Source organism: Kytococcus sedentarius DSM 20547, assembly GCF_000023925.1.
Taxonomy (GTDB): Bacteria; Actinomycetota; Actinomycetes; order Actinomycetales; family Dermatophilaceae; genus Kytococcus; species Kytococcus sedentarius.
In genome coordinates this window covers 2,715,888-2,773,558 of sequence record NC_013169.1, presented here as the reverse complement: position 1 = coordinate 2,773,558, position 57,671 = coordinate 2,715,888, and the positions used below count along the sequence as shown (strand labels likewise).

General features: G+C 73.3%; 45 protein-coding genes (2 of these 45 cut by a window edge). 16 read left to right on the top strand and 29 right to left on the bottom strand.

All coding sequences use genetic code 11. The features are described from left to right. The 3 genes in view from murJ to KSED_RS13140 are tightly spaced (each overlapping or abutting the next) and all read right to left on the bottom strand, a layout consistent with a single transcriptional unit that may run on beyond the window. Window positions 1-262: the start of a murein biosynthesis integral membrane protein MurJ gene (murJ, locus tag KSED_RS13150; RefSeq protein ID WP_015780563.1), read on the bottom strand. 1,421 nt of this gene lie to the left of the window's left edge; 262 of the gene's 1,683 nt are visible here — the first part of the coding sequence; the start codon lies at window positions 260-262; its stop codon lies beyond the left edge, outside the window. Then, window positions 259-2,244, bottom strand: coding sequence for a hypothetical protein (locus KSED_RS13145; RefSeq protein WP_015780562.1), 1,986 nt, complete (start codon window positions 2,242-2,244; stop codon window positions 259-261). The genes murJ and KSED_RS13145 overlap by 4 nt, the downstream gene beginning before the upstream one ends. Further along, window positions 2,232-2,714: an NUDIX hydrolase gene (locus KSED_RS13140; protein ID WP_015780561.1), complete on the bottom strand. Its 483-nt coding sequence runs from the start codon at window positions 2,712-2,714 to the stop codon at window positions 2,232-2,234. Before KSED_RS13140 ends, KSED_RS13145 begins: the two co-directional genes overlap by 13 nt. Window positions 2,715-2,846: 132 nt before the next feature. Between KSED_RS13140 and KSED_RS13135 the strand changes: the two genes are divergently transcribed. Together KSED_RS13135 and KSED_RS13130 are read left to right on the top strand one after the other, a co-directional pair. After that, entirely contained in the window at window positions 2,847-4,301 is a 1,455-nt protein-coding gene (locus tag KSED_RS13135) for a CCA tRNA nucleotidyltransferase (RefSeq protein WP_015780560.1), read from the top strand. Between the two features lie 40 nt (window positions 4,302-4,341). Continuing rightward, complete coding sequence (locus tag KSED_RS13130) at window positions 4,342-5,787, top strand: DUF6395 domain-containing protein (RefSeq protein ID WP_015780559.1); 1,446 nt, start codon at window positions 4,342-4,344, stop codon at window positions 5,785-5,787. On the opposite strand, the gene KSED_RS13125 is transcribed toward KSED_RS13130, so the two are convergent. After that, on the bottom strand, window positions 5,768-5,986 hold the full coding sequence (locus KSED_RS13125) for a biotin/lipoyl-binding carrier protein (RefSeq protein WP_015780558.1): 219 nt from the start codon (window positions 5,984-5,986) through the stop codon (window positions 5,768-5,770). The two genes, KSED_RS13130 and KSED_RS13125, sit on opposite strands and share 20 nt — an antisense overlap. A gap of 115 nt (window positions 5,987-6,101) precedes the next feature. Between KSED_RS13125 and KSED_RS13120 the strand changes: the two genes are divergently transcribed. Next, complete coding sequence (locus tag KSED_RS13120; protein WP_015780557.1) at window positions 6,102-7,415, top strand: UDP-glucose dehydrogenase family protein; 1,314 nt, start codon at window positions 6,102-6,104, stop codon at window positions 7,413-7,415. 74 nt (window positions 7,416-7,489) lie between these two features. On the opposite strand, the gene KSED_RS13915 is transcribed toward KSED_RS13120, so the two are convergent. Next, window positions 7,490-9,211, bottom strand: a complete 1,722-nt coding sequence (locus tag KSED_RS13915) for a glycosyltransferase (RefSeq protein WP_015780556.1) — start codon at window positions 9,209-9,211, stop codon at window positions 7,490-7,492. A 243-nt stretch (window positions 9,212-9,454) separates the two neighbouring features. Between KSED_RS13915 and wecB the strand changes: the two genes are divergently transcribed. The 3 genes from wecB to KSED_RS13100 all read left to right on the top strand — a co-directional run bounded on the left by wecB (window position 9,455) and on the right by KSED_RS13100 (window position 14,789). Beyond that, window positions 9,455-10,564 (top strand): non-hydrolyzing UDP-N-acetylglucosamine 2-epimerase, encoded by a 1,110-nt coding sequence (gene wecB / locus KSED_RS13110; RefSeq protein WP_015780555.1) that lies wholly within the window; start codon window positions 9,455-9,457, stop codon window positions 10,562-10,564. Continuing rightward, window positions 10,564-12,453 (top strand): glycosyltransferase family protein, encoded by a 1,890-nt coding sequence (locus KSED_RS13105; RefSeq protein WP_015780554.1) that lies wholly within the window; start codon window positions 10,564-10,566, stop codon window positions 12,451-12,453. The genes wecB and KSED_RS13105 overlap by 1 nt, the downstream gene beginning before the upstream one ends. A 173-nt stretch (window positions 12,454-12,626) precedes the next feature. Then, window positions 12,627-14,789, top strand: a complete 2,163-nt coding sequence (locus tag KSED_RS13100; protein ID WP_015780553.1) for an acyltransferase family protein — start codon at window positions 12,627-12,629, stop codon at window positions 14,787-14,789. Window positions 14,790-14,813: 24 nt separating this feature from the next. On the opposite strand, the gene KSED_RS15505 is transcribed toward KSED_RS13100, so the two are convergent. From KSED_RS15505 to KSED_RS13050, 10 genes are all read right to left on the bottom strand, one after another. Further along, the gene (locus KSED_RS15505; RefSeq protein ID WP_015780552.1) at window positions 14,814-16,985 is read right to left on the bottom strand and encodes a glycosyltransferase family 4 protein; all 2,172 of its coding nucleotides are present in this window, start codon (window positions 16,983-16,985) and stop codon (window positions 14,814-14,816) included. A gap of 38 nt (window positions 16,986-17,023) precedes the next feature. Further along, window positions 17,024-18,877 (bottom strand): glycosyltransferase family A protein, encoded by a 1,854-nt coding sequence (locus KSED_RS13910; RefSeq protein WP_015780551.1) that lies wholly within the window; start codon window positions 18,875-18,877, stop codon window positions 17,024-17,026. Between the two features lie 28 nt (window positions 18,878-18,905). Continuing rightward, window positions 18,906-20,069, bottom strand: coding sequence for a glycosyltransferase family 4 protein (locus KSED_RS13085; protein WP_015780550.1), 1,164 nt, complete (start codon window positions 20,067-20,069; stop codon window positions 18,906-18,908). Between the two features lie 2 nt (window positions 20,070-20,071). Continuing rightward, entirely contained in the window at window positions 20,072-20,866 is a 795-nt protein-coding gene (locus KSED_RS13080; protein WP_015780549.1) for an ABC transporter ATP-binding protein, read from the bottom strand. After that, window positions 20,853-21,800, bottom strand: a complete 948-nt coding sequence (locus tag KSED_RS13075) for an ABC transporter permease (protein ID WP_015780548.1) — start codon at window positions 21,798-21,800, stop codon at window positions 20,853-20,855. Before KSED_RS13075 ends, KSED_RS13080 begins: the two co-directional genes overlap by 14 nt. Next, window positions 21,797-23,062: a nucleotide sugar dehydrogenase gene (locus tag KSED_RS13070; RefSeq protein ID WP_041290970.1), complete on the bottom strand. Its 1,266-nt coding sequence runs from the start codon at window positions 23,060-23,062 to the stop codon at window positions 21,797-21,799. Before KSED_RS13070 ends, KSED_RS13075 begins: the two co-directional genes overlap by 4 nt. A gap of 140 nt (window positions 23,063-23,202) precedes the next feature. After that, entirely contained in the window at window positions 23,203-23,772 is a 570-nt protein-coding gene (locus tag KSED_RS13065) for a hypothetical protein (protein ID WP_143827394.1), read from the bottom strand. Window positions 23,773-23,788: 16 nt separating this feature from the next. Then, a complete protein-coding gene (locus KSED_RS13060) occupies window positions 23,789-24,901 on the bottom strand; it encodes a UDP-N-acetylglucosamine--LPS N-acetylglucosamine transferase (protein ID WP_015780545.1) in 1,113 nt (370 codons plus the stop codon). Continuing rightward, entirely contained in the window at window positions 24,898-28,113 is a 3,216-nt protein-coding gene (locus KSED_RS13055; protein WP_015780544.1) for a glycosyltransferase, read from the bottom strand. The genes KSED_RS13060 and KSED_RS13055 overlap by 4 nt, the downstream gene beginning before the upstream one ends. After that, window positions 28,103-28,513, bottom strand: a complete 411-nt coding sequence (locus tag KSED_RS13050) for a hypothetical protein (RefSeq protein ID WP_015780543.1) — start codon at window positions 28,511-28,513, stop codon at window positions 28,103-28,105. The genes KSED_RS13055 and KSED_RS13050 overlap by 11 nt, the downstream gene beginning before the upstream one ends. Before the next feature lie 201 nt (window positions 28,514-28,714). Between KSED_RS13050 and KSED_RS13905 the strand changes: the two genes are divergently transcribed. Continuing rightward, a complete protein-coding gene (locus KSED_RS13905; protein WP_015780542.1) occupies window positions 28,715-30,721 on the top strand; it encodes a glycosyltransferase family 2 protein in 2,007 nt (668 codons plus the stop codon). 52 nt (window positions 30,722-30,773) lie between these two features. Here the strand turns inward: KSED_RS13905 and KSED_RS13040 are convergent, their stop codons facing one another. The 10 genes from KSED_RS13040 to KSED_RS12990 all read right to left on the bottom strand — a co-directional run bounded on the left by KSED_RS13040 (window position 30,774) and on the right by KSED_RS12990 (window position 46,292). Beyond that, window positions 30,774-32,930 carry an acyltransferase family protein gene (locus KSED_RS13040; RefSeq protein ID WP_015780541.1) on the bottom strand — a complete coding sequence of 719 codons (2,157 nt, stop codon included), beginning with the start codon at window positions 32,928-32,930 and terminating at the stop codon, window positions 30,774-30,776. Continuing rightward, the gene (locus KSED_RS13035) at window positions 32,927-34,861 is read right to left on the bottom strand and encodes a glycosyltransferase family 4 protein (protein WP_015780540.1); all 1,935 of its coding nucleotides are present in this window, start codon (window positions 34,859-34,861) and stop codon (window positions 32,927-32,929) included. Before KSED_RS13035 ends, KSED_RS13040 begins: the two co-directional genes overlap by 4 nt. Beyond that, on the bottom strand, window positions 34,858-36,966 hold the full coding sequence (locus tag KSED_RS13030; protein WP_115306696.1) for an acyltransferase family protein: 2,109 nt from the start codon (window positions 36,964-36,966) through the stop codon (window positions 34,858-34,860). Before KSED_RS13030 ends, KSED_RS13035 begins: the two co-directional genes overlap by 4 nt. A 123-nt stretch (window positions 36,967-37,089) precedes the next feature. Further along, on the bottom strand, window positions 37,090-37,992 hold the full coding sequence (locus KSED_RS13025; protein WP_015780538.1) for a glycosyltransferase family 2 protein: 903 nt from the start codon (window positions 37,990-37,992) through the stop codon (window positions 37,090-37,092). A gap of 167 nt (window positions 37,993-38,159) precedes the next feature. After that, window positions 38,160-39,206: a glycosyltransferase gene (locus KSED_RS13020; protein WP_015780537.1), complete on the bottom strand. Its 1,047-nt coding sequence runs from the start codon at window positions 39,204-39,206 to the stop codon at window positions 38,160-38,162. Continuing rightward, the gene (locus KSED_RS13015; protein ID WP_169307802.1) at window positions 39,203-40,555 is read right to left on the bottom strand and encodes a glycosyltransferase; all 1,353 of its coding nucleotides are present in this window, start codon (window positions 40,553-40,555) and stop codon (window positions 39,203-39,205) included. Before KSED_RS13015 ends, KSED_RS13020 begins: the two co-directional genes overlap by 4 nt. A gap of 68 nt (window positions 40,556-40,623) precedes the next feature. Continuing rightward, the gene (locus KSED_RS13900) at window positions 40,624-42,672 is read right to left on the bottom strand and encodes a WcbI family polysaccharide biosynthesis putative acetyltransferase (RefSeq protein WP_015780535.1); all 2,049 of its coding nucleotides are present in this window, start codon (window positions 42,670-42,672) and stop codon (window positions 40,624-40,626) included. Further along, window positions 42,669-43,847 carry a glycosyltransferase family protein gene (locus tag KSED_RS13000; protein ID WP_015780534.1) on the bottom strand — a complete coding sequence of 393 codons (1,179 nt, stop codon included), beginning with the start codon at window positions 43,845-43,847 and terminating at the stop codon, window positions 42,669-42,671. The genes KSED_RS13900 and KSED_RS13000 overlap by 4 nt, the downstream gene beginning before the upstream one ends. Then, window positions 43,844-45,013 (bottom strand): glycosyltransferase family 4 protein, encoded by a 1,170-nt coding sequence (locus KSED_RS12995; RefSeq protein WP_049758579.1) that lies wholly within the window; start codon window positions 45,011-45,013, stop codon window positions 43,844-43,846. Before KSED_RS12995 ends, KSED_RS13000 begins: the two co-directional genes overlap by 4 nt. Before the next feature lie 199 nt (window positions 45,014-45,212). Then, window positions 45,213-46,292, bottom strand: a complete 1,080-nt coding sequence (locus KSED_RS12990; RefSeq protein ID WP_015780532.1) for an inositol-3-phosphate synthase — start codon at window positions 46,290-46,292, stop codon at window positions 45,213-45,215. A gap of 181 nt (window positions 46,293-46,473) precedes the next feature. On the opposite strand from KSED_RS12990, the gene KSED_RS12985 reads away from it, so the two are divergent. From KSED_RS12985 to KSED_RS12955, 7 genes are all read left to right on the top strand, one after another. Then, window positions 46,474-47,772, top strand: a complete 1,299-nt coding sequence (locus tag KSED_RS12985; RefSeq protein WP_143827393.1) for a glycosyltransferase family protein — start codon at window positions 46,474-46,476, stop codon at window positions 47,770-47,772. A 178-nt stretch (window positions 47,773-47,950) separates the two neighbouring features. Beyond that, window positions 47,951-48,238, top strand: a complete 288-nt coding sequence (gene rpsF / locus KSED_RS12980) for a 30S ribosomal protein S6 (protein ID WP_015780530.1) — start codon at window positions 47,951-47,953, stop codon at window positions 48,236-48,238. An 85-nt stretch (window positions 48,239-48,323) separates the two neighbouring features. Next, complete coding sequence (locus tag KSED_RS12975; protein ID WP_015780529.1) at window positions 48,324-48,893, top strand: single-stranded DNA-binding protein; 570 nt, start codon at window positions 48,324-48,326, stop codon at window positions 48,891-48,893. Window positions 48,894-49,000: 107 nt separating this feature from the next. After that, window positions 49,001-49,246: a 30S ribosomal protein S18 gene (rpsR, locus tag KSED_RS12970; protein ID WP_015780528.1), complete on the top strand. Its 246-nt coding sequence runs from the start codon at window positions 49,001-49,003 to the stop codon at window positions 49,244-49,246. Window positions 49,247-49,279: 33 nt separating this feature from the next. After that, complete coding sequence (rplI, locus tag KSED_RS12965; protein ID WP_015780527.1) at window positions 49,280-49,726, top strand: 50S ribosomal protein L9; 447 nt, start codon at window positions 49,280-49,282, stop codon at window positions 49,724-49,726. An 85-nt stretch (window positions 49,727-49,811) separates the two neighbouring features. Further along, a complete protein-coding gene (locus KSED_RS12960; protein WP_115306699.1) occupies window positions 49,812-51,845 on the top strand; it encodes a bifunctional copper resistance protein CopD/cytochrome c oxidase assembly protein in 2,034 nt (677 codons plus the stop codon). Window positions 51,846-51,884: 39 nt separating this feature from the next. Continuing rightward, window positions 51,885-52,718 carry a carbon-nitrogen family hydrolase gene (locus KSED_RS12955; protein ID WP_015780524.1) on the top strand — a complete coding sequence of 278 codons (834 nt, stop codon included), beginning with the start codon at window positions 51,885-51,887 and terminating at the stop codon, window positions 52,716-52,718. Window positions 52,719-52,728: 10 nt separating this feature from the next. Here KSED_RS12955 and KSED_RS12950 read toward each other — a convergent pair whose 3' ends face one another. The 3 genes from KSED_RS12950 to KSED_RS12940 form a co-directional block, all read right to left on the bottom strand. Then, window positions 52,729-53,361: a hypothetical protein gene (locus KSED_RS12950; RefSeq protein WP_143827392.1), complete on the bottom strand. Its 633-nt coding sequence runs from the start codon at window positions 53,359-53,361 to the stop codon at window positions 52,729-52,731. A 43-nt stretch (window positions 53,362-53,404) separates the two neighbouring features. Beyond that, the gene (locus KSED_RS12945; protein WP_015780522.1) at window positions 53,405-54,058 is read right to left on the bottom strand and encodes a hypothetical protein; all 654 of its coding nucleotides are present in this window, start codon (window positions 54,056-54,058) and stop codon (window positions 53,405-53,407) included. Window positions 54,059-54,221: 163 nt separating this feature from the next. After that, on the bottom strand, window positions 54,222-56,075 hold the full coding sequence (locus tag KSED_RS12940) for an acyl-CoA dehydrogenase (protein WP_015780521.1): 1,854 nt from the start codon (window positions 56,073-56,075) through the stop codon (window positions 54,222-54,224). Window positions 56,076-56,307: 232 nt separating this feature from the next. On the opposite strand from KSED_RS12940, the gene bioB reads away from it, so the two are divergent. Both bioB and bsaP read left to right on the top strand, forming a co-directional pair. Beyond that, the gene (bioB, locus tag KSED_RS12935) at window positions 56,308-57,312 is read left to right on the top strand and encodes a biotin synthase BioB (protein WP_015780520.1); all 1,005 of its coding nucleotides are present in this window, start codon (window positions 56,308-56,310) and stop codon (window positions 57,310-57,312) included. Between the two features lies 1 nt (window position 57,313). Next, a complete protein-coding gene (gene bsaP, locus KSED_RS15840) occupies window positions 57,314-57,595 on the top strand; it encodes a biotin synthase auxiliary protein BsaP (RefSeq protein ID WP_441295091.1) in 282 nt (93 codons plus the stop codon). 10 nt (window positions 57,596-57,605) lie between these two features. Here bsaP and KSED_RS12925 read toward each other — a convergent pair whose 3' ends face one another. Then, window positions 57,606-57,671, bottom strand: the final stretch of a protein-coding gene (locus KSED_RS12925) for an HNH endonuclease signature motif containing protein (RefSeq protein ID WP_015780519.1). Its footprint extends 1,542 nt past the window's final position; the window shows 66 of its 1,608 coding nt (coding positions 1,543-1,608); its start codon lies beyond the right edge, outside the window; the stop codon is at window positions 57,606-57,608.

Sequence of the window (57,671 nt, the reverse complement as noted above, 5' to 3'; positions counted from 1 at the left end):
GGTCGGTGAAGTCCTGCCCGCCGTCGGCGTGCCGCATCGCCTTGGTCAGCTGCGGCACGAGCACCGCGTTGAGCACGCCGCCGGCGATGATGATGAACAACACGTTGGGCAGCTGGTTGGCCGTGTCGAACGCGTTGCCGACGTTGGTGGCGGCACCCAGGGCGGCGGTCAGCAGGGCGACGCGCACCAGACCGAGCACGCGGGAGGTGAGGGTGCCCGCCGCCATGATGGCGGCGTTGCGGCCCACGGAGGACTGGCTCAACGGGGGGCTCCGGCTTCGGACGAGGGCGGGGACGCACCGGCCCTCACCTGGCGCACCGTGCGCCAGGCACCGAAGCCGATGAACAGCGCGGTCACGATACCGATGCCGGCGTACCACCACCCGTCCGACGGGCGGGCGTTCACCACCACCTCCCCGCGGGCCAGGACCCGTTGCCCGTCCGGGGTGGTCACGGTGATGCGCAACGGCACCTTGCCGGCGGCGTGCGCCTCGGCCGTGAAGGCGGTGCTGGCACGGCCGCTGGGGCCCAGCCCCAGTGCGCCCTCCGGCTGGTCGACGGTCACGCGGTAGTTGCCGGGGCTGACCTGCACACGGAGGTTCTCGAAGGTGGTGGGGCTGCCGTTGGCCACCGTGGCACGCAGCTCGGCCGAGTCGGCCAGCAGGTTGACCGTGCTCTCCTCCACGTCGAGCGCGCCCAGCAGCTCGGCGATGCCCCGGCGGAGCTCGGTCAGGGCCTCGGTGCGGGCCCGGTCGTCCTCCCACTGGTCCGAGAGGAGAGCCACCGGACCCTCCAGCAGCAGGTCGCGGCGGGAGCCGGTGGTCACGGTGGCCAGGGCGGCGGCGTCCCCGCTCAGGCGGTCGAAGTCGCCCGGACGCTCGGCGAACTCCTCGTCGGGCTCGATGGCGGGCCACTGGGCGGTCCCCTCCCGCGGCGGCGCGGGGCAGCCGTCGGCGGTGCAGGCCAGCAGCTCGGAGGCCGGCATCGACAGGGCCCACGGGGCGGACTCGGCCGCGTCCACGGCGCGGGAGAGGGCCTCGGCGTCCACGCTGCCCGGGTCGGGCAGGAGCACCAGGTCGTGCAGCTCGCCCTCGGTGCCGGTGAACAGGCTCAGCCCCAGGACCGCCTGGGTGGGCACGGCGGTGCCCCCCTGGTCGTCGGCGGCGTCCCCGGCCTGGGTGGTCAGGTGGTGGGACATGGCCTGGTCGACCCAGCCCACGCGCCGGTCCTCCCACCAGTTGCCCGGGTCCTGCGCGGCGCCGGGGCCGCTGTCGGTGGACTCGTCCCGGAAGCCGGCGGGGGCGAGCACGGCGGTGTCTGGCCCCGTGGTCGCGACGAGCTCCCGCAGGAGGGGGTCGTCGGACCCGAGCCGGCCGGTGCTCGAGCTGAGGTCCAACACCAGCGGGCCGTTCACCCCGTCACCGGAGGCCGTGGCCCGCTCCCACAGCGCGTCCTCGCCGGCGCGCAGGGCGAGCGGACGCAGCCCGTGGCGGGGGCGGTGCCAGGCCCCACCGGCCGATGCGGTGAGCACCGCCTCGGCCTGGTCGTCGCCCAGGTGGGGCACCAGGGCGGGGTCGACCAGGGGGGTCACCCGGTCTCCCAGGCGGGTGGCGGCGGCCACCGACGGGCTGGCGCTCACCGCATCGGACCAGGCGGCCTCACGGTCCTCGGAGGAGGCGGTGAACAGCCCGGCGTCGAGCGGGACGGTCGTGGGCAGCACCCAGCCCAGGCGGGTGGTGGGCTCGACGGCCCCACCCTCGGGCAGCACGGGCACGACGGTGCGCTGCAGGTCGATCACCCGGCGCTCGCCGTCAACCTCGCCGGAGACCGTCACCACCACCGGCAGACCGACCGGCTGCTGGGTGGCAGGGGCCTGGAGGGTGAGGGCGAGCTCCTGCTGCTTGCCGGCGGCCGGGGACTCCAGCTCCTCCACCGCGAGGCGGTCGCGCCCGGGGTGGTCACCGCCGTCGAGCCAGGTGGAGACCTCCTGCCGCGAGGTCAGGGGGGAGGCGGTCGAGAGGGTGACGCGCAGGTCCGTCGCGTCCAGGTCGGTGCCGTGGACCGATGCGGTCAGGCGCACCTCATCGCCCCCGGTCACCCAGCCGGGGGCCACCTCGTCGAGGCGCAGGTCGACCGCGGGGGTCTCGTCGGCAGCGTGTGCGGGGGCCGGCGACAGGCAGGCGGCAGCAGCGAGGGCCGCCCCGGTGAGTCCCCACCGGGCGGGCCGCCGGATCAGGCGCCGCACAACCGGCGCCAGGCCATCTGGGCGATCCGCCGCTCGTTGGGGAAGGTCAGGGTGCGGTGGGCGGTGTCGAGGTCGAACCACTGGACGTCCACCGCCTCGTGGTCAGGGTCCTCCTCCACCGTCAGCCGTCCCCCGACGGCCTCGAGCAGGTAGTGGTGCACGCGCTTGTGGATGCGTCGCTCCGGGGTGGAGAACCAGTAGTCGATCGTCCCCAGGGTGAGCACGGGGCGGCTGCGGATGCCGGTCTCCTCGGCCACCTCGCGCACTGCGGTCTGCACCAGGGTCTCCCCGGCCTCCACGTGGCCCTTGGGCAGGCACCACTCGAGCCGGTGGGCCCGGTTGAAGCGGGCGATGAGGGCCAGTCGGGCCCGTCCGGGCTCCACGGTGACGACCACGCCCCCCGCCGAGGTCTCGCGCATCGACGGCAGTCGCCGAGGCGACTGGACCGCGCGGTGCATCGAGAGCGTCATCGACACATGATAGCGACCTGACCTGCACGAACGTCGCCCCCCGGGGGCTCACCCCGAGTCCTCCGCGGGCTGCTGCGGGCCCACGTAGACTCCGGTGCTGCCCAGTCCCGACCCAGGAGGCGTGGTCCCACCGTGAGCGAGACCCCCACCCAGACCCTGCTGCAGCGAGCCGTCCGCCACCTGGCGCCCGTGATGCCGCTGCTGACCGAGGTCGGCGAGCGGTTCGCCGCCGCCGGGTACGAGCTCGCGCTGGTCGGGGGGCCGGTGCGCGATGCCTTCCTGGGCCGCACCTCACCGGACCTGGACCTGACCACCGACGCGCGCCCGGACGACATCGAGAAGGTGCTCGCGGGCTGGGCGGACGCCACCTGGGACCTGGGGCGAGCGTTCGGCACCATCGGCGCGCGCAAGGGGGAGACGACCCTCGAGGTCACCACCTACCGCTCGGACATCTACGACCGGGCCAGCCGCAAGCCGGAGGTGTGCTTCGGCCACGACCTGGCCGACGACCTGGTGCGCCGGGACTTCACCGTCAACGCGATGGCGCTGCGCCTGCCGGACCTGGGGTTCGTGGACCCGCACGGCGGCCTGGCGGCGCTGCAGGCGGGGGAGCTGGACACCCCGACGGCGCCTGAGGAGTCCTTCGCCGACGACCCGCTGCGCATGATGCGGGCCTGCCGCTTCGCCGCCCAGCTCGGCCTGGTGCCCTCCGAGCGGGTGATGGACGCGATGAAGGACATGGCGCCCTCGCTGGAGATCATCTCCGCCGAGCGGATCCGTGACGAGTTCACCAAGCTGATCCTCTCGGACCACCCACGGGCCGGGCTTGAGGTGTTCGTGCACACCGGGCTGGCTGAGCAGGTCGTCCCCGAGCTGCCCGCGCTCCAGCTGGAGCGCGACGAGCACCACCGTCACAAGGACGTCTACGAGCACTCCCTCATCGTGCTGGAGCAGGCGATGGACCTGGAGGGGCCGCGCGAGGGCGCCGCCGAGGAGGTGCCGCACGGGGACCTCGTGCTGCGCCTGGCAGCGCTGCTGCACGACATCGGCAAGCCGGCGACCCGCCGTTTCCTGCCCGGCGGACGGGTGAGTTTCCACCACCACGAGATCGTGGGGGCCAAGCTCGCTCGCAAGCGGCTGCGTGCGCTGCGCTACGACAAGGACACGATTCGCGACGTGGTGCGGCTGATCGAGCTGCACCTGCGTTTCCACGGGTACGGCGACGGGGAGTGGACCGATTCCGCGGTGCGCCGGTACGTCACCGATGCCGGGCCGTTGCTCTCGCGCCTGCACCTGCTGACCCGGGCGGACTGCACCACGCGCAACCAGCGCAAGGCACGGCGGCTGGCGCAGACCTACGACGCGCTGGAGGAGCGGATCGACCGCATCCAGGCCGAGGAGGAGCTGGCTGCGGTGCGACCGGACCTCAACGGGCACCAGATCTCCGAGGTGTTGGGCATCCCGCCCGGCCCGGTGCTGGGCGAGGCCTACGACCACCTGCTGCAGTTCCGGCTCGATGCCGGCCCGGTGGGGCCCGAGGCCGCCGCCGAGGAGCTGCGGCGGTGGTGGGCCGCCCGCGAGGGCTGAGCACAGTAGCCTCACGGGGACAGGACCCTCAGGAGGCTGCATGCGCGTCAGGACGACCCACGAGGGTGCCCGACTGGTCCTGCGGCTGACCCCGCGGGGGCGTGAGCCGCGGGGATCCTTTCCCCACATGGTGGCGCGGTCGGTCACCTTCGACCCCGTGCCGACCGATGCGGTGCACCCCGACCTGGTGGCGCTGGTGGCCCTGCTCTGCGTGCACCCGTGGCAGGACGGGCGGCTGGAGATGGACCGGCCGGTCTCGCAGGTGTTCGCTGCGGCCGCGCAGTATGGCTTGGGTATCGAGGTGGGCCCGGTGGACCCCGCGGTGGAGCCCCGGCCCTGCCCGCAGGGCGGCCCGGTCGCCCTGGCCTACAGCGGAGGGGTGGACTGCACGGCCGCGCTGGAGGTGCTCGGCGCCACGGCCCACGCCTACTACCAACAGCGACACCGCTTCGACGACCAGCCGCTGGGCGGGAAGATCGACCCGGCGGCGGCGCTCGCGGCCGTCGCCTTCATCGCCGACCAGGGCATCGCCACCCGGGTGGTGCGCACCGACGTGGAGTTCCTGCGCGACCCCATGGGCTTCCCCCACGACCTGCAGAACGCGGCCCCTGCACTGCTGTGGGCGGGGCACGACGGCACCTCGGCCCTGTCCTGGGGAACGGTGCTGACCTCGGCCACCATGCTCGGTGCCACGGCCTACCGCCCCTATGAGCAGAGCCCCTTCGTGGCCGAGTTCGGCCCGGTCTTCCAGGCAGTCGGGTTGCCGGTGGCCAACGTGGTGGCCGGTGTCAGCGAGGTGGGGACGGCCGTCATCGCCGCCCGGTCCGCGTACGGTCCGCCGGCCGCCTCCTGCCAGCGGGGCGAGCCCGGCAGGCCCTGCATGCGGTGCTGGAAGTGCGGGCGCAAGACGCTGTCGACGCTCGGGGTGACCGACGAGTGGCCCCCGGGTGCCGAGCTGGACCGCTTCCTCCAGCAGGAGGAGATCGCCCGCAACCTGCGACGGCGGCCGATCAAGGTGGAGGTGGCGCTCGCGTGGGCGGCCGCCCGGTACGCCGCATCGTCCACCGCCGACCACGAGTCGCGGGTGATGGCGGCCCTGCACGACCTGACCAGGGGGAACGACGCCACGCCGCTGGAGGCCTCCTTCACGCCGGCGCTGGACCCCCTGCCCGCGCGCCTGCGCCCCGAGGTGGAGGAGTCCCTGGCCCGCCACCTGGACCCGATGTCCCCCGAGCAGGAGCAGTGGGTGCGGGACTGGACGCTGGAGTCGCACGGCAGCCCGGCGGACCGCGATGCGGCCCGGGCGCGCCTCGCGGAGGCCCTGGACCCGGCGACGAACCCGGTGGGCGGCGAGGACTTCGACCCCACGACCATGGCGCCGCGCCAGCCACGTCGGCAGCCGGACACCGACGACCGCCCGGGGGTGCGGGCCCGCCTCGGGTCACGCGTGGCCGCGCGGTGGCCCTTCAGTCGCTCAGGACGATGAGGGAGTCGCCCTCCTGCACCAGGTCACCGGGGGCGATGTGGACGGCCTCGACGGTGCCGGGGGCCTCGGCCAGCACCGGGATCTCCATCTTCATGGACTCCAGGAGCGCCACCTCCGTCCCGGCCTCGACCTGCTGGCCGACGGTCACGTGCACGGCGGCCACGTTCGCCACGAGTTCGGAGAGGATCTGCTGGCTCATGTGGTGATTCTCGCACCGGCGCGGGCTCGGAGCACGGACTGACGCCCGGGAGGGCGGTGGTCGCATAGTGTGAGCCGAACCCGCGAGGGCCCGTGAGGGCAGAGGAGGCACGCGAATGCGCGTTGCAGTGATCGGTACCGGTTACCTGGGGGCGGTGCACGCCGCCGGGATGGCCCAGTTGGGCTTCCAGACGGTGGGCGTGGACGTGGACCAGGCCAAGGTGGATCGGCTGCAGGCCGGGACCAGCCCGTTCTACGAGCCGGACTTCGAGCCGATCCTGGCTGAGCAGGTGGCTTCGGGCAGGTTGCGGTTCACGACCGACTTCTCGCAGATCTCGGATGCGGACGTGGTGTTCATCGGGGTGGGGACGCCGCAGAAGGCCGACTCGCACGCGGCGGACCTGACGTACATCGACGCGGCGATCGCCTCGATCACCCCGCACCTGAAGGACGGTGCGCTGGTGGCGGGTAAGTCGACGGTGCCGGTGGGCACGGCGCAGCGGTTGGCCGAGTACATCGCCGAGCACACCGCCGATGGGGTGACGGCCGAGCTGGCGTGGAACCCGGAGTTCCTGCGTGAGGGCTTCGCCGTGCAGGACACGCTGCACCCCGACCGGTTGGTGTTCGGTGTGACCAGTGACCGGGCGGAGTCGATCCTGCGGGAGGTGTACGCCCGCACCATCGAGCAGGACGGCACGCCGGTGGTGGTCACCGACCTGCCGACCGCCGAGCTGGTGAAGGTGGCGGCGAACAGCTTCTTGGCCACGAAGATCTCGTTCATCAACGCGATGGCCGAGATCTGTGAGTTCGCCGGGGCGGACGTGACGAAGCTGGCTGACGCGATCGGGCACGACGACCGCATCGGTCGCAAGTTCCTCAATGCCGGGGTCGGTTTCGGCGGCGGCTGCCTGCCCAAGGACATCCGCGCCTTCTCCGCCCGCGCCGGGGAGCTCGGTGCCGGCCACGCGCTGGAGTTCCTCGCCGAGATCGACAAGATCAACTCGCGCCGACGCGATCACGTGGTGGAGCTGGCCAAGCAGGAGCTGGGTGGTGACCTGCGGGATCGCAAGGTGGCCGTGCTGGGTGCGAGCTTCAAGCCGAACTCCGACGACGTGCGTGACTCCCCGGCGTTGGCGGTGGCCGGGGCGTTGCACCTGGCCGGTGCGGACGTGCGCGTGTACGACCCCAAGGGCATGGAGAACGCCGCGAAGGTGTACCCGCCGCTGACCTATGCGGACTCCGCCGAGGCGGCGATCGCCGACGCCGAGCTGGTGGTACACCTGACCGAGTGGCAGGAGTTCAAGGACCTAGACCCCGCGGTGTTGGTCGAGACCGTGGGCACGCCGACCATCATCGACGGGCGCAACGCGCTGGACCCGGTGGCCTGGCGGGCCGCGGGGTGGACCTACATCGGTCTGGGTCGCCCCTGAGCCACCGCCCCGCCGGCCCCGCGGTGGGCGTCGCCCCTCGGGTGGCGCCCACCGTCGTGCGCGGGGCGTGAGGATCAGACCCGGTTGGTGAGCATCGCGTACAGCCGGGTGCTGCGCCGGGCCACGACCTCCCAGGTGGCGTTCCGGTCCACCCAGGCCGCGGCGCGCTCGGCGGATCGCTCGCGCGCCGCCCGGGCCTCCGGACCAGGGCGGGTCCAGCGGCCCATCGCCGCGGCCCAGTCCTCCACCCGGGGCGGGACGGCCTCGCCCCGGCCGTCCTCGACGAGCTCGGCCAGCGGGGGCAGGTCGGACACCAGCACCGGTGAGTCGGCCGCCATCGCGCTGAGGGGCTTGAGCGGCGTCACCAGGCGGGTGACGGGGGTGTCCAGGCGGGGGACGCAGACGAGGTCGATGGCGGCGTGCCATGACGGGACCTCGGTGTGCGGGACACGACCGACGAGGTGCACGCGGTCGGCGAACTCGGCCGGCAGCGCGGCGACCGCGGCGCGGACCGTGGACCCACTGGGGCCATCGCCGACCACCACCAGGTGACCGGGGTCGGCGGGGTGCTCGGTGCAGTGCCGCGCGAAGGCGTGCACGAGCATCTCCGTGCCCTCGTACTCGTTCAGGCTGGAGATGACGCCCAGCACCACTTCCTCCGGCCCGATCCCGAGCCCCCGGCGGTGCGCCCGGCCGCGGGCCGCGGTGGCCGGGTCGTCGACCGCCGCCAGCTCGTCGGCGGGGGCCGCGTTGCTCAGCACGTGGACCCGCTCGGCGGGGACCCCCCGCTCCACGATGACGCGCCGCATGGTCTCCGAGAGGGTGGTCACCGCGTCCGCCGCGAGCATGCACGTCGTCTCGGCCTCCCGGGTGCGGTGGTAGTTCTCCGAGGCGGGGTCGCCACCCCGCGTCACCCAGGTCTCCTCGAGGAAGCCGCGCACCTCGTAGACCACCGGGATACCGAGACGGCGGCCGACGGCCAGAGCCACCTGGGCGTTGCTGAAACGGGTGTGCGCGTGCAGGACGGCGGGGCGCACCCGGCGGGCCAGGGCCGTGAGCTCCTCCACGTGCAGGGCCAGCGCCCGGTCGTCGCCCAGCGGCAGCGAACCCGGCAGGAGCAGGTGGTGCGGCACGCCCTCCACCGTGTGCTCGGTGCCGTGGGGCAGGAAGCCGGAGTCCACCGGGAAGCCCAGCCGGGTGGCCACCTCCGGGTGCCATCCCTCGCGCTGCTGGGCCGTCGTGAGGCCCAGGGTCCGCAGGGTGTACCCCGCCTGCACCCAAGGCAGCGAGTTGGTCACCACGTGCAGCACGACCCCGGGGCGCGGGGCGGGGGCGTCGGGGTCCGGGGTCAGGCCCTCCCAGGGGCGGGCGGCGATGGCCGCGCGCTCACCCTCGATGCGCTCCCGCATCCACCGGGCGCGCAGACCGCCGGTGCGGTCCAGCACCTCCAGCGCCCGGTCGCGGTGCCCGGCGTCCCGGTGCGCCAGCGCACGGGCGGGGTGTTGCACGTCGGCGGCATCCAACCGCTGCAGGGCGGTGCGGTGCGCCCGCTGCGCGTGGACCACTGCGGCCACCCGGACGACGGTGGGCAGGAGGTGGGCGGGTCGGGTGCGGGCGAGCTTCTCGAGCTGGACGCGTGCCTCCGCGCTCCGGCCGTCGGCGTCCAGGGCCAGGGCACGCAGGGCCGGGGGGACGGCCGGAACGGACAGGACCGTGCGGGCGATGACCGAGGGGGCGGCCCGCAGCGCGACGGACAGCAGCTTGAGGCTGTCGGTCGTGAGGTGTCGGGCAGCCACCGCGAGGCAGAGCCGGGTCGTCCTGGACAGGCGCGGTTCGATCGGGGACCTCCGTGCGTCGTCCCGGTCCGCCGGGACCGGGGTGAGGGGACCCGGAAGGGGTTAGGCTCCGGAACTCTACGTCGACGGCCCGAAGATGTCCACGGGCGCACCCGGCCCGGGCGACGGCGGGTGGGTCCACCGCGCCAGTACCGTGGTGACCAGCCGACGACGACCCCGGCGCCCGACGAATGGGAGAACAGCATGTCCGCACTCGTGGTCCACGTGACCGGTGCCCGTCCGAACTTCCCGAAGGTGGCACCGGTGATGCGTGCCCTGGACGCCGAGGGCATCGACCAGCTGCTGGTCCACACCGGGCAGCACTACGACGAGAAGATGTCCGACGTGTTCTTCCGGCAGCTGGGCATCCCCGAGCCGGACGTGAACCTCGGGGTCGGTTCGGGTGCCCACGGTGAGCAGACCGCGCGGATCATGATCGGCCTGGAGGAACTCTTCACCGAGCGGCAGCCCGACCTGGTGGTGGTCTACGGGGACGTGAACTCGACGGTGGCGGCCTCGCTGGTGGCCTCGAAGATGGGCATCGACACCGCGCACGTGGAGGCCGGTCTGCGGTCCTTCGACCTGACGATGCCCGAGGAGATCAACCGGTTGGTCACCGACCGGCTGTCGACCCTGCTGCTGACCACGAGCCCGGACGCCAACGTGCACCTGGGCAACGAGGGTGCCGATCCCGACGCGGTGCACTTCGTGGGCAACCCGATGATCGACACGCTGCTGTCGAACCTGGACCGGTACGACACCGGTGCGGCCCTGGAGTCGCTGGCCGGGCAGGTGCCCGAGGGCGTCTCCGAGGGGGGGTACGCGGTGGTGACGGTGCACCGTCCGGGCAACGTGGACCGTCCGGAGGACGTGCAGGCGCTGGTGGGTTCGCTGCACTCGGTGGCCGACCGGGTGCCGGTGATCGTGCCGCTGCACCCGCGGGGTCGGGCCCGCCTGGAGGAGGCCGGGTTCATGGACCACGAGAACGTGCACGTGGTGGACCCGCTGGGGTACCTGGAGTTCATGGGTCTGGTGCGGGGGGCCGCCCTGGTGGTGACCGACTCCGGTGGTGTGCAGGAGGAGACCACGGTGCTGGGCGTGCCGTGCCTGACGGTGCGACCGAACACCGAGCGTCCGGTGACGATCACGCACGGCACGAACCAGTTGGTGACCCGGGAGGGGCTGGGCGAGGCCGCGGTGGCCGCCTTGGAGAAGGGCCGGCAGGCTGACCACCTGGTGCCGCCGCTGTGGGACGGGCATGCCGGTGAGCGCATCGCCCGCGTGATCGCCGGCCACCTGGCGGACCGCGCCTGATGGGGATCGCACGGCGGGCCGGCCGCATCGTCCGCCGCGGTCGCAGGGTGCTCACGGAGGCCGCGCGCGACCCGCAGCGGCGCCGGGAGCTGCCCGGCCGCCTGCGGCGCACCGTGGAGCGCGAAGCGACGCGCCTGCGCAGCGAGGCGGCCCGCCGTGCCGGGGCCCGGGTGCCCCTGCCCGCGCTGGACCTGCCCGACGGGCCGGTCGCCCGGCCGCAGGTGCGGGCCGCCGTCGTGCTGGACACCTTCAGCGAGCTGGGTTTCCGCTACGAGTGGGACCAGCACCCGGTGACCCCCGAGGGCTTCCGCAGCGAGATCGAGGCCGCGGACCCGCACCTGCTCTTCGTCGAGTCGGCCTGGAACGGCAACGGTGGCGCCTGGCGCCTGGCGATGACCGGCGAGGGTGCCCCGTCGCCGGAGCTGCGCGCACTGGTGGCCCTCTGTCGGGAGCGGGGCATCCCCACGGTCTTCTGGAACAAGGAGGACCCGCCCAACTACGACCGCTTCATCGAGACCGCCCGACTCTTCGACCGGGTGTGGACGGTGGACGCCGACCGGATTGAGGCCTACCGCGGGGACCTCGGTCACGACCGCGTCGGCCTGCTGCCCTTCGCCGCCCAGCCGCGGCTGCACAACCCGGTCCTGCACGGGGCCGGGCGTGCGCGGGAGGTCGCCTTCGCCGGCAGCTACTTCGCGGACAAGCACCCGGAGCGGCGCGAGCAGATGGACTATCTGCTGGGGGCCGCCCTGGACCACGGGCTGGAGATCTACTCCCGGCAGGCCGGCGGGGCGAAGCGGTACGCCTTCCCGAAACGCTTCCGCGGCGCAGTGGTGGGCTCCCTGCCCTACGAGAAGATGCTGGCGGCCTCCACCGCCTACAAGGTCTTCCTCAACGTGAACTCGGTGACCGCCTCGCCGACGATGTGCGCGCGCCGGCTGTTCGAGCTCTCGGCCGCGCAGACCCCCGTGGTCAGCGGGCCCGCCGCCGCCATCGAACCCTTCTTGGGGGACACGGTGACGGTGGTCCGCGACGAGCAGGAGGCCGAGCTGGCGCTGCGGGGCCTGCTGCAGCACCCCGAGCTCCGCGACCGGCAGGGACTGCTGGCGCACCGGCGCGTCTTCGACGCCCACCTGGCCACCCACCGGGTGGAGCAGGTGCTGGCCGCGATCGGCACCGACGCCCCCGCCCGGGTGCCCTCGGTGAGCGCCGTGGTGCCCACCATGCGCCCGCAGACCGCGGAACACGTGGTGCGCACCCTGGCGGCGCAGGTGCACCCGTCCACCGAGCTGGTGCTCGTGGCCCACGGGGTGGAAGTGGATGCAGACGCCGTGCGCGGGCTGGCGTCCGAGCACGGTCTGGAGCAGGTGCAGGTGCTGCGGGCGGATGCCGACCTGACCCTGGGTGCGGTGATGAACCTCGGCATCGAGGCCGCCGGAGGCGAGTACGTCGCCAAGATGGACGACGACAACCTCTACGGCGAGCACTACCTCTCGGACCTCGTGCGGGCCTTCAGCTGGACCGACGCGCAGGTGGTGGGCAAGTGGGCCCACTACGCCCACCTGAGCGCCAGCGGCGCCACCCTGCTGCGCTTCGCCGATCACGAGCACCGGTACACCGACCTCGTGCAGGGCGGCACCATGCTCATGCCGCGGGAGACCGCCCGCGAGCTGCGCTTCGAGGACCTCCCGCGCCGCGTGGACACGACCTTCTGCCAGAAGGTGCAGCGCGCCGGGGGCCGGGTGTACTCGTCGGACCGCTTCAACTTCGTCTCCGTGCGGGGTGGGGCCCCGGGTGCCCACACCTGGACCATCAGCGACGCGGAGCTGCTGGCCAAGCGCGGCCGCCTGGTCTCCTTCGGGGACCCGACCGGCCACGTCATGGTCTGAGACGCCCCCGGCCGCAACGGTTCCGACCGGCGCCCGCAGGGCACGGTGAGGGCAGCACCACAGCGCCGGAGCGTGCGCCGGACCCCCTCGGCGTGCAAGCATCCCGGGTCGACCTGTTTCGTTGGAGGGTGACGGAGCCGCTGCTGCGGGCCGCCCCGCCAGGAGGAGTTCCCATGACCGCAGCCGGTCGGACGGTGGAGGACAGCACCCCGCGCCGTCCCCGCAACACCCCGGACCCCCGGAGCTTCCGAGGGGACATCGAGGGCCTGCGCGCGATCGCCGTGGGCCTGGTGCTGCTGCACCACGTCCACTTCCCCGGGGTCACCGGCGGGTTCGCCGGCGTGGACATCTTCTTCGTCATCTCCGGGTACCTCATCACCTCCGGCCTGCTCAAGGAGGTGCAGGCCACCGGCACGGTCTCCATCCCGAGGTTCTACGCACGGCGCGCCCGGCGCCTGCTGCCGGCGGCCTCGCTGGTGCTCGTGTTCACCGCGGTGGTGGGTCTGTTCGTGCTGACGCGCAACGCCCTGGCGGACCTCGCCTCGGACGTGCTCACGGCCACCTTCTACGTCATCAACTGGGCGCTGGCCGGCCGGGCGGTGGACTACCTGGCCGAGGACTCCGCGCCCTCCCCGCTGCAGCACTACTGGTCGCTCTCGGTGGAGGAGCAGTACTACGTGGTCTGGCCGCTGCTCATCATCGCCGCGGCCTGGGTCGCCCGCCGCACGAGGCTGCGGGCCATGCCGCTCATCGGGGGCGTGCTGGCGGTCCTGCTCCTGGCCAGCCTCGTGCACTCCATCACACACACCGCCGCGGACCCGGCGACCGCCTACTTCTACACCACCACCCGCGTCTGGGAGCTCGCCGTCGGGGCGATGGTGGCGTACCTCGCCCCGCGCTTCCGCGGGATCCCGGCCGCGGCCGCCCAGGTGATGGCGGCGGTCGGCGTGGTGGCCCTGGTGGTGGCCGCGGTGGGCTACACCACGAAGACCCCCTGGCCAGGCTCCGCGGCGCTGCTGCCGGTGTTGGGCACCGCGCTGGTGATCGCCGCCGGGTGCAGCACCCCGAACACCCTCACCGGCCGCCTCCTGGGCATCGCGCCGATGCGCTTCATCGGCGGCATCTCCTACGCGCTGTACCTGTGGCACTGGCCGCTGCTGATCTTCCTGGCCGAGCTGCGCCCGGATTCCGGCCTGCTGGAACGACTGGTGGTGGTGGCCGTGGCGATCGCGCTGTCGTGGGCCACCAAGCTCCTCGTCGAGGACCCGGTCCGCTACCACAAGGCGCTCTCGCAGTCGGTGCCCAAGGCGCTGCTCATGGCGCTGGCGACGATGATGGCCAGCGCGGTGGCCGGTGCCGCCGTCTGGTCCGTGGCACCGAAGATGACCGGTACCCCGGACGACGCGAAGGGTGCTGTGGCGCTCGTGGCCGATGGTGCGAAGCCGGCGGAGAACGGGCAGAAGGACGGCCAGGACGTGCCCTACGCCCTGGTGGAGGACCCGGCGAAGGAGTACGACGAGTCCGGCCCGGTGTACCCGGAGCCCGCGCTCGCCCCCAAGGACGTCCCCTCGGTCTACGCCGACGACTGCCAGGCCAAGCAGGAGGCCACCGACCCCCCGGGCACGGACGACTGTGTCTACGGCAACGCCGAGGGTGACACCCGCGTGGCCGTGGTGGGTGACTCCAAGATGGTGCAGTGGATGCCGGCCCTCGAGGCCATCGCCAAGGAGGAGGACTGGCGACTGGAGGTGTACAACAAGTCCGCCTGCTCCTTCAGCACCGAGGGCAAGTACGACGAGTGCGAGGAGTACAACGGCAAACTCGTGGACCAGCTGGCGCAGGACGCTCCGGACCTGGTCTTCACCTCCACCGGTGACACCCAGAACGTGGACTCGATCTCGAAGAGCATGACCGAGAACCTCACCCGCCTGCAGGAGGGTGGCGCCCAGGTCGTGCTCATCGCCGACAACCCCTCCACGCAGGAGGGGGACATCGAGGGCGACAAGTCGGTCTACGAGTGCATGGAGGAGAACCCCGGCGACTACGGGAGGTGCTCCTACCCGATGAACGACGTCAACGGGAACACGGCGCTCAAGAAGGTGGACGAGGCGATGGACGGGGTCGAGTACGTCGACCTCAACCAGTACATCTGCCCCGACGGTGCCGACTGCCCCGCCGCGATCGGCGGCATGACCATCTACCGCCAGGGCTCGCACGTCACCGCGTCCTACATCCGCTCGCTGACGCCGATGCTGCACCAGGCGCTGGTGGACCACGGCATCGCGTTCAGCAAGGACGTGAAGGTCGAGGTGGCGCCCGAGGAGTCCGGGGACTGAGAACGCGAGGTCGTGCGCGCCGGCTCAGCGGGAGCCGAGCACCCGGTGGTAGGCCTCGTCGGCGATGGTCACGACGTCCGACCAGTCTCGCTGTTCGAGCACCCACTGGCGCGCCTGGCGACCCATCTGCTGGCGCAGCTCCGGGGAGTCCAGGTAGCGGCGGATGCAGTGCGCCAGCCCCTCGGCGGAGCCCTTCTCGAAGACCAGGCCGCGCTCGTCGGGGGCCACGATCTCGGTGAGGGCGGCCACGGAGCTGGAGATGACCGCCTTGCCCATCGCCATCGACTCGAAGGGTTTGATGGGGCTGATCAGCTCGCACACCGGCAGCGGCAGGCGCGTGAAGGGCGTGATGTCGAAGAGCGACAGGTAGCGCGGCACCTCGGCGTGCGGCACGCGACCGGTGAAGGTCACCACGTCGGCCAGGTCGAGCTCGGCGGCCAGACCGTGCAGGCGGGCCTGGTGGTGGCCGTCGCCGACGATGATCACGTGGAAGTCGTCGCGCTCGCGGCGCAGCTCGTCGGCGGCCTGCAGGATGAGTTCGATGCCCTCGTAGTCGACGAGGCCACCGGCGTAGCCGATGACGACCTTGTCCTGCACGCCCAGCTCGGCGGACAGCTCGGTGTCTCGGGCGCGCGGCTCGAAGTTGGCCGTGTGCACGCCGTTGGGCAGCACCACGATGCGGTCGGCCGGGCCGCCGCGGCGGATCATCTCCTCGCGCAGCGCCTCGGTGATCACGAAGGTGAGGTCGGCATGGCGCACGATGTGGTTCTCCAGCCCGGTCATGTACGCGTAGGACTCGGTCTGCTCGAAGTTCGGGCGGCGGGAGACCTTCATGAGGTCCTCCAGCCCGCGCATCTCGTAGACGAAGGGGATGCCCAGGCGCCGCGCCGCCTGCAGACCGGCCAGACCGTTGTTCTGGAAGCTGCTGGCGTGGATCAGCGAGGCCCGGTGCCGCACCGCGTGCTCGGCGATGCCGTCGGCGAAGCGGCTGATGTACGAGGCCATCGGCGTGTTGTCGTAGACGCGCTCGCCGGGCTCCAGCAGGCGGTTGTAGACGATCCCGTCGACCACGTCGTGCGGGGCCACGACGGTCTTCTTCTTGGCCGGCCAGCGGTCGTAGGGGAAGCCCAGGCGGGTGACGGCCTCCATGGTCCAGCCGAGATCGCGCAGACCGGTGATGACGCCGTGGGACCGGGTGGCGTAGCCGCCGGACTGGTGCGGCAGGCTCTGGGCGAGCACGCTCAGCACCGCGCGGGGGTCCGGCGTGTAGGGCGTGCTGGCCGCCGGCCGGTGGACCGGCCAGCCGTGCTCCACGATGGCCAGCTGGTCGGTGGCTTGGCGGTGGATGGCGCGGGCGTCCTTCTGCCCGCGGCGGTGCGAGATGGCGCGCTCGGTGAGGGTGGCCGCGGCCCGCAGGTGGCCGGCGCGCAAGGCGCTCTTGGCGGCCCACATGACCGGCCGGGTGGGGAACTCCTCCGGCGCGCAGCGGTGGAACTGCACCAGGGAGCGAATCTCCTCGTAGTCGCCCAGGTGGTTCAGCAGGGCGATGGCCACGGCCATGCCCTCGGGGCTGGTGGCGGCCTCCCGGTGGGCGATGGCGCGGACCTCGGCGGGGTCCTCGTGCTGCATGAGGATGGAGTCGCGGCGCACCTGGACGACCGTGCTCGGGTCGGCGGCGTTCGGCCAGGTGGCCACGTTGTCCAGGAAGCGGCGGGTGAGCTCCTGGTCGGGCGTGCGGAAGCGCTTCATGAGCAGGGCCGCGTCGGTGTGGTTGTTCGGGCGCACGCGCGTGGCCTGCTCCAGCAGCTCCTGCCGCCCCTCGTCGACGCCCAACTGGTCCAGCAGATCCAGGTGCCGGCCCAGGGCCGTGGAGTCCGGGGTGTCCCCGGAGGTGGACTCCTGGGCGGCCAGCAGTGCCTCGTCGTGGCGCCCCAGGCGGGCCAGGGCCAGGGCCCGCATCGAGTGACCCCTGGGGCCGAGCGCGGCAGGGTCCACCGCGTCCAGCACCGCCAGTGCACGGGCCGGGTCGGCGTTCTCGCGCATCTCGTGGTGGGCGCGGTACAGGATGACCCGCAGACCCAGCGGACCACCGGCCTGCGGCAGGCTGGCCAGCGGGCGGACGGGGAGGTTCTCCACGGTGCGCCGGGCGGAGGCCTTGGCGCGGCGGCGAAGGGCGGCCTGGTTGAGCGGGGACATGGTTCCTTTCGCGCGGTGCGGGCGCGCCGGGTCGTTCGTCAGAGGGAGGCGTGCGAGCGGGGGTCGCCGAAGAACTGTAGGTCGCCGGTGGCGGTCATGAAGGTCGAGTCGGTGACCGTCCACGTGTGGGCCGACCGATCGGTGCCGCGGACGGAGACGAAGTTGAAGCGGTCGGCGGAGTACACCTTCACACCCTCGGCCAGGGAGCGGTCCAGCACGTCGGAGTCGACGGCGCGCGGGATGTCGCTGAACCGGATGCGGCGCACGAGGTCGCCCGTGAAGAGCATCGCCCCGCCCTGGATGCGGCGCTCGTAGGTGTGCTCGGCGTCCGGGTAGCGCAGCACGACGGCGCCGGTGGAGCGCAGCCAGACCAGGTGGCACCACTTGCCGACGATGTCGGCGTCGGTGTACGTGAACGCCTCCACCAGGTCGGACAGGTAGCCCGGCCCGTAGAAGTTGTCGTCGTCCATCTTGGCGATGTAGCGGCCCGACGAGGCCTCGATGCCGAGGTTCATGCAGGAGCCGAGGGTCAGCGAGGCGTCGGCCCGCACCAGGACGAGCTGCTCCACCCCGGCCTCGGTGGCCTGGGCGCGCAGGGCGGCCTCGTCCACCTCCAGCCCGTGCAGCACCAGCACCAGCTCGACCTCGCGGTGGCGCTGGCGGGCGATGTTGGCCAGCACGTTGTCGAGCTCGTGGGTGCGGTTGGTGGGCACCACGGCCGAGACCGAGCGGTCGCGCACCGGCAGCTCCACGCCGGCTCCGGAGAGCAGCGCGGCGGCCCGGTGGGAGGCGGTGTGGGCGGCGAGCACCTCCCGGTGCAGCAGGTGCCCCTCACGGCTGCGCAGCTCCGGCTGCTGCATGCGGGCCACGACCTCGCTGCGGAACTGCTTCTGGTCGTCCGCGGAGGGGACCAGGGAGCCCAGGCCGCTGGGGAGACGTCCCCCGAGCCCTGCGGGCGTGACCAAGGGCGCACCGCTGGCCGCGGCCGCGACGGCGGTCCACGGTGCCAGCGGAGAGGTGGCGCTCAGGTCGGTGACGACGCCGGCGGTGGCCAGCGCGGCGAGGGCCTCGCCGCGGGACCCGGCCCGGTGCACCCGGCTCTCCAGGCCGGTCGGCAGGGTCACCGGGCTCGACTTGCCCGGCAGGCGCACCACTGGGGTCTCGGCCTCGGGCAGCGGCGCCAGCCCGCGGGCGAGCACCTCCTGCAGCGCGGTCCCGTCGGTGAGCTCCGGGAAGCCGTCCACCAGCGTGAACGCGCGGCCCGTGCGGCGGGCGACGCCGCCCCGCTCGACCGGGTTGGCGGTGCGCGGCTGGGCGGCGGCCTCGAGCAGCTCGACCGAGCGGCTCCAACGCGAGGCGGCCTCGGTGCGCAGCGACTCGTCGGTGGCCATCACCCGGTCCACCCCGGGGAGCCACGGGAGCTCGGACGGCTCGGGCAGCGGCCCGGCTGTGACCCACAGGGTGACCGGGACGCCGCGCTCGCGGGCCGCGGTCACCAGCGGTGCCACCCCCTGGGCGTCCCGACCCCAGCCCGGGACCCGGCCCGCCTGCAGCTCCAGCAGCAACAGGGCGGCGCCCTCCAGGGCGCCGTGCCCGCCGTCGGTGCGGTCCGCGGGGCGCTGGTCCCACTCCGGGGCCATCACCTCGGCCACGGTCGGGGAGAGCGCGGTGGCCACCGTCACGTCGAGGGCCGGCAGGCCGCGGGAGGGCTCGGGGGCCGCAGCGAGGTCGTGGTCCTCGACGCCGGTGGGTGCGTCCTGCGGGGAGGCCGCGCGCGAGACCTCCGGGGCCACCTGCTCCCGGGCGCTGGTCCGACGCACCACCGAGCGCACCAGACGGCGGGCGGCGCGGGCGGGGCGACGGAGGGGTGAGGGGACGGAGGGTGCGGCCATGGAGGGTCCTCCTGGGACTCGATCGAGGTCAGCGGTGACGATATCGCGGGGCGGCGCCCGACAGGGCCGGTCGAGGCGTTCCGTGGGCCACGTCCTGCAGGGCGCCGAGGAAGACCGGTGCGGTGGCCGCCCAGGAGTGCTCGGCGACCGCCTCCCTCCGCGCGGCCCGTCCCAGCCGGGTGCGCAGCGCCGGGTCCTGCCGCCACGCCAGCAGGGTCGGCAGGGCCCGCTCGACACCGGGGGGCCCGAAGGGCACCACCGCTCCGCAGCCGGCGCGCTCCACGGCCTTGACGGCCAGCGGGAGCGGGGTGGTGACCACCGGCAGGCCGTGGGCCATGTACTCCAGCACCTTCGTGGGCATCGAGTGGCGGAAGTTCGGCAGGTCGCCCAGCAGGCTCACGCCCGCCAGGGCACCGTCGAGCATCGCGGCCGCGCGGGCGTTGGGCACGAACCCGTGGTGCACCAGGTCCCCGCGCCGGTGGGCGGCGGCGAGGGTGGCAGCGCACTCGCCGGTCGCCGGCCCGATGACGTGGAGCGTGCACGCGCCGTCGGTGGCCCGCCGCAGCCCCGTCCCCAGCGCGACGAGCTCGTCGCTCCCGCGCAGCCGGGTGACGTTGCCGAGGTAGACCACCCGGTCGGTCCCCGGGGCGGGGGGTTCGGTGGCCGGCACGGGGACGGTGTTGGGCACCACCGTGTGGACCCGGGAGAAGCGGTCGGCGTAGGCGTGCTCGGCCAGCAGCAGGGTCAGGTGCCGCTCGGCCAGGCGCTCGACCCAGCGGACGGCGCGGGCCGCCCAGGCCCCCGTCGGCCCGGGCAGGTAGGACCGGGTGGGCAGGGCCGCGGCGGGGTCCTCGTGCACGTCCCAGACCACGCGGTCGGCCACCCCGGAGAAGGGCACCAGCAGGAGCAGCTCAGGGTCGTGCAGGACCACGGCGTCGTGGCGGGGGCCCTCGGTGCGCAGCACGTGCAGCGCGGCCCGCAGGGCGGCCAGCCGGCGACGCCCGGAGGCGTGCGGCAGGTCGATGCCGGTCAGCGGACGCTCCGGAGCCGCCACGGGGACAGGCAGGCCGTGCGCCGACCACGCGCCGGCCTGCGTGACCTCCCAGCCCGCACCGAGCATGGCGGCCACCTGGCGCTCGTGGATGCGGGCGTCCTCCGGGTGGTGCACCGTGCTGACGACCAGGACGCGCACGCTCAGCCCTTCTTCCGGGGCCCCCGGGGAGCCTTCTCGTAGGCCGAGAGGACCTCCTCGACGGGGCCGTCCATGTGCACCCGCCCGGTGTCCATCCAGATCGCGCGGTCGCACTGCTTGCGGATCATCGCGTTGGAGTGGCTGACCATGAACACGGTGCCGGCCTCGGAGCGGATCTCGGCGATCCGCTTCTGCGCCCGCTCCTTGAAGTCCGCATCGCCCGTGGCCAGGGCCTCGTCCACCACCAGCACGTCCGGCACCACCGCGGTGGAGATGGCGAAGCGCAGCCGTGCCGCCATGCCCGAGGAGTACGACTTCATGGGCAGGTTCACCGCATCGCCCAGGCCGGAGAACTCGACGATCGAGTCCAGGCGCTGGGTGACCTCGTGCTTGGTCATGCCCAGGGCCTGGCAGCCGATCTGGATGTTGCGCACTCCCGACAGGGTGGGCATCAGCACCGCGTTCACGCCGAGCAGGGTGCTCTGCCCCTGCACCCAGATGCGACCGGACGACGGCGGGATCAACCCGGCGATGGCGCGCAGCAGGGTGGACTTGCCCGAGCCGTTGCGGCCGATGAGGCCGATGGACTCCCCGCGGTGGGCCACCAGGCTCACGTCGCGGACGGCGTGCACGAGGTCCTGCCCACCGCCGATGGCGCGGTGGCCCGCACGCGCGAGGGCGCCGCGGCGGCCCTCCCGGTCCTGCTGGGCCGCGCGGTGCTCGCCGGTGCCGAAGATGCGGTAGTGGATGTCGACGTGGTCGACCACGACGGTGGGGACGCGCTCATCCGCGGCCATAGGTGCCCTCCCCGCGCCAGAAGAAGAGGAGGCCGAACACCGGCAGGGCCACGGCCCAGCCCAGCGCGACGAGCCACGTGGTGGGGTCCAGGGGTGCCTCGGCCATGAGGCTCTCCCGCACCAGTCGCAGCATCACGGCCACCGGCTGGTAGTTCATGACGAGCACGAGCCACTGGGGGGCGTCCATGCGGCCCAGGTAGTGCTCGACGCTGTAGAAGACACCCGACACGTAGCGCAGCAGGCGGATCAGCAGCGGGATGAAGTTGGCGGCGTCCCGCGAGTCGTGGACGACGCGCGCCAGGATCAGGCCGATCCCCATCGACATCGAACCGATGAGGAGCAGGGCCACCGGGAACATCAGCCACTCCCACGACGGACGCTCGCCGGTGACCAGCATGATCACCAGCAGCACCACGAAGGTGGGGGCGGCAGCCACGAGCTCGGTGAGCACCTTGGAGATCGGCAGCAGTGCCCGGGGGAAGGCCAGGGAGCGCACCAGCTGCATGGAGCCGGTCACCGCCCGGGCGCCCGAGCTCATCACCGTCGACAGGAAGACGAAGGTGAAGATGCCCGCGGTGAGGAAGCCGACGTAGTTGTCGGTGCCGTCACGGGTGTCCAGCAGCAGGCCGAAGATCAGGTAGTAGGCCGCCGCGAGCATGATCGGGTTCAGGATCGTCCACACCTGACCCAGGCGGGACTCCTGCGTCTTCGCGAAGGCCTGCGCGGTGGACAGCGTCCACAGGAACTGTCGCCGGCCCCACAGCTCGCGGAGGTACTCCCCGAAGGGAGGGCGGTGCCCTACGCGCCGCAGACCATGCTGCGTGGCGATCGCCTCGAGCTCCGCGGGGCTGGGAACGCCGTCGCCGGCCGCGGTCGCTGACGAGGGGTCAGCAGCCGGGCCGGCGGGCGTGACCCCGGTGGGGTCGGGGGTCACAGGCGGTGGCTGGTCTCGGAGTCGGTGGTGACGCCGCGGGTGTCGAGCATGCGGGTCGCGGCGCTGGCCAGGGCGTCCACGTCGTACTCGCGGTGGTTCTGGACCAGGATGGTCAGGTCGGCGTCCTTGACGCCCTGCAGGGCGTCGGTGACCTTGGTGGCGTCGTCGCCCAGGGCGCGCCAGGTGTCGACCTTGGGGTCGTGGAACTGGACCTTCGCGCCCTTGGCGACCAGGGCCTTGGCCAGGGGGACGGCCGGGGACTCGCGCTGGTCGGCGATGTTGGGCTTGTAGGTGACGCCCAGCAGCAGGACGGTGGCGCCGTTGAGGGCCTTGCCGTCCTCGTTGAGGGCGTCCTGGGCGCGGGAGACGACGTAGTTCGGCATCTGAGAGTTGATCTCCTGGGCCAGCTCGACGAACCGGAAGGGGTAGCCCAAACGGGAGCGCACGTTGTGGCTCAGGTAGTTCGGGTCGATCGGGATGCAGTGGCCGCCGACGCCGGGGCCGGGGTAGAAGGCCTGGAAACCGAACGGCTTGGACTTCGCGGCGTCGATGACGTCCCACAGGTCGATGCCGAGGTCGTGGCAGAAACGGGCCATCTCGTTGACCAAGGCGATGTTGATGTGCCGGTAGGTGTTCTCCAGCAGCTTGGCGGTCTCGGCCTCGCGGGTGCCCTTGGCGCGCACGACGGTGTCGACGAACTGCTCGTAGAAGGCGGCGGCGGCGTCGCCGGACTCGGGGGTGTAGCCGCCGACGACCTTGGGGGTGTTCTTCGCGCCGAACTTCTCGTTGCCCGGGTCGATGCGCTCGGGGGAGAAGGCCAGGTGGAAGTCCTTCCCGGCGGTCAGGCCGGAGGCCTCCTCCAGGATGGGGCGCACGACCTCGTCGGTGGTGCCGGGGTAGGTCGTGGACTCCAGGATCACGGTCATGCCGGCCTTGAGGTTGCGGCCGATGGCCGCGGTGGCGCCCTCGACGGCGCGCAGGTCGGGGCCGCCCTCGTCGGACAGGGGGGTGGGCACGCAGATCACGACCGTCTTGGCCTCGCCGATGCGGGCCTCGTCGGTGCTGGCCTGGTACCCGGCGGACAGCATCTCGGCGATGTCGGCGTCCGAGAGGTCGTCCACGTGGGACACCCCCGAGTTCAGGGCGTCGACCAGGGACTGGGTGATGTCGTAACCGATCACCGTCAGCCCCGCCTTGGTGGCCTCCTGGGCCAGAGGGAGGCCGACATAGCCCTGCCCCACGATCACAACATCCGCAGCCACGAGAACTCCTTCTCAGATCTGCCTGCACCGGTGGCAGGCCACACTCGTCGTCGTCATGCTACCTGCGGGAACCCGCGAGGCGGCGGTCATCGGGGGGGTCGGGGATGTGACGCTCCCGACTCCCGGGCCCCCCGGGGGCCTCAGCGACCCGCCGCGTCCCGCCGCCGGCGGGCCTCGCGGCGCCGGGCCGCGAGGACCTCCAGCGCCTGCAGGTGCTCCGGTGCCAGGCCCGCTGGTCCGGCGCGGAACACCCACCGGGCCCCGAAACCGGTCACCAGGTCGGCCACGCGCCGCCCGAGGACCTCGGGCGTGGCCGCGTGGGCGGGCACCAGGTCGAAGGGGCACCCCGTCGCGCGGGCCGCGCCGACGGCGGCCTCACTGGCCAGGAACACCGGCCGGAAGAAGGGGTGCTCCACCTGCTGCCGCGCCACCGCGGCCAGGGCGGCCTCCTCGTCGGTGCCCAGGTGGTGCACCTCCACCCCCACCACCGGCCAGCGGGACGGCTCCGGGTCCTGGGGGAAGCGGCGGGCCCGCTCGGCCGCGGCCTCGTCCTGCGTGGCCAGGGGGAGGATCCGCTCCTCGCCCTCCAGCGCAGCGAGCCGGCTGAGGGCGTCCACCAGGATCGGCTGCGAGCGCACGGCGGCCGCGGTGGAGGTCGCCGCCCACCGCAGCGCCGGGCGGCGCCGCACCACGCGGGCGACGGTCTTCATGACCTGAGTCTGCCGGTCAGCCACCGCGCACCTCCCGGAGCACCTCGGCGATGACGGACGCGGCCGCCGGGGTGCCGTTGCCCGGGTCGGCGGACATGGCGGAGGAGGCCAGTGCCGCACCGTCTGCGAGCAGCCGCTCCACCGCATCGACGGCCGTGGCCGGGGTGACCTCGGGCAGGTCGACGGCCCACCCCCGGTGGCTGGCCCAGTCGGTGCGGCGGCCCTGGTCGTCCAGGTTGGTCGCGGTGTTCGGCACGAATGCGCTGGGCAGACCCAGGCGGAGCGACTCGTGGAAGCTGTTGTACCCACCGGCGACGAAGGCCAGGTCGAACGCGGCGAAGCAGCGCGCGATGGGGAAGTCGCGCACCACGTGCACGTCGGGGGCGTCGACCGCGCGCTGGGCGATGGCCGGCTGCGTCACGCACACCCCGATGCCGCGCTCCCGCAGCGCGGTGGAGACCGCACCCACCGCATCGGAGGTGTCGTTGATGTTGCCCGCGCCCAGGGAGAGCAGGGCCAGCCGCCCCTCGGCGGGCAGCCCCAGGTGGCGGCGCGCGGCTGCGGCGTCGAGCAGGTCCGACCGGTCCACCAGGGTCACCGGCCCCACCCGGGCCACGCGGGGGTCGTCCAGCGCGGCGGTGGCCCCCGCATCGGCCGGCGCAGCGAGGTCACCGGGCTCGATGACGCGGGCGAACCAGTCGGTCTTCTCGAGCTGGTCGGTGTTCAGGCCGGGCTTCCACATGCCGCGCCGCGACCAGATCCACCGGGTGCTCGGGAAGGTCGCGACCGCCGCGTCGATGCCCCGGTAGGGGTGGGTGCCGTCGAAGACCACCACGTCCGGCCGCACGCGCTCCAGCACGTCGTGCAGGCGCTGGGCGAAGAAGCGACTCCACTCGGCCGAGCGCATGCCCGTGGCCCCCGTGCTGGGCAGGTACTCGGTGTCGTACCCGAGGGTGCGCACCATCGGCGCCGCGGTCGAGAGCGACAGGAACGAGGTCTGGACCCCCGGCACCACGCCGGGCAGGTGCCGGGCGTAGGCGAGCAGGCGGGTCAGGTGCCCCATGCCGGTGCCGTTGCTCGACATCATGAGCACCCGGGGCCCGTCGCCGCGGCGCACGGCCGGGCTCACGAGGGCACCGCCTCGGACTGCGGGGCGGCCGGCTGGGCCTGCGCGCGGGGCGCGACCGTCACCCGGCCCGGGGCGGGCTGCGCCGTGCGCCACACCAGACCGGTCGTCGGCGGCCCGGCGGGGAGCTCCAGCCGGGTCTCCCGCCCCTGCGGGTGGCTGGTGGTGCCCTGCGACACCAGGCAGGCGATCTCCCCGTCACGCAGCAGCACCAGGGCCCGCAGGCCGTCGATGCGGTGTGCCGCCTCGAGGGCCGCCTGCTCGCCGTGCCCCGCATCGAGGGCGTCCAGGTGGGCGGTCAGTGCGGCCTGCACGGCGGCCTCGGGGCCGACGGCAGCCAGGGCGTCGGCGCGCTCTCCGTCGGCCGGCCGCCGCAGCGGCAGGACCTGGCTGACGGCCCCGGCCCCGGCACCGAGCTCGACCGCCAGCGGCAGCCGGGGGTCGTCGGTGGTCCGGACGGTCAGGGACAGGGGCGCCTGGGGGGCACCGGCGTCGGCGGGGTCAACGCCCGCCCCGGCTCCCGCCTCCGGGGCGGCCTCGTCCCGCAGCTCGTCGACGTGGGCGGCGAAGGACTCCCGCGAGTAGCGCTCGGCCACCACGGCCAGCTGGTGCTCCACGCGCTGGCGGTACAGGCCCGGCACGGTGAGCAGCTCGTGGACGACCTGCGGCACCTCGTGCGGCTCGGCGTACAGCAGGAGGTCGCCGAAGGTGTCGCGGTGCTTCGGGGTCGCCACCACCGGCACGCCGCTGGCCGCGGCCTCCAGCAGGGTGCGCCCGAAGGCCTCGTGGGCGTGGGGGTTGTCCACGTAGACGAACACGTCGATCCCGGCCAGGAAGTCCTGGACGCCCTGGCTGCCGTGCTTCAGCAGCTCCCACGGGGACGAGGGCGCCTCGACGGGGAGGCCCGCCTTGCGGGCCTCCTGCTTCAGCCGCTTGACGGTGATCGGCGCCCCCATCATCCGCACGTGCACCCGGGGGCCGAAGTCGTAGGCCGCGCGGAGGGTCTCCCACTCGGTGGGGAACTTGATGCGGTCGTCGCGGGAGTAGCGGCCCACGACGGGGGTCGCCGCGGGCGGCTGCTCCGGGTCCCGGGTGCGCCAGGTGGCCAGGTCCACCAGGCCCGGGTCGTCCCAGGGCGTCAGGGCGGAGGTCTCCCGCTGCAGCAGGCGGCGGATGGACGGGCCCTGCGGCGCCCACAGCGGGTCGGTGCCGAACAGCTCCCGGGCGTTCCTCTCCACGGTCCCCACGGCGTAGCGCTGGTCGGAGCCGTCCACCTCGGCAGGTGCCTGGTTGGCCACGACCACCAGGATGCGCGGACGCACCCCGGTGGGGCTCCCGTCCGGGCCCTTCGGCGCGCTGGGCGGGTACTGCAGGATCGGGGGGTAGCGCAGCAGCAGGACGTCGATGTCCACGGCGTCGTCCAGGTGCACCATCCGCACCCGGCCGGCGTCCAGCAGCTCCTGCAGCGGGGTGCACAGCGGGTCGTCGGTGGCGCGCATGAAGCGCAGCGCCTCCAGGTGCATCACGCCCACCTCGAGACCCGCCTCCAGGAGGCTGTGGATCTCCTCCAGCATCGAGCGCTGTGGCCCGCCGTAGCGGCGCCAGTCCCCGGCAAACACCGCATCGAGGTGCGGTCGGGGGGAGCCCGGCGGCCGCAGGGCGGAGCTCCACCGGCGCGGGCCGGCGATCTGCGGCGGGCCGTCCGGCTCGAGCCAGGGGTCCTCCCCGGCCGCGATGCGGGCGTGCCACCCCGCGTAGGCGTTCTTGTACTCGTGGCGGGCGGAGTGGCGCCACCCGAGGGAGAAGTCGGCGGCCGAGAGCGAGGAGGCATCGGTCCGCATGAGCACCAGCACGTGCCGCGACTGGTGGACCGGGCGTCCGGTGGCGGCCTCCAGTCGGCGGGCGTACTCGGTGTCGGCGGCCTTGCGGACCGGGTCGAAGAAGCCCACCCGGGCGACCCCCGGCACCATCGGCACCATCAGGCTCGGCGCGCAGGGGATGGCGCCGCGGTACCCGGGGCGGGTGATGCGCAGGTCGTCACCGATCCGCAGGGCCAGCTGGCGCGTCGCGATCTCCGGCACCCCGCGCGCGGTGTGCAGTGGGTCCGCGGGGTCCAGCAGCGGGCGCACCCCGGCCTCGAGCAGCTCGGGGTGGGCCCAGTCGTCGCTGTCCAGCACCACGATCGCGTCACCGGTGGCGCGCCGGATGGCGGTGTTGCGGCAGCGGTAGGTGCCACCGTTGACGGCCTTGCGGATCACCTGGATGCGGGGGTCGAGCTCCTCGATGGCCTCCAGGATGCCCGGGGTGGGCTCCGGGGAGGCGTCGTCGACCACGAGGAGCTCCCAGTTCTGCCAGGTCTGCGAGACCAGCGAACGGGCAGCGAGCAGCACCTTGGGGCCCGGGTTGTGGGCGCTCATGATGACGCTGACCCGGTAGGGGTGGTCCACCGGGGTGCCGCCCTCCCCCAGGAGGCGGTCGAAGGGAGTGCTCAGCAGGGTGTCGGCGTCCAGGCCGTGGCGTGCCAGCCACCCCCGGTCGAAGAGCTCGTCCACCGAGGCCAGGCGGACGGTGGAGCCCAGTCCGGCGCCGAGCCGGCCCGAGAAGGCCTCCCACCAGGCGTGGTCGTCGGCGGTCGGTCCCGCCTGCGGCCGGTGCGGGTTCAGTAGGTCGATGTGGGAGAAGGCCGTGGTGTGCTCGGTTCCCCGCCCGCGGTCCAGCACGGCGGTGGCGTGCCGCGCGTCGTCGCCCTGGCCGCGCACCAGCAGCAGCTGGGCCCAGAGGTCGGCGTGGGCATCCCGCGGGTGCTGGCCGCCACTCAGGGCGTCCGCCAGGGCGTACAGCCCGAGTCCCGCGGAGATGCCCGCGGGGTCCGAGAGCTGCAGGGCGGCGACCCGCGCGTACTCGCAGAGCAGGCGGGCGTCGGGTGCCGCCAGACCACTGACGGCCTCTGCTGCGCTGAGCTCCCCCGCATCGACCCGGCGGCCCAGGTCCTCCAGCTGCTGCGCGGTCGTGTCGGGCCCCCCGGCCAGCACGGCCAGAACGGCGCGACCGGCCACGGACTTGGTGCGCAGGAGGGTGGCCACCAGACGGCTGGGCTGGCGGGCGGCGTGGCGGGCGTGGTCGGCCGCAACCCGCGCATCCGTCGTGAGGGGGGTGTCGGCCAGGTCGACGGGGGGACCGGGGGTGGCTGCGACCGGGAGCGGCTCAGCGGTCATCGCGCACGGAGCGGAGGTCCTCGGCCGCCGACTCCAGGGCGGTCTGGGCGCGGTCGAGGCGCCCCATGTACTGGGCCTGGATCAGGCGCACGGCGCCGGTGACATCCTGCTGCGGCGCCGCGGTGGTGGCGACGGGCCGGCCCGCGGGCTGGGCGGCCCGCGGGGCGGGGCCGGCCACGGGGTTCACGTCGAGCTTCACCGAACGCAGCAACGCCTTCACCCGGCGCGGCAGGTAGCGGGTGCGCCGGTTGGTGTCCAGGACCACCACGAACTGGGCGGTGAGGATCAGGCCGAGCGCGGCAGCGGTGAGCCAGTACAGCTCGAAGGCGGCTCCGACGGCGGCCAGGACCACCAGCAACAGGGCGCCGGTGATGGCGGCCAGCATCTTCGTGGACTTCATGGGCTCCCGTTCCGGCACGCGAGGTGCGAGAGGTGCAGTGTCAGGTGACCGACGGCGTCGACGGCGGCGGTGTCACCCGAGAGTATGGCAGTGCGCCGCGTACGATCGTCCCGATCCGTGCGGGGTGTCGCCGATGCCGGGGTGCGAGCCGGGCCCGGTCCCGCCCCGACCCGTCCCCGTCCCGAGTGGAAGGCCCCGTCCGTGGCAACGTCCGAGACCGCCGTCCGGCCCACCGCACACGCCTCGCCGACGGACCACGCGGTGGCCGCGGCCCGCGCCGGACACGTGGAGGGCCTGGACGCCTGGGTGGCCGGTTCCCACGACACCCCCCTGGCGATGCTGGTGAGCGCCCTGCGCACCGATGCCCCCGTCCTGGTGGACGGGCTGGCCCGGGCAGCCACCGACGGTGCCCTCTCGATGGCGGACCTGGCCGCCCGCGTGGACGCCGCCGACTCCCTGACGGAGGTCCTGGCCCCCACGGTCGCCGGCGACGGCGTGGACGACCTGCCGCCGCAGGACCGGGAACGGGCCATCGCATCCGTGGCCTGCGTGGCGGCCTACTGGTGCGGGCGGGCGCTGGACGAGGCCTCCACCGCCCGCGGGCTGCGGCTGTTCGAGGCGGTGCTGGAGCTGCGCGGCATCGAGGGCGTGCCGGAGAAGGTGCGGGCCATCCCGCTGCAGCAGGCCCTGCTCTCGGGGCGGCCCGAGCTGGCGCGCCGCTGGGTGGACCTGCCGGGTGCGCGCGCGGACATCGTGCACGGGGTGCGCGTGGACCTGGCCCGGGACGGTGACCCCCAGGAGTGGCTCGCCCTGCTCAACGGTCCGTTCACCGAGAGCGGGTGCACCCCCATCGAGCTCACCGGTGAGGGGAGCACCCCCTACGACCGGATGGAGGCTGCCGCACCCCACGTGGTCGAGGACGGTCCCGTGGTGACGGTGCTGATGCCCTGCTGGCAGCCGGACGAGGAGGGACTGGTCACCTCCGTGCGCAGCATCATCAACCAGACTTGGCGGCCGCTGGAGATCCTGGTGCTCGACGATGCCTCGGGCCCGGAGTTCGACGAGCTGTTCGAGCGGGTGGGGCGCATGGACGAGCGCATCCAGGTGGTGCGCATGGGAGTCAACGGTGGCTCCTACATCGCGCGCAACCACGGCCTGTCGATCAGTCACGGCGAGTTCGTCACCGTCCAGGACGCCGACGACTGGTCGCACCCGGAGCGCATCGAGCGCCACGTCCGGGACTTGCAGGCGCACCCGAACGCGCCCGCGAACCGATCCCGGGCGATCCGGGTGAAGGACGACCTGACCCACCAGTGGCTCGGGTACCCCACCCACCGGCGCAACGCCTCCAGCCTGATGGTGCGCCGCGAGGTGCTCGCCGAGACCGGCGGCTTCCAGGCGGTGCGCAAGGGGGCCGACTCCGAGTACCACTTCCGGCTCGATGCGCTGGGGCGTCCGGTGCGCGACATCGACGACTACCTGGCGGTCATCCGCCTGAGCACGGGCAGCCTCTCCCGCGGTGACTTCATGTGGCACCGCAACAACCCCGACCGTCTGCTCTACCGCGGGGTGTACGCGGCTTGGCACCGCGCCATCCGCAAGCAGGGGGGTGGGAAGGGTGTGCGGGCGCGGCGTCTGGCGGCGCTCTCCGGCATCGACGACTCCACCACGTTGCCCTTCTGGGTGCCGCGGGCGTGGAGCCGCGACCTGCCGGCGGGCGAGGGGGAGAGCTACCCGGCCAGCGACGAGGAGATCACCCACGCGTGGGTGCTGCGCGGTGACTTCAGCCAGGCCAGCCGGGCGAAGCAGGTGCGGGAGTTCCTCGAGGCGGGGATCCGGCCCGTGCTGTGGCACCAGGAGCGGGCATTGCCGATCTCCGAGCGGCGGCGGGAGCTCGACCCGAAGGTGGCCGACCTCATCGTGGCCGAGGGACTGCGCTACGTCTCGGTGAACGAGAAGACTCTGGCACGCAACCTGCTGGTGCTCGACCTGGGGCTCGCCTCCCGCGACCCGGGCCAGGTGCGGGCCGATGCGGTGTGGATCGACGCCGACCGGCTCACCGAGAACACGGGCCCGGCCAGCTTGGTGGACCTGTGGGCGGTGCCCGGTCACCTGCGCGAGGCGTTTGGCGTGGGTCCGCAGTGGGTGACGCGGCAGGAGGACCCCGCGCACTGCGGCATCGCCGACGCGCGCCCGGCGCCCTGGTGAGACGTGACTCGATGCAGGGGTGACGCCGGGGGCGTACCTCTCGGTGCAGGCGTCAGTCGGCGATCGCTGCGTCCAGGCGGGCGTCGAACACCGGCTGCAGTGACTCCACCCAGGTGGCCGTGACGTGGCTGCCCTGGCGGTAGGTGAGGACACCGCCGACCACTGCGCGGCAGGTCCCCTCCGGGCACAGGTAGTCGTTGAAGTCGATGAGGGAGGCCCCGTCGAGCTCCTCCACGGTGGCCTGCAGGGCCGGGGTGCCGACGCCTGGCTTCTCCCGGAAGTCACAGGCCGACACGTTCTCCGGGTTCTCCGCGACACACTCGTAGACCTTGCCGCCCGGCTGCGGGGTGTCGGCGATCGCGACGACCGTGGTGCCCTCCTCCACGAGGGGCTCGAAGTTCTCGAGGTATCCCTCGACCATGGCCTTGCGGGTGGGCTTGTCCCCGTCCGCCGGCTGGGCGACGTCGCGCAGGCCGGAGAACACCAGGACCTCCGGGGGGTCGGTCAGCAGGGTGTCCCGCACGGCGGCGACCCACTCCTGGCACTCGGGGTACGGCTTGCCCTGCGGCACCTGGAGCGCCGCCGAGAAGCTGCACGCCGACTTGGTGTTCGACCGCACGCGGTAGCCGTTCTCCCGTGCCCACGTGTCCAGGGCGGGGAGCCACTGGAAGGCCTTCGAGTCGCCGACGAGGGCGATCTCCTTCTCGGCCTCGGGGTCGCCCAGCACGCACTCGTGGGGCTCCGGGCTGTCCTGCTCAACCTGGCACCCGTCCTCGTACTGGGGTGGGACGTCCTCGGTGGCCTCGAGCGGGTCAGGGGTGATGGTCTGCGGTGCGGCGGGGTAGGCACTGGCGTCGGCACGGGCAGGGAGCACCCGGTTCACCGCACGCGGCCCCGTGCCGGACCCCGGGGAATCCGAGGCGTCACTCGCCGCGTCACCACCCGGCGCGGACTCCTGCGGCAGGAGCACCCGGGCCCCACCCGTGTTGGCGGCCGTGTCGTCCGTCGGCTTGCCCGGGGCGACCGCCAGCAGGCTCGCGGCCAGCAGCGCCCCGGTGGCGGTGAGGGTCCCGCCCAGGACCAGGGCGTTGCGGGTGCGCTTGAACGGGGCGGCGAAGCGCACCGGGTTCTCGATGAAGCGGTTGCCGGCCCAGGCCAGGGGGAACGAGGCCAGGGCAGCGGCCACGGTGGCCCACAACGGTGCGGTGCGGCCGGCGAAGATCCCCTGCTCGGTCAGGACCACCAGCGGCCAGTGCCACAGGTACAGCGAGTAGCTCAGCGCACCGACCCACAGCATCGGCGCCGACCCGAGGGCCCGCAGCACCGGACCCCGCCCGGAGGCCCCTCCGACCAGGGCCGCAGCCGTACCCAGCGTGGGCAGCAGGGCCGCCGTGCCGGGCCACGGGGTGGCGGCCGTGATGGTGAAGAAGGACACGCCGATCACCGCCAGCCCCAGGACGATCAGCAGGGTGCCGATGCGGGGTGACAGCCGGGGCCAGACGGTCGCCCCGCAGGCCACCAGGCCACCGATCGCGAGCTCCCACAGGCGGGTGGTGGTGACGAAGTAGGCGGTCTCCGGGCTGTTCTGGGTCTGCACCACCGACCACACCAGGGACGGGATCGCGATGGCCAGCAGGCCGAGGGTGGCGGTGGGCAGCAGCGGGGTGCGGGCCCGCGTGACCACGAGGCCGACCACCAGCAGCACCAGCGGCCAGACGACGTAGAACTGCTCCTCCACGGCCAGCGACCAGTAGTGCTGCACGGGGGAGGGCTCGGTGTCCTCGGCCAGGTAGTCCACGGACTGGTCGGCCAGCCGCCAGTTGATCAGGTACACCGCCGCGAGGCCGATGTCCCAGGCCACGTCCTTGAAGCGGGTCAGCGGCAGCAGCAGCCACGTGCCGATCGCCGTGAACGCCAGCACGAGCGTGGCCGCGGGCAGCAGCCGCTTGAAGCGCCGCCCGTAGAAGGCCGGCAGGTCCACCGTGCCGGTGTTCCCGACCTCCTTGAGGAGCTGCCCGGTGATCAGGAAGCCCGAGAGCACGAAGAAGATATCCACGCCCGCGTAGCCGCCGGTGATGAGGGGCAGGCCGGCGTGGTAAGCCAGCACCGACAGGACCGCGATGGCGCGCAGTCCCTCGACGTCCGGCCGGAAGGACGCCGGGCGGTGCCCGGTGGCCGTGGAGGGCGGGGCGGGAGCGACGGCGCTCACGAGGGGATGTCCGGTCGGTCCAGGGCGACGGCGGCCAGGCGCCGGAGGGTGTCCTGCGTGTCGAGGTGGTCCCGCACGTCCTGGCGCGCGGTGGCCGAACCGGCCTCCCAGGCGGAACGGTCCGCGTGGGTGAGAATCCGCTCCACGGCGGCGTCCACGCCATCGGGGCCGGTGTCGACCACCCAGTGCGGGGGCAGCACGTCGCGGGCGCCCCCGTGGCGCCGGAACACGGGCCAGTCACGCACGACGGGCACGCACCCCGCCGCCGCCCCCTCGACGACGCCGAGGTGGAAGGACTCGCGCCGGCTGGTGCTCAGGACGAAGCCGCAGCCCGCCAGGTGCCCCGCCACGTCATCGGTGTGGGGGACGAACTCGAGGGCGTCGCGCACGTCGTCCTCCTCGATGCGGCGGGCGAACTTGCGGGTGTACGGCCCGTGCTCCCCCGCATCGCGCAGGTCGTCGCCGATGAGGCGCAGGCGCCAGGTGGGGTCGTGCTCCCGGAGGCGGGCCAGGATCTCCACGGCGCGCAGGGGGTCCTTCACCCGGCGGCCCCACTTGACCATCACGAGGCGTCGGTGGGCGTCCTCGGTGCCGGGGACCTCGAACCAGTGGTCGTCGAGCACGTGGCCGACGACGTGGACCGGCGGGAGGTCGAGGCGGGTGCCGAGGGCCTCCACCGCCACGCGGGCCACCGGTGCCCCCACCGCCACCAGTGCGTCCACCGAGGACCACCGCAGCAGGTGGAGCCAGGGGTCGAGCGTGTCCAGGCTGTGCAGGCGCACCACCATGCGCTGGTGCGGTGCGGCGAGGTGGCTCGCCCACACCGCGGGCAGGTCGGCCCACTCCGCCCAGATGACGTCCGCAGCGGCCAGACGCTCGACGGCCTCGGCCGGCAGGCCGTGCTCACCCTCGGTGACCAGCGAACGCACCCGCGCCAGGTTCTCCCGGGTGGGGTTCCGGCGCCGCAGGGCGGGGGCCAGCTCGGCCAGGTCGAGCAGGTCCACCGTGCAGCCGGAGGCCTCCAGGGCCCGGATGACCGGCCCCTCGAACCGGCCGTAGGTGCCCGGCAGCAGCACCACGTGCGGTGCGGCGGTCGACGCCTCCGGGCGGGGCGTCGCGACCGGCCGGGGCCGTTCGGCGGCCAGTTCCTGCCAGCCGGCCGTGGAGCGCAACGGTGCCAGCCAGGACTGGGGCTGCTCCACCAGGGGGGAGCGCAGGGTGTCCGCGTGCAGTCCGCGGTGGAAGGTGAGCATGACCAGTGCGGCCAGGTCGTGGGCCGAGAGGGCACTCTCGGCGAGGTCCTCCAGGTACCGCTGCAGGCGGGCGGTGCCCCCGGACCACAGGTCCTCCCGGACCAGCCGGGAGGCCGCATGCACCCGCTGCCGTGGGGTGACGGCACCGGGCACGTCGTCGGCCAGCTCGAGGACGGCCCGCGGGTGCAACTCGCCGGCGGCGACGGGGCGCGCCAGCAGCTCGGTGACGGCGGTGGTGGCCGCCCCGTCCGTGGCGACGTCCACCGCATCGAGGTGGACGGCGCGTGACCTGCCCGGCCACACGACCATCGCGTCGGCGGCCAGGGTGGCGATGCGGGGGTCCCCGAGCAGCGCCTGGGTGAACGGCTCGCTCTCGGGGGTGCGGTGCAGGGCGTGCAGGAGGCCCCGGGCGTCCGCGGTGGAGCTCTCACGGGGGTGCAGGACCCGCAACCCGCCCGACCCGAGCTGTTCCAGCAGGTGGGCGCGGTCCTCGTCGGCCTCAGCATCAGCGGTGACGTACTCCCAGGCCGCCTCGGGGGTGGCGAGGGTGACCCGGTGGTGCTGTGCGAGCAGGTGTCGGATCGTCCGCGCGTCGACGAGCACCTGGTCGGCACTGCTCGCGCACCACAGGACGGTGCGCCCGGTGGTGCCGGCGGGGGTCAGGGACGCGGGGCTCACTGCGCGGCCGCCAGTGCAGCGTCGAGGCGGGCGCCGAACATCGGCGAGAGGGTGCGGGCGTAGGTGTCGCTGATGTGGCTCCCCTGTCGGTAGGTCAGGACGCCGCCGACCACGGGGCGGCAGGTGCCCTCGGGGCAGACGAAGTCGTTGAGGCTCATGAACTGGGCCCCGTCGACGGCGTCCACGGCCTTCTTGAGCGTGGCGCTGCCGCGGCCGCCTTCGTCCGGGAAGGTGCACTCGTTCACGGAGTCGAGGTGCTCGGCCACGCACTCGTAGACGGGCGTTCCGCCGGGGCTGGTGGTGTCGTCGACGACGACCACCTTGGTGCCACGCTCGAGGAGGGGGGTCCACACCTTCTCGTACCCGGTCACGACCTTGGCCTCACCGTTGTCACCGGCGCCGGCCATGAGCGAGCTGGTCAGCAGGATGTCGGGGTCCAGGGCCGTGATCTTCTGGTTCACCTGCTGCCCCCAGTCGTGGCAGCCCTGCCACCGCGGGTCGTCGGTGGCCAGCAGCTCGCCGTTGAACGGACAGGCGGACTTGAAGTACGTGACCACCTGGTAGCCGTTGGCCCGGCCCCAGTCGTCGATGGCGGGGATCCACTGGTCGATCTTGGAGTCACCGGCGGCCACGAGCACCTTGTCGGAGTCCTCGTCACCGAAGGTGCAGGACTTCACGTCGGTGCCGTCGACGCTGGTGACGCAGCCCTCGTCCTTGGTGACCGGGTAGTCCTTGGTGGCGTCGGTGACCGCGGGGGTGATGCTCTTCGGGGCGTCCGGGATGGCGGCCTCGGTCACGACCGGCGTGGTGGTGGCCTTGACGTCCTGCGGGCCCATCCCTTCCGGCAGCAGGGCCTCGGCGCCGACGCGCTCGTCGGTCTGCTTCGGGTCGGCGGTGGGGCTGCTGGGCGTCCCGGGGGAGAGGGTCACCAGTGCGACCGCGCCCAGGGCGCCCAGGACGCTCAGGCCCGCCCCGAGGCTCAGGGCGTTGCGGGTGCGCTTGAACACGGGCGCGAAGCGCACGGGGTTCTCGATGAGGCGGTGCCCCAGCCAGGCCAGCGGGAAGGCGGCCAGCACGGCGGCGGTGGTGGCCCACAGGGGCGCGTCGCCGTCGTAGAAGCCCTGGTTCACGAAGGTCACCAGCGGCCAGTGCCACAGGTACAGCGAGTAGCTCAGGGCGCCGACCCACAGCATCGGGGCGGAGCCGAGGACCCTCACCAGGCCCCCGGAGGCGGCGGCGCCACCCACCAGCACCAGCGCGGTCGCGACGGTGGGCAGCAGGGCTGCGGTGCCGGGCCAAGGGGTGGACGAGGTGATGACGAAGAAGCTGGCGAACAGGGCCACGAGCCCTCCCAGGACGAGGATGGAGGCGAGGCAGGGGGCGATGCGGGGCCAGACGGCCGCGCCGCAGGCCACCAGTCCGCCGAGGGCGAGCTCCCACAGGCGGGTGGTGGTCACGAAGTAGGCGGTGTCGGGACTGCCCGCGGTGTGCAGGACCGACCACACGAGCGAGGGCACCGCGATGGCCAACAGGCCGATGGTGGCGACCGGGGCCAGGGGGCGACGGGTGCGGGTGACCACGAGGCCCACGACCAGCAGCACCAGCGGCCAGACGACGTAGAACTGCTCCTCGACCGCGAGTGACCAGTAGTGCTGCACGGGGGAGGGCAGCGTGTCCTCCGCGAGGTAGTCCACGGACTGGTCGGCCAGGCGCCAGTTGATGAGGTACACCGCCGAGGCGCCGAGGTCCCAGGCGATGTCCTTGAAGCGGGTGATGGGGAAGATCAGCCAGGTGCCGATCGCGGTGAACAGCAGCACCATCGTGGCGGCCGGGAGCAGGCGCTTGGCGCGGCGGCCGTAGAAGGCCGGCAGGTCCACGGTGCCGGTGCGGTCCACCTCCTTGAGGAGCTGTCCGGTGATCAGGAAGCCCGAGAGCACGAAGAACACGTCCACGCCCCCGAAACCACCGGTGACCAGGGGGAGCCCTGCGTGGTAGGCCAGCACCGAGAGGACCGCGATGGCGCGCAGGCCCTCCACGTCGGGCCGGAAGCCGGCAGGACGTCCTCCAGTGGCGGCGGCCGGGGGCGCCGGGGCGACAGCACTCACAGGGAAGGGTCCTCGCGACGGGTGACAGGGCGGGCGGTGACAGGTCACTGCAAGGGCCCACGATAGCCGCGGACCGCGGCCGAACCGTGCAGATCCGGCGTCACCGGTCGAGGGTGGCCGGGGTCAGGGCCGGGCGACCAGCTCCCAGGCGCCGGTGTCCGCATCGCACCGGACCAGCCCCGCCTCGGCGAACTGGGCGAGCCACCCCTCCATCGGCCACCACCCCCACCGCTCGGCGAACACGCCGGCATTGCGGACAACGTCCTCGACGTGGTCCCACGGCGGGGAGTGCGTGGTGTGCCACTGGTGGTGGGCGGTGGCACCCCCGAGCCAAGCCATGCTCCCCCCGGCGGCGCCGAGGCGCTGGGCGAAGTCGGTGTCCTCCCCGCCGTACCCCACGTAGGCCTCGTCGAAGCCGCCGACGGCTGTGAAGTCCCGCGCCGTCATCGCGAAGTTCAGCGACCAGAAACGGGTGAGCTCCGGCTCCTCGACCACCTCGCCCGGGGCGGGCGTGGGCCGTCCCGCGGCGGGGTCGGACAGCGCTCGCAGCGCCGCGGGATCCTCCACCGGGTAGTCCTTGGCGGCGTCGGCCACCTCGCGCAGACGGCCGGTGACGCCGCACCACAGACGGGGTGCGGGGGGTGTGTCGTCAGCGGGTGGGTCCTGGGATGCACCACCGACCGTCGTGGCGTAGGTGCCGACGAGCGCGGGCTCCGCCACGCAGTCGACGTCGAGGAAGACCAGCACCCGGGCCCCGGCCTCGGCGGCCACCTGCGCGCCCAGGTTGCGGGCGGAGGCCAGGGGCAGGTTGCCGTCGACCCGGTCGCAGGGGACCACGGTCGTGGTTGAACCCGGCACCGGGTGGGCGGCGAGGACGTCCTCGATCGCCGGGTCGTCCATGGCGACGACCACGTGCAGGTCCGGGGTCACCTCGGAGGCCGCCAGCGAGCGGCGTTGGTTGGCGAGGTGGGTGTGACGCCCGTGGGCCAGGGTGACCACAGCCGTGGTGGGGGCGGATCGGGTCACGTCGGGTCTCCTTCGGGCGGGGCACCGTCATCCTGCCCCACGGGCACCGAACCCTCCTGCCGGGCCGTACGGAGCGGGTACGGGACTGGCGTAGCGGTGGCCGGTCGGGGTGGTCGTGGACACGGACTGTTGCTGGGCGACCACCGGCCCCTCCGCGCCTCGGCCGCTCAGATCTCCCGCAGCACCTCGGCGATGCCCCGGGCGCCCGGCCCGAGCCACCGTGCCCACCCACTCCCGCCGATCCGTCGCGCCGTTCCCAGCAGCCCCGGCCACTGGTGGGCGGCGGGCCAGCCGACACCGGTCGCAGCGAGGCCCAGCCGGTCCAGGGCCCGCGCGGTGGCGGCCTGCTCGTCGTGCGGCCGGTCCTGCCCCAGTACCACCGCCGGCGCCCCGGCGGCAGCGATGTCCGCCACGGCCCCCTGCCCGGCATGGGTCACGACCACACCCGCCCTGCCGAGCAGGGACCGGAGCTCACCCGGCGGCAGGTCGCGCGCCAGCTCCCAGCGCACCGCGGGGTCCGCGGCCCGGAGGGTGGCGGTCGCGCCCGGCCCGGGGGCATCGCTCCCGTGCCCCCACAGCAACACTCCGAGCCCCGGGTCGCGCTGCGCGCTGGCCCGCCCGCCTGCGGCTCCGCCCGGCGTGCCGGCGCCGTGCGGCCCCAGCGCACCACCCGCCCCCGCGAACCGCGAGATCCCCCCGACGAACGTGGTCCGCCCGACCAGGTCCGGTCCGGTCACCACGTGGTCCGGGTGCGCCCCGGCGGGCCAGCAGGCCACGATGCGGGTGGCGATCCGGTAGCCCAGCCGGTGCGCCGCATCGGTCCGGTCGCCCGGCATCGCGACGGTCACCACCGGCACGCCCAGCAGACGCACCAGCGCGGTCACCTCCACCGAGACGTCCACCACCACAACGCGCGGCTGAGCCCGGGACACCCACTGGGCGATCGCCTGCTGCCGGGGACCGAAGCCCGCCCGCAGCGGCGCGAAGTGCAGCGCCCCGCCGGCCGTCACGTCGTGGTGCGCAGCGAGCGCGGCGAGGTCGTCGATGCCGGTCGTGTCGTCCGGCAGCTCCACCCATTCCCCGGGCCAGTCGGCCGGGCGCGGGCGGCTGGAGAGCCCCACCACGGTCTCCCCGAGCGCGGCGCAGGCCCGGGCGACGGCCGTGGCCCGGGTGGAGTGCCCGGCCCCGTGGTGGTGGACGTAGTACCCGATCACAGCCAGGCCTGCCGCACGCGCTCGGCCATCACGTCGTGCGGCAGTAGCCGCACCGCGCCCGCGTCGTCCGGCGCGGCATCGCTCGCCCCCCGCCCCGCTGCGGGAGCGTCCGCACCGCCGCCAGCGACCGGCACGGCGCACCACGCCGCATCCCCCTCACCTCCCGCACCGCCCCCGATGCGGGCTCGCCCCAGGGCGCGCGTCGTCGCCACCCGGACGGGTGACCCACCCACGTCCGGTTCGTCTCCGGCGGCGGGTGGGCTCACCGCATCGGGGCCGGAGGGGCTGCCCGGCTCGCCGGTGACCTCGCGCACCACTGCCTCCCACTCCTGACCGACGGTCACCGGCCGCGCCACGCGCACCCGCCAGCGGCAGCGCGCGAGCACATCCGACGGGGGCTCCCCGGCGTGCACGCGGGGGTCCTCCGCGAGGGCGTCCAGCAGCCCGGCCGATGCGGTGCCGCCCCACCAGACACCCGCGTCCGCCCCGCGCAGCCAGCTCTCCACCGCTACCAGCGCCGCGCCCAGGGGCCATCCGGTCGCGTCGGCCTCGATGACCAGGTCCGGCACCGCGTGCACCAGCCCCCGGCCGCGCACCAGCGGGTGCGTGAGGCGCCGGGCCAGGTGGGCGGTCTCGGCGTTCTTGACGGCCACCAGGTCCTCCGGGCGCCCCGAGATCTCCGGGCCGTCGTGCCACGCCACGGCCCCGGGCTCGTGCCGCAGGTCCAGACCCGCCAGCCAGCACCGCTGGGCGAGCTCCCAGTCCTCCCCGCCGTAGCCCACGAAGGACTCGTCGAAGCCCCCGAGCGCCGTGAAGGCCTCCCGCGGCAGGGCCATCACGGCGCTGATGACGTAGCGGAAGGACGCGTCGTCGGCAGACCGCAGGTCGTCGGTCCACCGGTACCCGTCGGCCAACCACGCCGGTTCCTCGAGCTCCGCCGGGGCCGGCCCGGAACCTTCGAGCCAAGCCGCCACCTGCTCGGGCGTCCAGCCGTCCACCGCGTGGTGCCGGCGCCGCCCGACGACGAGGGTCGGGTGCGGGGCGCTCGCGGCGCGGGCCAGGCGCTCCAGACAGGCGGGCTCGGGGAGCATGTCGCCGTCGAGGAAGACCAGCACCTGCCCGCGGGCGGCCGCCGCACCGAGGTTGCGCGCCGCCGCGGCCCGGAAGCCGCGGTCCTCCTGCCGCACCAGGTGCAGGGCCAGCGGGTGGTCGGCGGGCAGGTCCGGCGGGGTCGCCGACCCGTCGTCGGCCACCACCACCTCGACCTGCTCGGGGGGCAGCGTGGTGTGGCGCAGCGCCTCCAGGAGCCGCGCCAGGGCCGCGGGGGACTCGAAGTGCGGCACCACCACCGAGACCAGTGGGGAGGCCTGTTCCCCGGATCGGCCGGGTGCCTCCGCGGGCCCCGGAGCACCTTGGCTCACCGTGCGGCCCGCAGCATCGCGGCGGCCTGCTCCCAGGAGGGCCACAGGGCCACCGTCTCGTCCTGCTGGGTCGATGCGGGGTCTCCCAGCGCCGTGATGATCGCCCCCACCAACGGGGCGAGGTCCTCAGTGTGGTCCACCAGCGCCATGCTCCCGGGCATACGCTCGGACTGCTCGTCGGTGTAGCGCGAGCGCACCACCACGGGCCGCCGCCCGGCCGCCAGCCAGCTGTTCACCGAGCCCGATGCGGAGACGTGCCGGTGGTAGGCCACCGGCACCGCGACCCGGTGGCCGGCCGCCGCGAGCGCCGCGTCGTCCAGCCACCCGGTGGCCACGAACTGCGTGCCGGCTGCGGCCGCACGCTCCTCCAGCTCGGTCAGCAGGTCCTCGTGGCCGGGGGCGGCGCCGCCGAGGTTGAGCACCCCCATCGGCCGGGCGTCCTCGGGCAGGCGCGGGTCACGGGCCGCGGCGGCGGTGGCGTCCACGACCTCCTCCAGGCCCTTGCCGGGGTAGGCGAACCCGAGCGTGGCCACCCAGCGGCCGGGCGGGAGGGCAGCAGGGCCCGGCCCGTCCGGCGTGGCCGCCGACCGCTCCACCGGCAGCGGGACCACCGTGATGCGGTCCGCGTCGACCCCCGTCGCGGCGGCCAGCAGCTCCCGCTCGTGCTCGCTGCTCACGACCACGCGGTCGCTGGCGCGCACCACGCGGGTGTAGGCCGCGGCGCGCCGCTCCTGCCCGGTGCCGTCGCTGGCCTGTGGGACGTCGTGCAGCACCACCTGCCCCGATGCGGCGTCGCCCACCCAGGCGGTGAACGCCTCGGCCGCGGACTCGGGGGTGCTGCCGAAGGCCCGGTCGGTGAAGTGCACGACGACCTCCCGGCCGGCGAGCCCACCGGGCGACGGGTTGCCCGCCACCGGGGACCCTGCCGACGCGGCCGCGTCCTCGACGCGCAGCACCTCCTCGCCAGCGGCCCGGGCGATCCGCAGGGCGTGCACCACGACCCCGTGGCGGTCCGGTCCCACCACGAGGTGGACGGGGCCGGCGGGGGGCGCGCTCATCGCATCGGCGGCGGATGCGGGCGGTGCGGCGGGTGCGGGGGGTGCGGCGGGTGCGGCGCGGCCATCTGGTGCGGCACCCACCACCCCGGTGGCCAGGAGGTCGTCGCGCACCTTCTCCAGCGCGAACGCCAGCACGCGGGGGTTGCTCCGCAGCCAGGCCGCCTGGGTGGCGACCACCTCCTCGTCGGCGAGGGGTTCGCCCTCCACCAGCCAGTGGTCGCGCGGCTCACCCTCCAGGCCGAGGGCCTCCAGCGTGGCCGCGGTGACCGGCGCGTACACCGACCGCAGCAGCTCCCGTCCGGGGTCGGTGACCTCCCCGCTCACACCGAGTCGCTCCGCCACGCGCTGGGCCAGGCCGATCAGCACCGGGTTGCCCGGGTGGTTGATGGTGTTCGTCGCCCGCGCCCCGGCCGCCCGCACCAGGTCGTCCACCGGCACCGCGCCGGCGGCCTCCTGCCGCCGCCGCTGCTCGGCCAGCGACTCCGCGGCCACCGCCTGCACCACGCGTGCTCCGGGGGTCGGGTCCGGCAGGCCCGCGGCCCGCGCGATGGCCCCAGTGTGGTGGTAGGGCACCAGGGGCGGGTCGACGATGCCGGGGCCGCGCACCAGGCGCTGCTGGGGGTGCAGGCCGCGGTAGCGCACGATCGGCACGATCACGCTGCGCGCCCCCCGCATCGCGCGGGAGATGACCTGCCGGGTGCCGGTGGGCAGGTCGCGGTAGTCGTCCTTCACCGGCTGGGCCACCACGGTGGTGGTGCGCGCCAGCAACCGGTCGAGGTGCTCCAGGTCGTCGGCGGTGAGCTCGTGCACGGGGGGCACGCGCACCCAGGTGGTGCCCGCATCGGCCGCGGAGAGGAGCACCCGCAGGGACTCGGCCTGGCAGTTTCCGTGCACCATCCCCACCGGCCCGTCCGGTACCTCGTGCAGGCCGTAGAACTGGCCGTAGTGGGCGCGTCGGCCGTCGCTGGGGTCGGGCACGTGGGTCACGAAGCCTCCTGGGGGGTCCGTCCCGTGCGGTGGCTCGGGGCGTTGGTCCGGCGGCGGGCCGGGGTGTCGTCCTCGCGGGTCCCCACGCCGGTGGCGTGGGCCGCGACGGCCCGATGGTGGGCAGCGGCGTGCTCGCGGTGGCTCACCACATCCTGCCGTGCCCGGTGGTCGGCCCAGGCGGTGGCCGCGCGCACGTCGCGCCCGGTGCGGGCCTCGGTGATCGCGCCGGCCAGGGCCGTCACGAGGCTCTGGTGCGTGGGCTGCTCGCCCCGCCAGGTGTAGACGTGGCGGGTGCCCTGCTCCTGCAGGTGACCGACGTCGGGCACGACCGGCACCACCCCCAGGTCCAGGCACTGTTCCACCCAGCCCGAGTGCGTCCCCCAGCGGTGGGGGAGCACCGAGATGTCGAGCGCGGCCAGATAGGCGGTGAACCCCGCATCGTCCAGGGGGTCGATCCAGCGCACGCAGGCGGTTCCGGCCTCGTCCTGGTGCCGCGCCCAGGCCACGATGTCGGGGTCGTGGTGGGCCGATGCGGGGTCGGCCACCTCCCGGTGCAGGGTCACCTCGAGCTGCGCCTGCTGCGGGCCCAGGGCCTCGGTGGCGGTCGTGAGCGCCCGGAGCAGCTCCACCCGGCCGGCGTTGGCGCGCAGGGACTTCAGGTGCACGCCGACGGTCACCGGCCCGGTGGGGCGGGGCGGTCGGACGGTGCGGCGGATGGTGTCCAGCGGCTCCATCCGTGGGTGTGGCACGACCGTGGCGGTCCGGCCCGTCAGCGCGCGCACCTCGTCCGCGGCGCCGTGGGTGAGCGTGAGCACCTCGTCGGCAGCGGCGACCAGCACCCGCAGCCGGGCCCGGTGGTCGGTCTGGTCGGCGGTGTGCGGCAGGTCCAGGTCGTGCACGGTCACCACCAGGGGAACCTGCAGCCGGCGGAGTGCTCGGACCCAGTCGCGGATCTGCGCGACGGTGCGGTGCTCGTAGCCGAAGTGCACGTGCACGAGGTCGAACGCGGCGCGGTGGCGCTCGATCCACGTGGGCTCCCAGGCGGGCGAGGGCCACCACACGCGCCGCGGGGCCCCCGGCACCGGCGGGTCCGGCAGCACGCGGGCGCCCGGCCCCAGCGCGTGCCGCACGTAGTGGTGGTCGGCGGGGAGGCTGAGTACGCGCAGCGCCCTCACAGGCCCACCGCCCGGAGGGACCCGCCCCGGGACCCACTGGCGCGGATGAGCTGCTCATAGCGCGCCTCGTAGGCGTCCACCATCCGGTCCAGGCCCAGGCGGGAGACGATCGACTGCCGGACGTCGGCCCGCTCCAGGCCGAGCACCTCCTCCAGCGCGCCGGTGACCCCGCTGCGCCACGTGGCGGGGGGCAGCAGGCGCCCGACCTCGGGCGTCACGATCTCCGGCAGCCCACCGCGGCGCAACGCGATGACCGGCGTGCCACAGGCGGCGGACTCGGCGGCGATGAGGCCGAACGGCTCGTCCCACTGCGGGGTCACCAGGGTGGCGGCGCTGGTGCCCACCACCTCGGCGAGGTGCGGGGGGCCCAGGTGACCCAGGTACTCTACCGCGCCGCCCAGCTGGGGCCGGATCTGCGCGTCGAACCACTCGGGGTCGCTGCGGGGGCCGACCAGGCGCAGGGGTATGCCGAGCTCCCGGGCCATGGCGATCGCCGTGCCCGGGCCCTTCTCCGGCACCAGCCGTCCGAACCAGACCAGCGCGTCACCGCCCTGGCCGAGCGGCCAGACCTCGGTGTCCACGCCGTTGTGCACCACGCCCGGGTGCAGCAGGTCCCCGTGCAGGGCCTCGCGCCACTGCTGCGCGGTGTGGTCGCTGACGGCCACGACCTCGCCGGGCGCGGGCGGGGCCTGGCGGAACGCTCCCAGCATCGGTACCAGGGGAGGGGTGTGCAGGGTGGTCAGCACGGGCACGTCGAGGCGGTGGCGCACCCGGGGCAGGGCCGGGTTGAGGCTGTGGTTGTGCACCACGTCCACCCCGAGGTCGTCGATGTGTGCCGCGAGGGCCTCGTAGGCGCGGGTCACGTCGCCACGGGTCTCCTCCCACGGCGCGGAGGGGTCGACGCTCACCCCGAGGTCGTCCGGGGTGACGATGCGGGTGCCCGGCCCACAGTCCGACCCGGGGGCGGCGAAGACCACCACGTCGTGACCGCGGTGGGCCAGCCGGGTGGACAGGTGCCACGTGAGGGCCTCCAGGCCGCCCGGGAAGGGGGGCCGGATCGGGGAGCGACAGTGCCCCACCACCAAGACGCGCCGGCGCCCGCCGGCCGCCCGGGTCAGCACCGCTCCCCGCGCGTGGCGGCCCCGGGTGAGGGCATGCGGCAGCACCGGGGGGATGTCTGGGTGAGGCGCATGGGATCTCCCGTGAGGGGGGGGGCGGGGGCCCACCCAGTGTCCGCCCACCCCCCCTCTTCGGCAACCCGTGGGCCGGGTGGGCTGTGACACGTCCCCGGGTACGGCAGAGCCCCCCGGCGCACCGGGGGGCTCTGGGGGGGCTCGGCCAGGGGCCGAGGACCTCAGCGGGAGATCAGCTGTCGACCTCGCCGCGGATGAACTTCTCCAGCTCCGCGCGGCCCAGGTCGTCCGGGCGCTGCTCGGGCGGCGACTTCATGAGGTAGGCGCTCGCGGACAGGATCGGGCCGCCGATGCCGCGGTCCTTGGCGATCTTCGCGGCGCGGATGGCGTCGATGATGATGCCGGCCGAGTTGGGGGAGTCCCACACCTCGAGCTTGTACTCCAGGTTCAGCGGGGCGTCGCCGAAGGCGCGGCCCTCGAGGCGCACGTAGGCCCACTTGCGGTCGTCCAGCCACTGCACGTAGTCGGACGGGCCGATGTGGACGTCACGGTCCTCGAACTGGTGGGTCACGTTCGAGGTGACGGCCTGCGTCTTGGAGATCTTCTTGGACTCCAGGCGCTCGCGCTCGAGCATGTTCTTGAAGTCCATGTTGCCGCCGACGTTCAGCTGGTAGGTGCGGTCCAGCTCGACGCCGCGGTCCTCGAACAGCTTCGCCATCACTCGGTGGGTGATGGTGGCGCCGACCTGGGACTTGATGTCGTCACCGACGATCGGCACCCCGGCGTCGCGGAACTTCTGCGCCCACTCGGGGTCGCTCGCGATGAAGACCGGCAGGGCGTTCACGAAGGCCACGCCGGCGTCGATGGCCGCCTGGGCGTAGAACTTGTCCGCCTCCTCGCTGCCGACGGGCAGGTAGGAGACCAGCACGTCGGCGCCGGTGTCCTTGAGCACCTGCACCACGTCGACCGGCTCGGCCGGCGACTCCTCGATGGTCATCCGGTAGTACTTGCCCAGCCCGTCGAGCGTGGGGCCGCGCTGCACCTCGACGTCCGCGGTGGGCACGTCGGTGATCTTGATGGTGTTGTTCTGGCCGGAGCGGATGGCCTGCGACAGGTCCTTGCCGACCTTGTCGGCGTCCACGTCGAAGGCGGCGACGAACTCCACGTCACCGACGTGGTAGCCACCGAGGTCGACGTGCATGAGCCCCGGGACGCTGCTGTCAGCGGGGGTGTTGCGGTAGTACTCCACGCCTTCGACCAGCGAGGTGGCACAGTTTCCGACGCCGGCGATGGCGACACGGACAGTGGACATTTCTCTCCCTTTGTTGCTTCCTGGCGTGACCAACCTCTGCAACCCGGCAGGATGTTCCACGCGTCGAGCGATTCTAGGCCCCGGGGGCCCACCGCGCGCCGACCGGCCATGATGGGCACCGATGACGACGAGACGGGGAGTGGCTGTGGAGCGGATCAGGCGAGTGAGTGGCGCAGGGGGCTTGGCGGGGGTTCGTGCCGCCGTCCGGGGCCGTCGTCGCACCGCTCGCCAGGACCCCCTCCCCCGCCTCGCGATGGGGGCGGCCGGCGGGCCGGACGGGCGCCACGTGGCGCCGCGTCGCCACGGTCCCTGGTTCCCCGCATCGGTGCTGGTGGCGCTCAGCGCCCTCCCGCTGGTGTTCGCCGTGCTGCAGAAGAACAACTGCATCGAGGGTGGGTGGCGCAGCCCGAACCTCATCTGGCGCATGTGCTACTCCGACCCGGTGGTGCGGTGGACCAGCTCCGGCATGAACACGGGGGCGTTCCCGTGGTCCGGCCCGGAGAGCGCCCTGCCGAACGTCCCGCCGCTGCGGGCGGGGCTGCTGTGGCTCGTCGGTGTGCCTGCCGGGGCGTTCCCGGTGGGGGCCGAGCAGCAGGTGTACTTCGCGCTCTGGGTGGTGCTGCTGGTGGTGTCGCTCGCGGCGCTGGTGGTCGCGGTCGTGGACTGGGTGCGCACCGACGGATCGGACCCCTGGGTCGCTGCGCACGTGGCCCTCTCGCCGTTGCTGGTGCCGCTGCTGCTGGTCTCGGACCTGTTGGTCTGGGTTGCCCTGGCCGTCTGGGGGTGCGTGCTGTGGCGGCGGGGCCGGCCGGCGTCCTCCGCCGTGGCCGGTGCGCTGTGGGTTCTGGCCGTGACGGGGCTGCCGGTGCTCGGGGTGCTGGCGGTGGTCTCGGTGGCCGCCCGTCCGGCACGGTTGCGCTCGGCGTGGCTGCCGATGCTGCTGACGGCCGCGGTGGTGCTCGTGCCGTGGGCGGTGTGGAACCCCGAGTCCCTGCGGGGGCTGGCCTTCTGGCAGGCCTCCAGTGGCCACGGGGGCGTCTGGAGCATCGTCGCCGGGGTGGGTGCCGACCGGGCGGACTGGGCCGTGCAGGTGGTGGCCGGCGGAGGGGCCCTGCTGGGGTGCCTGGTGGGCGGCCTGCTGGTGCGCCGCGCCGCGAACGGCCGCGAGGTGGGGGCGGCCCTGGGCGCCGGCCTGCTCATCGCCGTGGCACTCCAGCCCGAGGTGCCCACCCAGATGGGCCTGGTGGCGCTGCCCTTCGTCGCCCTGGCGGGCCTGCGGTGGCGCGAGCACCTGGCCTGGGTGGTCATGGAGGGCTTCCACTTCGTCTTCGTGTGGATGCACATCGGACGGGGCTCCAACGACCGGGTGGGCATGCCCGAGGACGGGTACGCCGCGGTGGTGGCGGCGCGCCTGGCGGTGTGGGTGGTGCTCATCGCCCTGTTCGCGGTGCGTTCGTCCCGCGGTGAGCGCCTGCAGTAGACTCCACAAGTTGTCGTGCGCCCGCATGCCGGTGACGGCTCGTCCACAGCGCTCCGCGTGAGCTCGGACGGGACCGCCGGTTGCGCACCAGCATGGTGCCGGTGGGCGCGACGACCGATGTGACCCTCCTGCCACGGAGAGACCGTGGCCGCCGAGACCGAAGGAGGTGGGTTCACGCATGCGTCAGTACGAACTGATGATGATCATCGACCCCGAGATCGACGAGCGCACTCTGCCCACGATGGTGGAGAAGCTGCTCACCGTCGTGAAGACCGATGGTGGCTCCGTCGACGAGACGGACATCTGGGGCCGTCGTCGCCTGGCCTATGACATCCAGAAGAAGTCCGAGGGCCTGTACGCGGTGGTCACCCTGACCATGGGGACCGACACCGCCAAGGAGCTTGACCGCCAGCTGGGGCTCAACGAGTCCGTGCTGCGCTTCAAGATCCAGCGTCCGACTGCCTGAGGCAGCGGTCCGCACGGACCGCGACCCCAGACGTCACGACTGAAGATCATCTGCACGATCACCTGCATCGAGAAGGAGGCCGGTCATGGCCGGCGAGACCGTCATCACCATCATCGGGAACCTCACCGCTGACCCGGAGCTGCGCTTCACGCCCAGCGGCGCCGCGGTGGCGAACCTGACCATCGCCTCCACCCCCCGCACGTTCGACCGTCAGGCGAACGAGTGGAAGGACGGCGAGACGCTGTTCATGCGCTGCTCCATCTGGCGCGAGGCCGCGGAGAACGTGGCCGAGTCGCTGAAGAAGGGCCAGCGCGTCATCGCCCAGGGGCGGCTGAAGCAGCGGTCCTTCGAGACCGATGGCCAGCGTCGCACCGTGGTGGAGATGGACATCGACGAGATCGGCCCGTCGCTGAGGTACGCGACGGCCAGCACCACCAAGACCCAGCGGTCCGGTGGCGGCGGCTTCGGAGGCAACTCCGGTGGCGGCGCACCCCAGGGCCAGGGTGGCGGCGGTGGCTGGGACTCCCCGCAGGGATCCAACCAGCAGAACAGCGACCCGTGGGCGACCGGCGGCAACAGCGGGGGCAACCCCGGTGGCGGCCAGCCCCAGGGGTCGTGGGACTCGGCTCCGAACTACGACGAGCCCCCCTTCTGATCCTCAGCCGCACCCATCCCGAGCAGTTGACCCCCCGGTCGCCCGCTCGGGCTCTCAATCACCGGTGACCCTCAGCGTCACCACACCTTTCGAAGGAGAGCACCACGATGGCCAAGTCCGTTGTGCGCAACCCCAAGCCCGTGAAGAAGAAGGCGAACCCGCTCAAGGCCGCCAAGGTCGAGAAGATCGACTACAAGGACACCGCCCTGCTGCGGAAGTTCATCTCCGACCGCGGGAAGATCCGCGCGCGCCGTGTGACGGGCGTGTCCGTCCAGGAGCAGCGCCAGATCGCGAAGGCCGTGAAGAACGCCCGCGAGATGGCCCTGCTGCCGTACTCGAGCTCCGCTCGCTGATCGCGGTAACCGAGAGTTCGAGGAGGAGAAGCCATGAAGATCATCCTGACCAATGAGGTGAGCAGCCTCGGTGAGCCGGGCGACGTCGTCGAGGTGAAGGACGGCTACGCCCGCAACTACCTGCTGCCCCGCAATCTGGCCACCCCGTGGACCAAGGGCGGCGAGAAGCAGGTGGAGGCCATCCGCGCCGCCCGCGCCACGCGCGCGGTGAAGTCGCTGGAGGAGGCCGAGCACCAGAAGTCGCAGCTCGAGGGCCGCGCCGTCAAGGTGAAGGCCGCCACCACCGGTACCGGCCGCCTGTTCGGTGCCGTGACCTCCGGTGAGATCGCCGAGGCCATCGTGGCCGCCGGTGGTCCGCAGGTGGACAAGCGCCGCATCGAGACCGCCGGGCACATCAAGTCCCTGGGCGACCACACCGCCACGGTGCGTCTGCACCCGGAGGTGCTGGCCACGGTCAAGCTGCAGGTCGTCGAGGCCTGAGCGCCCGGCTGCACCGTCGAACGGGCCCGTCCCCTGAGGGGGCGGGCCCGTCCGCGTCCCCGGCGCGACAAACTACGCTGTGTCGATGATGTCCTCTCCCGCCACGCCGTCGCCCCCCGCCCCCTCCGATGCGGGGGAGCGCCCCACTGCGACCGAGCGCCGGGGCGGGGCGCTCTGGGGGGTGCTGCTCGGCTGGGCGGCCGTCATCGTCCTGGTGGCCGTCGTGGCCTCCTATCTCAGCGGGGCCACGCGGCAGCTGCTGCTGGTCGACGCCGGAGCCCTCGTCCGCTGGACGCTGCCGGTGGTCCGGGGGCTGCTGGTCGCCGGCATGGCCGCCACCATCGGTGCCCTCGGCGTGGGGGCCTTCATCGTGCCGGAGCGGCGGTCGACCCACCGGCTGGCCGTGATGCGCCGGGTGGCCGTGGCCGGGGCCCTGGTCTGGGGGCTGGCCGCGTGGGCGCTGTCGGTCCTCACCTTCAGCGAGGTGCTGGGGGTGCCGATCGGCGGCGAGGGCTTCTGGCAGCAGTACTTCGCCTTCTGGTGGGAGCTCGACTTGCTGGTGCAGGTGCAGATCACCGGGGTGCTGGCCCTGGTGGTGGCGGCCTTGGTCGGCTGGAGCACCACGCGCCGCGGCCTGCACTGGGGCTTCTGGATCGCCATCGTCACCACCCTGCCGCTGGCCTTCACCGGGCACTCCGGCGGCACCCTCGACCACGACGCCGCGGTGAACGGCTACGGCGCCCACCTCATCGGCGTGAGCGTCTGGGTGGGCGGACTGCTCGGGCTGGCGCTGCTCTGGGGGGGTCTGGGGCAGGACCGCGCGGTCGCCGTGCGTCGCTACTCGACCGTCGCGCTGTGCGCCTTCGTCGCCACCGGTGCCAGCGGCGTGCTGAACGCCAGCGTCCGGGTGGACTGGGGCGATCTGCTCACCACGGCCTATGGCCAGCTGCTGCTCGCGAAGGTGGCGGTGTTCGCCGTGCTCGGGGTGTTCGGCTACCTGCAGCGCCGCCGGGTGGTGGACCGGGTGGCGGCCGGCGAGACCGGGGGTGCCTTCCAGCGACTGGCCACCGTGGAGATCGCGGTCATGGCCCTGGCGGCCGGTCTGGGCTCGGCCCTGGCGCGCACCCCCACCCCCGTCCCCGAGGTCACCGGGGAGGCCCTCGGTGACCCGGCCATCGGCCTGACCGGCTACCCGCGCCCGCCCGAGCTCACGCCCTCGAGCTGGCTGACGCAGTGGCAGGTGGAGTGGCTGTTCAGCACCGTCGCCGTGGTGGCGATCGGCCTCTACCTGTGGGGCTGGGTGCGCCTGCGTCGCCGGGGGGACTCCTGGCCCTGGCACCGGCTGCCGATGTGGATCCTCGGCTGGCTGCTGTTCGCCTACGTCATCAACGGCGCCCCCACGGTCTATGGCCGAGTCATGTTCTCCATGCACATGGTGATGCACATGACCCTGATGATGGCGATCCCGCTGCTGCTCGTGCCCGCGGCGCCGGTCACGATGGCGCTGCGCAACCTGTCGGCGCGCAAGGACCGCACCATCGGCCCCCGTGAGTGGCTGCTGGGCTTCGTGCACTCCCGCTACGCGCAGGTGATCGGGCACCCGGTGGTGGCCGCGTTCATCTTCTTCGTCTCGCTGGTGGTCTTCTACTGGTCGCCGGCCCTGGAGATCGCCCTGACCACGCACGGCGGCCACGTCGCGATGGTGGTGCACTTCCTGTTGGTGGGCTACCTGTTCGTGTGGACCCTGGCCGGGCCCGATCCGGGCGGCGTGAAGTGGCCCGCGCCGCTGCGCCTGGTGGTCATGCTGGCCACGCTCGCGGGCCACGCCTTCTTCGGGGTGGCCATGATGATGGGCAACTACCTGTTGGCGCCGGACTTCTTCCGGACGCTGGACCTGCCGTGGGTGGACTCCCTCATCGCCGACCAGCAGCTCGGTGGCGGCATCGCGTGGGGTATCGGCGAGCTGCCGGTGGTGGTCCTGGCGATCATGGTGGGCCTGGAGTGGGCCAGCTCGGACGACCGGGAGCGCAAGCGCTACGACCGCAAGGCCGGCCGGGACGACGACGCCGAGCTGCGGGCCTACAACGAGCACCTGTCCCGGATGGGGGAGCGCCGGTAGCGGGTCCCGGCCGTCCGGGGTGCAGGTAGCGTCGGTCCCATGAGCGAACTCTCCGTGAGCGTCATCCAGGTCTCCTACGGCGACGACGAGCCGATGGCCGACCGGATCCAGCGCGTGGCGGACCTGGTGCGTGCCGAGCAGGGGCAGGACCTGGTGGTGCTGCCCGAGCTGTGGCCGGTGGGGGGCTTCGACGTCAAGCACTGGGACGAGCGCGCCCAGATCGTGCCGGCACCCGGGCCCGTGGAGGCCACGGGTGACCCGGAGCGGGCCGTGGTGGAGGCCCTGTCTGCCGCCGCGCGCGAGGCCGGGGTGACGCTGCACGGCGGCTCCACGGTGGAGCGCAGCGCCGAGCCGGGCCCCGAGGGCAAGCACCTGTGGAACAGCTCGATGCTGTTCGCCCCCACCGGGGACCTGGTGGCCACCTACCGCAAGGTGTACCGGTTCGGGTTCGACTCCGGCGAGGCGCGCACCATCGAGGCCGGGGCGGACCTCGTGACGGCCCCGGTGGGCCCGTTCACCGCACATCTGGCCACCTGCTTCGACCTGCGCTTCCCCGAGTACTTCCGTGACGGCCTCGATGCGGGGGCGGACCTGCTGATCGTCCCCGCGGCCTGGCCGATGGCCCGCCGCGAGCACTGGCGGGCGCTGCTGCGGGCCCGGGCGATCGAGAACCAGATGCCGGTGGTGGCCTGCAACACCGCTGGGACGCACGCCGGTGACCACGAGATGGGCGGCGCGAGCGTCATCATCGACGCCAACGGGTCGGTGCTGGCCGAGGCGGGGGACTCCCAGCAGGTGCTGCGCGCGGTGATCGACGACGAGCACACGGCGCAGCAGCGCAAGAACTTCCCGGTCCTGGCCAGCCGGCGCTGAGGCCGGTGGGTCAGTCCTCGATCTTGGCCACCTGCTCGTCGACGACGTCGGCGAGCTCGTCCTGGGTGACGCCGGTGCCGAAGGCGTAGACGAGGTTGTCGCCGGCGGTGCGGCCCCCCATCCACGCCTCCACCACGTTGCCCTGCACGTCCTGCCGCATCATCACGCCGCGGACGTCGCCGTTCTCGAAGGCCTCGAAGGTCGTTGTCATCTCCACGCCGCCCTCGCTGCGGGTGACCTCCCCGCAGGTGCCCAGCTCGTGGGTGACGTCGACGAGCTTCTTGGGCTCCTTTGTGACGCCGGCGACCTGCAGCTCGAGGCTGGAGTCCTCGCCGGCGTCGAAGCGTGCCGAGGCCGAGCTGCTGAGGAACTCGGTGTGGTCGATCGAGCTGAACTCCTCCAGGGCCGCGCGGCACTCCTCGCTGGTGTCCGGGGCCGATGCGGGGTCGTACTCCCCGGCGGACTGCACGCCCGTGCTGACCGTGCCGCGGGTGTACCCGTCGAGCGGGAACTCGTCCTGCGTGAGGAGCGCCTCCTTCGCGCCGGCCTCGTCGAGGGCGTCGGGCCCTTCGCCGCAGGCGGCGAGCGTGGAGACGGACAACAGGGCGGCCAGCACGCTCACGGTGCCTCGACGACGCATCATGTGCCCGAGTGTGGCAGAGGCTGGAGCCGTATGGGCACCGGCCTCAGTGATCCTCGATGGCCTTGCTCTGCTTCTCGATGATCTTGGCGGCGTCGTCGGCGTTGACGCCCTGCGTCATGGCCATGACGAGGTTGTCGTCCACCGTCTTGCCGCCCAGGGCGAGCTCCTGCTTCTGGCCGGCGGCCTCCATGGTGATGGTGGTGCCGGTGAAGTTGTCCTCGTCCACCTCGTCGAACTTCACGGAGATCTCGATGCCCTGCTGCTCCTGCTTCAGCTCCTCGCAGTCGGTGCCGAGCTTCTTCAGGGCGTTGATGAAGTCCTCACCGTCCTTCTTGGTGCCGCCCACCATGAGGGAGACCGTCTTCTCACCGTTCTCGTAGTCGGCGCTGGCCTGGGACTCCAGGTAGTCCTTGGGGTTGAGCTCGCCGAGCCCGTCCATGGCCGACTTGCACTCCTCGTTCAGCTCGCCGAACGGCGCGAAGGAGTCCTTGAGGCCGTCGGTGTCGAGGTTGTCGTTGTCCTCGACGCCCTCCTTGACCTCGCCCTGCTCGAAGCCGTCCAGCGGGAAGTCCTCGCTGCTCAGGAGGACCTCCTTGGCGCCGGCCTGGTCCAGGGGCTCGGTGCCGCCGCAGGCGGACAGGGTGCCGGCGGCCACGAGGCCGGTGGTGATCAGGGCCAGGGTGCGGGTGGTGCGCATGGTGTCTCCTCGGGTGTGTGTGCTGATTGCCCTCACGCTAGACGGCCCGGGGTGCGGAGAGGTCACACCGCAGGCGGAGCGGCGCGCCGGGAACCGGGGCCCGGGTACACCGAGGGGCGGCCCCCGCATCGTGCCGGAGGACCGCCCCTGGTGAGAGGACTTCTCAGAAGGCGCTCTCGGGCAGCTCCATCAGCTCGCCCGTGGTGGACTCCGCAGCCCGGCGGTCGGCCCCGATGCGGGGCAGCACCTCACGTGCGAAGAAGGTCGCCGCAGCGATCTTGCCGGTGTAGAAGTCCTGGTCGGCGCCCGTGGCGGCGTCGACCTTCTCGCTGGCCACCTGGGCCTGGCGCAGCAGCAGCCAGCCGATGATGACGTCGCCGGCCGCCATGAGCAGGCGGCTGGACTGGAGCCCGACCTTGTAGAGCTCGCGGGGCTCGCCCTGCGCGGCCTGGGCCCAGCCGGTGAGCAGGCCGATGAACTGCTGCAGCTCCACCAGCGCCTTGCCGAGCTGCTCACGGGCCTCGCCGAGCTGCTCGGCGCCACCGGCCTGGAGGAACTCCTGGATCTCCTGGGCGACGGCCCCCAGGGCGGTGCCCTGGTCGCGCAGGATCTTGCGGAAGAAGAAGTCCTGCGCCTGGATGGCGGTGGTGCCCTCGTAGAGGGTGTCGATCTTGGCGTCGCGGACGTACTGCTCCAGCGGGTAGTCCTGCAGGAAGCCCGAACCGCCGAAGGTCTGCAGCGACTCGGTGCCCAGCAGCACCCAGGCGCGCTCGGAGCCGACGCCCTTGACCACGGGCAGCAGCAGGTCGTTGATGCGCTCGGCCAGCCCGGCCGGGGAGTCGGCGGCTGGTTCCTGGCCGGTCTCGGCGCGGTGGGCGTGGGCGGTGTCCTGGAAGGTGGCCGTGTACTGCACCAGCGCGCGCAGGCCCTCGGAGTAGGCCTTCTGCAGCATCAGGCTGCGGCGCACGTCCGGGTGGTGGGTGATCGTCACGCGCGGGGCGGTCTTGTCCCCCATCTGCAGCATGTCGGGGCCCTGCACCCGCTCCTTGGCGTACTCGAGCGCGTTGAGGTAGCCGGTCGACAGGGTCGCGATGGCCTTCGTGCCCACCAGCATCCGCGCGTACTCGATGACCTGGAACATCTGGGCGATGCCGTCGTGCACGTCGCCGAGCAGCGTGCCCACGGCCGGGGTCGAGGGGTCCTCGCCGAAGCGCAGCTCGCAGGTGGTGGAGACCTTCAGGCCCATCTTGTGCTCGACGTTGGTGACGTACGCGCCGTTGCGCTCGCCGAGCTCACCGGTCTGCGGGTCGTAGTGGTGCTTGGGGACCACGAACAGGCTCAGGCCCTTGGTGCCAGGGCCGGCGCCCTCGGGGCGGGCGAGCACGAAGTGGATGTTGTTCTCGTAGAAGTCGGCGTCACCGTTGGTGATGAAGCGCTTCACGCCGGTCAGGTGCCAGGTGCCGTCCTCCTGCTGGACGGCCTTGGTGACGCCGGCACCCACGTCGCTGCCCGCATCGGGCTCGGTGAGGACCATCGTGGCGCCCCAGTGGCGGTCGATCATCAGCTGGGCGAGCTGCTTCTGCTCGTCGGTGCCGTTGTTGAACAGGATGTTGGCGAAGCTGAAGCCCGCGGAGAACATGAACACGGCGGGGTTGGCGCCCAGGATCATCTCGGCGATGGCCCAGTTCACGCTCGGGGTGGCCAGCGTGCCGCCGAGCTCGGGCTCGAGGTTCATGCGCCAGAACTCCGCGTCCGCCCAGGCCTTGTAGGACTTCGAGAAGGCCTCGGGCATGGTCGCCTCGTGCGTCTCGGGGTCGAAGGTCGGCGGGGTGCGGTCGGACTCGGTGAAGCTGGCGGCGATCTCGCCCTCGGCCAGACGGGCCACCTCGTGCAGGACCTCCCGGGCGGTGTCCGCGTCGACCTCGCCGTAGGGGCCGGCGCCCAGGACGTCCTGGCGGTTGAACACCTCGAAGAGGTTGAACTCCAGGTCTCGGACGTTGGACTTGTAGTGGCTCATCGGTGCCGCTTCCTCCTCGATGTGGTGCGCCGTGCTGACCGCGGGGGCCCACCCCGGGGCCGGGTGCCCGTGGGCACACGACTACCCGGTGCGCTGTGTCACACCCATGGTGCACCCGAGGGGGAGGTACATGCAACACCGCGCACCGGGTACCGGCGCCCGGTGTGGGCGGTACCCGGTGCGCGGTGCACCCCGTGACGGGGCCGGTGTTGCATGGGACACACTGCGGCTCATGACTTCCCAGAACGACATCCTCACCGTCGCCCGCGAGCAGGTCCTCGAGAACGGCGTCGGCCTCGCCGCCGACCAGGTGGAGCAGGTGCTGAACCTCCCCGACGAGCGGGTCGAGGAGCTGCTGGCCCTGGCCCACGAGGTGCGGGTGCGCCACAACGGTGAGGGCGTCGAGGTGGAGGGGATCGTCTCGCTGAAGACCGGCGGCTGCCCCGAGGACTGCCACTTCTGCAGCCAGTCCGGCCAGTTCACCTCCCCGGTGCGCGCGGTGTGGCTGAACGTGAAGGAGCTCATCAAGGCCGCGCAGGAAACCAAGGAGACCGGCGCGAGCGAGTTCTGCATCGTCGCAGCCGTCCGCGGGCCCGACGAGCGGCTCATGAAGCAGCTGCGTGACGCCATCGCGGCCATCAAGGCCGAGGTCGACATCGAGATCGCGGTCTCGGTGGGCATGCTCACCGCCGAGCAGGTCGCCGAGATGGTGGACATGGGCGTCCACCGGTACAACCACAACCTGGAGACGGCCCGCTCCTACTTCGACCAGGTGGTCACCACCCACACCTACGACGAGCGCCTCGACACCTGCCGCATGGTCGTCGAGTCCGGCATGGAGCTGTGCTGCGGCGCCCTGGTGGGCATGGGCGAGTCCGTGCGCCAGCGGGCGGAGCTCGCCGCCGAGCTGGGCGCGCTGGAGCCGCACGAGGTGCCGCTGAACTTCCTCAACCCGCGTCCCGGCACGCCGTTCGGCGAGCTGGACCCGATGGGCGCCCAGGACGCGCTGCGCACCATCGCGGCCTTCCGGCTGGCCCTGCCGCGCACCATCCTGCGTTTCGCCGGCGGCCGCGAGATCACCCTCGGGGAGCTGGGCACGCGGCAGGGGCTGACCGGCGGCATCAACGCGATCATCGTCGGCAACTACCTGACCACCTTGGGGCGCGACCCGCAGCAGGACCTCGACCTGCTCGACGAGCTGAAGATGCCCATCCAGGCCCTGAGCCGGACCATCTGAGGTGGCGGACCGCGAGAACCGAGTCAGGCGCGACCCGGTGGACGGCGCAGACCGTGGGCGCCACCGGGACCGTGACGACACCGAGGAGCCCGCGTACTGCGGCCACTGCGGTGAACCGCTCGTCGGCCGGGGCGGCGATCCGCAGGACCACGCCCCCTGTGTGCGACGTCTCGAGCTGGAGCCGCCCCGGTACTGCCCCGACTGCCGCCGACGCATGGTCGTGCAGGTGACGCCCCGGGGGTGGACGGCGTCCTGCTCCCGCCACGGGGTCACCACGGGCTGAGGCTGCACGGTCATCGCGGCACCCCCGTGGGACACCGCTGGAACCGCAGAACGGCACGGCCCTCGTCGTCGTGGCT

Bases quoted from the DNA above. Each gene is read 5' to 3' on its own strand.
- KSED_RS13140 (WP_015780561.1), bottom strand. From the start codon at position 2,714: ATGACGCTCTCGATGCACCGCGCGGTCCAGTCGCCTCGGCGACTGCCG.
- KSED_RS13130 (WP_015780559.1), top strand. From the start codon at position 4,342: ATGCGCGTCAGGACGACCCACGAGGGTGCCCGACTGGTCCTGCGGCTG.
- KSED_RS13125 (WP_015780558.1), bottom strand. From the start codon at position 5,986: ATGAGCCAGCAGATCCTCTCCGAACTCGTGGCGAACGTGGCCGCCGTG.
- KSED_RS13120 (WP_015780557.1), top strand. From the start codon at position 6,102: ATGCGCGTTGCAGTGATCGGTACCGGTTACCTGGGGGCGGTGCACGCC.
- wecB (WP_015780555.1), top strand. From the start codon at position 9,455: ATGTCCGCACTCGTGGTCCACGTGACCGGTGCCCGTCCGAACTTCCCG.
- KSED_RS13105 (WP_015780554.1), top strand. From the start codon at position 10,564: ATGGGGATCGCACGGCGGGCCGGCCGCATCGTCCGCCGCGGTCGCAGG.
- KSED_RS13100 (WP_015780553.1), top strand. From the start codon at position 12,627: ATGACCGCAGCCGGTCGGACGGTGGAGGACAGCACCCCGCGCCGTCCC.
- KSED_RS15505 (WP_015780552.1), bottom strand. From the start codon at position 16,985: ATGTCCCCGCTCAACCAGGCCGCCCTTCGCCGCCGCGCCAAGGCCTCC.
- KSED_RS13910 (WP_015780551.1), bottom strand. From the start codon at position 18,877: ATGGCCGCACCCTCCGTCCCCTCACCCCTCCGTCGCCCCGCCCGCGCC.
- KSED_RS13080 (WP_015780549.1), bottom strand. From the start codon at position 20,866: ATGGCCGCGGATGAGCGCGTCCCCACCGTCGTGGTCGACCACGTCGAC.
- KSED_RS13065 (WP_143827394.1), bottom strand. From the start codon at position 23,772: ATGAAGACCGTCGCCCGCGTGGTGCGGCGCCGCCCGGCGCTGCGGTGG.
- KSED_RS13055 (WP_015780544.1), bottom strand. From the start codon at position 28,113: ATGACCGCTGAGCCGCTCCCGGTCGCAGCCACCCCCGGTCCCCCCGTC.
- KSED_RS13050 (WP_015780543.1), bottom strand. From the start codon at position 28,513: ATGAAGTCCACGAAGATGCTGGCCGCCATCACCGGCGCCCTGTTGCTG.
- KSED_RS12990 (WP_015780532.1), bottom strand. From the start codon at position 46,292: ATGTCCACTGTCCGTGTCGCCATCGCCGGCGTCGGAAACTGTGCCACC.
- rpsF (WP_015780530.1), top strand. From the start codon at position 47,951: ATGCGTCAGTACGAACTGATGATGATCATCGACCCCGAGATCGACGAG.
- KSED_RS12975 (WP_015780529.1), top strand. From the start codon at position 48,324: ATGGCCGGCGAGACCGTCATCACCATCATCGGGAACCTCACCGCTGAC.
- rpsR (WP_015780528.1), top strand. From the start codon at position 49,001: ATGGCCAAGTCCGTTGTGCGCAACCCCAAGCCCGTGAAGAAGAAGGCG.
- rplI (WP_015780527.1), top strand. From the start codon at position 49,280: ATGAAGATCATCCTGACCAATGAGGTGAGCAGCCTCGGTGAGCCGGGC.
- KSED_RS12960 (WP_115306699.1), top strand. From the start codon at position 49,812: ATGATGTCCTCTCCCGCCACGCCGTCGCCCCCCGCCCCCTCCGATGCG.
- KSED_RS12955 (WP_015780524.1), top strand. From the start codon at position 51,885: ATGAGCGAACTCTCCGTGAGCGTCATCCAGGTCTCCTACGGCGACGAC.
- KSED_RS12950 (WP_143827392.1), bottom strand. From the start codon at position 53,361: ATGATGCGTCGTCGAGGCACCGTGAGCGTGCTGGCCGCCCTGTTGTCC.
- KSED_RS12945 (WP_015780522.1), bottom strand. From the start codon at position 54,058: ATGCGCACCACCCGCACCCTGGCCCTGATCACCACCGGCCTCGTGGCC.
- KSED_RS12940 (WP_015780521.1), bottom strand. From the start codon at position 56,075: ATGAGCCACTACAAGTCCAACGTCCGAGACCTGGAGTTCAACCTCTTC.
- bioB (WP_015780520.1), top strand. From the start codon at position 56,308: ATGACTTCCCAGAACGACATCCTCACCGTCGCCCGCGAGCAGGTCCTC.